At 72.5% G+C, this 56,702-nt stretch carries 56 protein-coding genes (1 of these 56 running past the window's edge); 11 read left to right on the top strand and 45 right to left on the bottom strand.

The annotated features are described in order from the left end of the window. The 12 genes in view from coaBC to pyrR are tightly spaced (at most 43 nt apart) and all read right to left on the bottom strand, a layout consistent with a single transcriptional unit that may run on beyond the window. Window positions 1-806 carry the 5' portion of a bifunctional phosphopantothenoylcysteine decarboxylase/phosphopantothenate--cysteine ligase CoaBC gene (coaBC, locus tag CWN80_RS14460; RefSeq protein ID WP_007928300.1) on the bottom strand. It extends 448 nt beyond the left edge of the window, so the window shows 806 of its 1,254 coding nt (coding positions 1-806); it begins with the start codon at window positions 804-806; its stop codon lies off the left edge, out of view. A gap of 12 nt (window positions 807-818) precedes the next feature. After that, complete coding sequence (gene rpoZ / locus CWN80_RS14455) at window positions 819-1,130, bottom strand: DNA-directed RNA polymerase subunit omega (protein WP_007928298.1); 312 nt, start codon at window positions 1,128-1,130, stop codon at window positions 819-821. 25 nt (window positions 1,131-1,155) lie between these two features. After that, the gene (gene gmk, locus CWN80_RS14450) at window positions 1,156-1,713 is read right to left on the bottom strand and encodes a guanylate kinase (protein WP_128277469.1); all 558 of its coding nucleotides are present in this window, start codon (window positions 1,711-1,713) and stop codon (window positions 1,156-1,158) included. Continuing rightward, window positions 1,710-2,027: an integration host factor, actinobacterial type gene (gene mihF, locus CWN80_RS14445; RefSeq protein ID WP_007928295.1), complete on the bottom strand. Its 318-nt coding sequence runs from the start codon at window positions 2,025-2,027 to the stop codon at window positions 1,710-1,712. The genes gmk and mihF overlap by 4 nt, the downstream gene beginning before the upstream one ends. 43 nt (window positions 2,028-2,070) lie before the next feature. Beyond that, window positions 2,071-2,931 carry an orotidine-5'-phosphate decarboxylase gene (gene pyrF, locus CWN80_RS14440; RefSeq protein WP_128277468.1) on the bottom strand — a complete coding sequence of 287 codons (861 nt, stop codon included), beginning with the start codon at window positions 2,929-2,931 and terminating at the stop codon, window positions 2,071-2,073. Further along, window positions 2,928-3,884 (bottom strand): dihydroorotate dehydrogenase, encoded by a 957-nt coding sequence (locus tag CWN80_RS14435; RefSeq protein ID WP_007928292.1) that lies wholly within the window; start codon window positions 3,882-3,884, stop codon window positions 2,928-2,930. Before CWN80_RS14435 ends, pyrF begins: the two co-directional genes overlap by 4 nt. After that, entirely contained in the window at window positions 3,881-4,783 is a 903-nt protein-coding gene (locus CWN80_RS14430; protein WP_007928291.1) for a dihydroorotate dehydrogenase electron transfer subunit, read from the bottom strand. Before CWN80_RS14430 ends, CWN80_RS14435 begins: the two co-directional genes overlap by 4 nt. Next, on the bottom strand, window positions 4,780-8,082 hold the full coding sequence (carB, locus tag CWN80_RS14425) for a carbamoyl-phosphate synthase large subunit (protein ID WP_007928290.1): 3,303 nt from the start codon (window positions 8,080-8,082) through the stop codon (window positions 4,780-4,782). The genes CWN80_RS14430 and carB overlap by 4 nt, the downstream gene beginning before the upstream one ends. After that, entirely contained in the window at window positions 8,082-9,248 is a 1,167-nt protein-coding gene (gene carA / locus CWN80_RS14420) for a glutamine-hydrolyzing carbamoyl-phosphate synthase small subunit (protein ID WP_007928289.1), read from the bottom strand. The genes carB and carA overlap by 1 nt, the downstream gene beginning before the upstream one ends. After that, a complete protein-coding gene (locus CWN80_RS14415; RefSeq protein WP_007928288.1) occupies window positions 9,245-10,540 on the bottom strand; it encodes a dihydroorotase in 1,296 nt (431 codons plus the stop codon). The genes carA and CWN80_RS14415 overlap by 4 nt, the downstream gene beginning before the upstream one ends. Continuing rightward, a complete protein-coding gene (locus CWN80_RS14410) occupies window positions 10,537-11,511 on the bottom strand; it encodes an aspartate carbamoyltransferase catalytic subunit (RefSeq protein WP_007928286.1) in 975 nt (324 codons plus the stop codon). Before CWN80_RS14410 ends, CWN80_RS14415 begins: the two co-directional genes overlap by 4 nt. Continuing rightward, window positions 11,508-12,083 carry a bifunctional pyr operon transcriptional regulator/uracil phosphoribosyltransferase PyrR gene (gene pyrR, locus CWN80_RS14405; protein ID WP_051988019.1) on the bottom strand — a complete coding sequence of 192 codons (576 nt, stop codon included), beginning with the start codon at window positions 12,081-12,083 and terminating at the stop codon, window positions 11,508-11,510. The genes CWN80_RS14410 and pyrR overlap by 4 nt, the downstream gene beginning before the upstream one ends. 164 nt (window positions 12,084-12,247) lie before the next feature. Here pyrR and CWN80_RS14400 point away from each other — a divergent pair, with 164 nt between their 5' ends. From CWN80_RS14400 to CWN80_RS14390, 3 genes are all read left to right on the top strand, one after another. Beyond that, window positions 12,248-13,258 (top strand): methionine ABC transporter ATP-binding protein, encoded by a 1,011-nt coding sequence (locus tag CWN80_RS14400; RefSeq protein WP_007928283.1) that lies wholly within the window; start codon window positions 12,248-12,250, stop codon window positions 13,256-13,258. After that, on the top strand, window positions 13,255-13,950 hold the full coding sequence (locus CWN80_RS14395) for a methionine ABC transporter permease (protein WP_007928282.1): 696 nt from the start codon (window positions 13,255-13,257) through the stop codon (window positions 13,948-13,950). Before CWN80_RS14400 ends, CWN80_RS14395 begins: the two co-directional genes overlap by 4 nt. 61 nt (window positions 13,951-14,011) lie before the next feature. Continuing rightward, window positions 14,012-14,860, top strand: coding sequence for a MetQ/NlpA family ABC transporter substrate-binding protein (locus tag CWN80_RS14390; protein WP_007928281.1), 849 nt, complete (start codon window positions 14,012-14,014; stop codon window positions 14,858-14,860). Window positions 14,861-14,936: 76 nt separating this feature from the next. Here CWN80_RS14390 and CWN80_RS14385 read toward each other — a convergent pair whose 3' ends face one another. The 5 genes from CWN80_RS14385 to CWN80_RS14365 form a co-directional block, all read right to left on the bottom strand. Then, the gene (locus CWN80_RS14385; RefSeq protein ID WP_192899872.1) at window positions 14,937-15,578 is read right to left on the bottom strand and encodes an NUDIX hydrolase; all 642 of its coding nucleotides are present in this window, start codon (window positions 15,576-15,578) and stop codon (window positions 14,937-14,939) included. Window positions 15,579-15,583: 5 nt separating this feature from the next. Further along, window positions 15,584-16,786, bottom strand: coding sequence for an AI-2E family transporter (locus CWN80_RS14380; RefSeq protein WP_007928279.1), 1,203 nt, complete (start codon window positions 16,784-16,786; stop codon window positions 15,584-15,586). 8 nt (window positions 16,787-16,794) lie between these two features. Continuing rightward, entirely contained in the window at window positions 16,795-17,208 is a 414-nt protein-coding gene (gene nusB / locus CWN80_RS14375) for a transcription antitermination factor NusB (RefSeq protein ID WP_007928278.1), read from the bottom strand. Then, the gene (efp, locus tag CWN80_RS14370) at window positions 17,209-17,769 is read right to left on the bottom strand and encodes an elongation factor P (protein WP_007928277.1); all 561 of its coding nucleotides are present in this window, start codon (window positions 17,767-17,769) and stop codon (window positions 17,209-17,211) included. Between the two features lie 76 nt (window positions 17,770-17,845). Continuing rightward, window positions 17,846-19,096, bottom strand: a complete 1,251-nt coding sequence (locus CWN80_RS14365; RefSeq protein WP_007928276.1) for a secretory lipase — start codon at window positions 19,094-19,096, stop codon at window positions 17,846-17,848. Between the two features lie 47 nt (window positions 19,097-19,143). On the opposite strand from CWN80_RS14365, the gene CWN80_RS14360 reads away from it, so the two are divergent. Continuing rightward, a complete protein-coding gene (locus tag CWN80_RS14360; protein WP_128277467.1) occupies window positions 19,144-20,718 on the top strand; it encodes an FMN-binding glutamate synthase family protein in 1,575 nt (524 codons plus the stop codon). On the opposite strand, the gene CWN80_RS14355 is transcribed toward CWN80_RS14360, so the two are convergent. Further along, on the bottom strand, window positions 20,699-21,490 hold the full coding sequence (locus CWN80_RS14355) for an ABC transporter permease (RefSeq protein WP_007928275.1): 792 nt from the start codon (window positions 21,488-21,490) through the stop codon (window positions 20,699-20,701). The two genes, CWN80_RS14360 and CWN80_RS14355, sit on opposite strands and share 20 nt — an antisense overlap. After that, window positions 21,487-22,383 (bottom strand): ABC transporter ATP-binding protein, encoded by an 897-nt coding sequence (locus tag CWN80_RS14350; protein WP_007928267.1) that lies wholly within the window; start codon window positions 22,381-22,383, stop codon window positions 21,487-21,489. The genes CWN80_RS14355 and CWN80_RS14350 overlap by 4 nt, the downstream gene beginning before the upstream one ends. Window positions 22,384-22,525: 142 nt before the next feature. Between CWN80_RS14350 and CWN80_RS14345 the strand changes: the two genes are divergently transcribed. Together CWN80_RS14345 and CWN80_RS14340 are read left to right on the top strand one after the other, a co-directional pair. After that, window positions 22,526-23,731, top strand: a complete 1,206-nt coding sequence (locus tag CWN80_RS14345) for a sensor histidine kinase (RefSeq protein ID WP_169330612.1) — start codon at window positions 22,526-22,528, stop codon at window positions 23,729-23,731. Next, the gene (locus tag CWN80_RS14340) at window positions 23,728-24,405 is read left to right on the top strand and encodes a response regulator (RefSeq protein ID WP_040881374.1); all 678 of its coding nucleotides are present in this window, start codon (window positions 23,728-23,730) and stop codon (window positions 24,403-24,405) included. The genes CWN80_RS14345 and CWN80_RS14340 overlap by 4 nt, the downstream gene beginning before the upstream one ends. A 108-nt stretch (window positions 24,406-24,513) precedes the next feature. Here CWN80_RS14340 and aroB read toward each other — a convergent pair whose 3' ends face one another. The 9 genes from aroB to CWN80_RS14295 form a co-directional block, all read right to left on the bottom strand. Next, on the bottom strand, window positions 24,514-25,584 hold the full coding sequence (gene aroB / locus CWN80_RS14335) for a 3-dehydroquinate synthase (RefSeq protein WP_007928262.1): 1,071 nt from the start codon (window positions 25,582-25,584) through the stop codon (window positions 24,514-24,516). Next, window positions 25,581-26,096 carry a shikimate kinase gene (locus tag CWN80_RS14330; RefSeq protein ID WP_007928260.1) on the bottom strand — a complete coding sequence of 172 codons (516 nt, stop codon included), beginning with the start codon at window positions 26,094-26,096 and terminating at the stop codon, window positions 25,581-25,583. Before CWN80_RS14330 ends, aroB begins: the two co-directional genes overlap by 4 nt. Further along, window positions 26,093-27,322 (bottom strand): chorismate synthase, encoded by a 1,230-nt coding sequence (gene aroC, locus CWN80_RS14325; protein ID WP_007928258.1) that lies wholly within the window; start codon window positions 27,320-27,322, stop codon window positions 26,093-26,095. The genes CWN80_RS14330 and aroC overlap by 4 nt, the downstream gene beginning before the upstream one ends. A 35-nt stretch (window positions 27,323-27,357) precedes the next feature. Further along, complete coding sequence (locus CWN80_RS14320; protein ID WP_007928256.1) at window positions 27,358-28,194, bottom strand: shikimate dehydrogenase; 837 nt, start codon at window positions 28,192-28,194, stop codon at window positions 27,358-27,360. Continuing rightward, window positions 28,188-29,339 carry an endolytic transglycosylase MltG gene (gene mltG, locus CWN80_RS14315; RefSeq protein WP_007928254.1) on the bottom strand — a complete coding sequence of 384 codons (1,152 nt, stop codon included), beginning with the start codon at window positions 29,337-29,339 and terminating at the stop codon, window positions 28,188-28,190. The genes CWN80_RS14320 and mltG overlap by 7 nt, the downstream gene beginning before the upstream one ends. Beyond that, window positions 29,336-29,848 carry a Holliday junction resolvase RuvX gene (gene ruvX / locus CWN80_RS14310; protein WP_007928253.1) on the bottom strand — a complete coding sequence of 171 codons (513 nt, stop codon included), beginning with the start codon at window positions 29,846-29,848 and terminating at the stop codon, window positions 29,336-29,338. Before ruvX ends, mltG begins: the two co-directional genes overlap by 4 nt. A 7-nt stretch (window positions 29,849-29,855) precedes the next feature. Beyond that, a complete protein-coding gene (gene alaS, locus CWN80_RS14305; RefSeq protein WP_128277465.1) occupies window positions 29,856-32,537 on the bottom strand; it encodes an alanine--tRNA ligase in 2,682 nt (893 codons plus the stop codon). Between the two features lie 238 nt (window positions 32,538-32,775). After that, a complete protein-coding gene (locus CWN80_RS14300) occupies window positions 32,776-34,011 on the bottom strand; it encodes an HNH endonuclease signature motif containing protein (protein ID WP_007928251.1) in 1,236 nt (411 codons plus the stop codon). Between the two features lie 12 nt (window positions 34,012-34,023). After that, window positions 34,024-34,251: a hypothetical protein gene (locus tag CWN80_RS14295; protein WP_007928250.1), complete on the bottom strand. Its 228-nt coding sequence runs from the start codon at window positions 34,249-34,251 to the stop codon at window positions 34,024-34,026. A 46-nt stretch (window positions 34,252-34,297) separates the two neighbouring features. On the opposite strand from CWN80_RS14295, the gene CWN80_RS14290 reads away from it, so the two are divergent. Next, window positions 34,298-34,537 (top strand): nuclear transport factor 2 family protein, encoded by a 240-nt coding sequence (locus CWN80_RS14290; protein WP_007928249.1) that lies wholly within the window; start codon window positions 34,298-34,300, stop codon window positions 34,535-34,537. Between the two features lie 47 nt (window positions 34,538-34,584). Beyond that, window positions 34,585-35,619 (top strand): LLM class flavin-dependent oxidoreductase, encoded by a 1,035-nt coding sequence (locus CWN80_RS14285; protein ID WP_007928248.1) that lies wholly within the window; start codon window positions 34,585-34,587, stop codon window positions 35,617-35,619. Between the two features lie 4 nt (window positions 35,620-35,623). Here the strand turns inward: CWN80_RS14285 and CWN80_RS14280 are convergent, their stop codons facing one another. Next, on the bottom strand, window positions 35,624-37,042 hold the full coding sequence (locus CWN80_RS14280) for a replication-associated recombination protein A (RefSeq protein WP_007928246.1): 1,419 nt from the start codon (window positions 37,040-37,042) through the stop codon (window positions 35,624-35,626). Between the two features lie 18 nt (window positions 37,043-37,060). Here CWN80_RS14280 and CWN80_RS14275 point away from each other — a divergent pair, with 18 nt between their 5' ends. Genes CWN80_RS14275 through CWN80_RS14265 form a run of 3 tightly spaced genes read left to right on the top strand, consistent with a single transcriptional unit; the run spans window position 37,061 to window position 40,015 of the window. Continuing rightward, window positions 37,061-37,837, top strand: coding sequence for a GNAT family N-acetyltransferase (locus tag CWN80_RS14275; protein WP_128277464.1), 777 nt, complete (start codon window positions 37,061-37,063; stop codon window positions 37,835-37,837). Then, window positions 37,837-39,549 carry an FUSC family protein gene (locus tag CWN80_RS14270; protein WP_007928241.1) on the top strand — a complete coding sequence of 571 codons (1,713 nt, stop codon included), beginning with the start codon at window positions 37,837-37,839 and terminating at the stop codon, window positions 39,547-39,549. The genes CWN80_RS14275 and CWN80_RS14270 overlap by 1 nt, the downstream gene beginning before the upstream one ends. A gap of 1 nt (window position 39,550) precedes the next feature. Then, window positions 39,551-40,015 (top strand): NUDIX hydrolase, encoded by a 465-nt coding sequence (locus CWN80_RS14265; protein ID WP_007928240.1) that lies wholly within the window; start codon window positions 39,551-39,553, stop codon window positions 40,013-40,015. On the opposite strand, the gene CWN80_RS14260 is transcribed toward CWN80_RS14265, so the two are convergent. The 16 genes from CWN80_RS14260 to CWN80_RS14185 all read right to left on the bottom strand — a co-directional run bounded on the left by CWN80_RS14260 (window position 40,012) and on the right by CWN80_RS14185 (window position 56,424). Continuing rightward, the gene (locus CWN80_RS14260; protein WP_007928239.1) at window positions 40,012-40,650 is read right to left on the bottom strand and encodes an HAD family hydrolase; all 639 of its coding nucleotides are present in this window, start codon (window positions 40,648-40,650) and stop codon (window positions 40,012-40,014) included. The two genes, CWN80_RS14265 and CWN80_RS14260, sit on opposite strands and share 4 nt — an antisense overlap. A 4-nt stretch (window positions 40,651-40,654) precedes the next feature. Further along, on the bottom strand, window positions 40,655-42,475 hold the full coding sequence (gene aspS, locus CWN80_RS14255) for an aspartate--tRNA ligase (protein WP_007928238.1): 1,821 nt from the start codon (window positions 42,473-42,475) through the stop codon (window positions 40,655-40,657). Between the two features lie 79 nt (window positions 42,476-42,554). After that, window positions 42,555-43,211, bottom strand: coding sequence for an NUDIX domain-containing protein (locus CWN80_RS14250; protein ID WP_007928237.1), 657 nt, complete (start codon window positions 43,209-43,211; stop codon window positions 42,555-42,557). Continuing rightward, window positions 43,211-44,956: a CTP synthase gene (locus CWN80_RS14245; RefSeq protein ID WP_051988017.1), complete on the bottom strand. Its 1,746-nt coding sequence runs from the start codon at window positions 44,954-44,956 to the stop codon at window positions 43,211-43,213. The genes CWN80_RS14250 and CWN80_RS14245 overlap by 1 nt, the downstream gene beginning before the upstream one ends. An 11-nt stretch (window positions 44,957-44,967) precedes the next feature. Further along, window positions 44,968-46,005, bottom strand: a complete 1,038-nt coding sequence (locus CWN80_RS14240; RefSeq protein WP_128277463.1) for a glycosyltransferase family 4 protein — start codon at window positions 46,003-46,005, stop codon at window positions 44,968-44,970. Continuing rightward, entirely contained in the window at window positions 46,002-47,615 is a 1,614-nt protein-coding gene (murJ, locus tag CWN80_RS14235) for a murein biosynthesis integral membrane protein MurJ (protein WP_157986937.1), read from the bottom strand. The genes CWN80_RS14240 and murJ overlap by 4 nt, the downstream gene beginning before the upstream one ends. Beyond that, window positions 47,612-48,409, bottom strand: coding sequence for a hypothetical protein (locus tag CWN80_RS14230; RefSeq protein ID WP_007928227.1), 798 nt, complete (start codon window positions 48,407-48,409; stop codon window positions 47,612-47,614). The genes murJ and CWN80_RS14230 overlap by 4 nt, the downstream gene beginning before the upstream one ends. After that, window positions 48,406-49,383, bottom strand: a complete 978-nt coding sequence (locus CWN80_RS14225) for a copper transporter (RefSeq protein WP_007928226.1) — start codon at window positions 49,381-49,383, stop codon at window positions 48,406-48,408. The genes CWN80_RS14230 and CWN80_RS14225 overlap by 4 nt, the downstream gene beginning before the upstream one ends. Continuing rightward, complete coding sequence (gene steA, locus CWN80_RS14220) at window positions 49,380-50,564, bottom strand: putative cytokinetic ring protein SteA (RefSeq protein ID WP_007928224.1); 1,185 nt, start codon at window positions 50,562-50,564, stop codon at window positions 49,380-49,382. Before steA ends, CWN80_RS14225 begins: the two co-directional genes overlap by 4 nt. A 31-nt stretch (window positions 50,565-50,595) precedes the next feature. Then, window positions 50,596-52,326, bottom strand: coding sequence for a DNA repair protein RecN (gene recN / locus CWN80_RS14215; protein WP_007928222.1), 1,731 nt, complete (start codon window positions 52,324-52,326; stop codon window positions 50,596-50,598). 1 nt (window position 52,327) lies between these two features. After that, window positions 52,328-53,242, bottom strand: coding sequence for an NAD kinase (locus tag CWN80_RS14210; protein ID WP_007928220.1), 915 nt, complete (start codon window positions 53,240-53,242; stop codon window positions 52,328-52,330). Then, a complete protein-coding gene (locus CWN80_RS14205; RefSeq protein WP_007928218.1) occupies window positions 53,239-54,045 on the bottom strand; it encodes a TlyA family RNA methyltransferase in 807 nt (268 codons plus the stop codon). Before CWN80_RS14205 ends, CWN80_RS14210 begins: the two co-directional genes overlap by 4 nt. Window positions 54,046-54,049: 4 nt before the next feature. Next, entirely contained in the window at window positions 54,050-54,235 is a 186-nt protein-coding gene (locus tag CWN80_RS14200; protein ID WP_007928216.1) for a hypothetical protein, read from the bottom strand. Then, on the bottom strand, window positions 54,228-54,674 hold the full coding sequence (locus tag CWN80_RS15580) for a hypothetical protein (RefSeq protein ID WP_007928214.1): 447 nt from the start codon (window positions 54,672-54,674) through the stop codon (window positions 54,228-54,230). The genes CWN80_RS14200 and CWN80_RS15580 overlap by 8 nt, the downstream gene beginning before the upstream one ends. A 29-nt stretch (window positions 54,675-54,703) precedes the next feature. Next, window positions 54,704-55,687, bottom strand: coding sequence for an HAD-IIA family hydrolase (locus CWN80_RS14190; RefSeq protein WP_007928213.1), 984 nt, complete (start codon window positions 55,685-55,687; stop codon window positions 54,704-54,706). Continuing rightward, window positions 55,684-56,424: a tetratricopeptide repeat protein gene (locus CWN80_RS14185; protein ID WP_007928212.1), complete on the bottom strand. Its 741-nt coding sequence runs from the start codon at window positions 56,422-56,424 to the stop codon at window positions 55,684-55,686. The genes CWN80_RS14190 and CWN80_RS14185 overlap by 4 nt, the downstream gene beginning before the upstream one ends. Window positions 56,425-56,702: the final 278 nt, after the last annotated feature.

The raw sequence follows: 56,702 nt of genomic DNA, 5'->3' as shown, positions 1-56,702 counted from the left end.
GCCCGGCGGGTCATCTCGCCCTGGAGGTGGAGCGCGGTCTCGACGGGCACGACCTCGATGCCCGCGGGCACGGGGAGCACGAGGTTGGCCGCGACGAGCGTGACGTGAGCCCCCCGGTCGGCCGCGGCCTGCGCGAGGGCCAGGCCCTGCTTGCCGGAGGACCGGTTGCCGAGGTAGCGCACGGGGTCGAGCGGCTCGCGGGTCCCGCCGGTGCTGATGAGCACCCGACGGCCGGCGAGATCGCCCTGCCCCGCGACGGGGACGTCACCGGTGCGGCGATCGCCCTCGAGGGCTGCCAGTGCGGCGTCGTGGATCGCCTCCGGCTCGGGCAGCCGCCCGGGGCCGGTGTCGGACCCGGTGAGCCGCCCGGAGGCCGGCTCGACGACGGTGACCCCGCGCTCGCGCAGGATCGCGACATTGGCCCGCGTCGCGGCGTGCTCCCACATCTCGGTGTGCATGGCGGGAGCCAGCACGACGGGGCAACGGGCCGTGAGCAGGACATTGGTCAGCAGGTCACCGGCCAGCCCGTGGGCCGCCTTGGCGAGCAGGTCCGCCGTCGTCGGCGCGACGACGACGAGATCGGCCTCCTGACCGATCCGCACGTGCGGGACGTCGGTGATGTTGCTCCAGACATCGGTCTGGACGGGGCGACCCGACAGGGCCTCCCACGTCGGCGCCCCGACGAAGCGCAGCGCCGCATCGGTCGGGACGACCGTGACCTCGTGGCCGTCCTCGGTGAAGAGGCGGAGCAGCAGGGCAGCCTTGTAGGCGGCGATGCCGCCACCGACACCGAGGACGATGCGCACGGAGGGAGTCCGTCAGGCCTCGTCGGCGACGGGCGCGTCGGAGACGGGCGCCGGGGTCTCGCCCTCGGCGCTGGCCTCCTTGGTGAGCAGGCCCTCGTTGATCTCGCGCAGCGCGATCGACAGCGGCTTGTCGTGGACCTGCGCGTCGACCAGCGGGCCGATGTACTCGAGCAGACCCTCCTGGAGCTGCGAGTAGTACGCGTTGATCTGACGGGCACGCTTGGCGCCGTAGATGACCAGGGCGTACTTGCTGTCCGCCTTGGTCAGGAGGTCGTCGATCGGCGGGTTGGTGATGCCGATGGGGTTTGCCGTGGTGCCGGACACGTCGAGGTGGTCCTTGTCGTCGGGGTCAGTCGGATCTCATCAATGATACGAGTTCCTCCGCCGCACGACGAATGTCGTCGTTGACGATGATGTGGTCGAACTCGTTCTGCGCCGCCAGCTCGACCTTTGCGGTCTCCAGCCGGACGGCCCGCTCCTCGGCCGTCTCGGTCCCCCGCCCCTCCAGACGACCCACAAGCTCGTCCCAGGACGGCGGGGCCAGGAAGACGAACCGGGCCTCCGGCATCGACGCCCGCACCTGGCGCGCACCCTGCAGGTCGATCTCGAGCAGCGGCAGCCGCCCGTCGTCCAGTGCCGCCTGGACCGGCCCCCTCGGGGTGCCGTACGAGGCCCGGCCGTGGACGACGGCCCACTCGAGCATCTCGCCGCGGGTGACCATGTCGGCGAAGTCGTCGCCCGACATGAAGTGGTAGTGGACGCCGTCGACCTCGCCGGGTCGTGCCGGCCGGGTCGTCGCCGACACCGAGAGCCAGACCTCGGGGTGGTGCTCGCGGATCCAGGCCGCCACGGTGCCCTTGCCGACGGCGGTGGGGCCGGCGAGGACGGTCAGTCGGGGGGAGCTCATACCCGGGTGAACCTCTCGAGGAGTGCGGTGCGCTGACGTGGTCCGAGGCCGCGGACGCGGCGGGAGGACGCGATGCCCAACTCTTCCATGACCAGGGCAGCGGTCGCGGGCCCCACCCCCGGGAGCGACTCGACGAGAGTCACGACACGCATCCGCGCCACCGCGGGGTCGTCGCCGCCGGCGCGCAGCACCTCGTCGAGGCCGACGCTGCCGTGCTTGAGTCGCTGCTGCAGATCGGCCCGCGAACGGCGCGCGGCCGCGGCGCGGGCGAGGGCCTCGGCACGCTGCCGTGGGGTGAGCGGCGGCACGGGCACGGGGGTCCTCCGCAGGTGGTCCGGACGGGTACCGGTCAGCCTCTCACGCCGTGGTGATCGCGGCCACCTGCTCGGCGACCTCACGGGCACGGGCACGCAGCAACGCGACGTCGGGTCCAGCGCGCAGGACGTCGCGGCTGCTGCTCGCGAGCACCTGCGGCAGGGCGCCGGCGAAGACCGCACGCACGTCGTCGGCCGTGGCCCCCTGGGCACCGAGCCCCGGGGCGAGGACCGGCCCGGCCATCGCGGGCAGGTCGACGCCGAGGTCGCGCACCGCGGACCCCACGGTCGCGCCGACGACCAGACCGACGCTGCCGAGCTCGCCGCGCGAGCGGGCGTCCGCGTTGTCGGCAGCCGCGTCGTCGGCGATCGCGCCGGCGACGGAGCGGCCGTCGGCGAGCCGCGCGTGCTGGACCTGCGCCCCCTCGGGGTTGGAGGTGAGGGCGAGGACGAAGACGCCACGACCGGTCTGCGCGGCGAGGTCGAGCGCGGGTCGCAGCGACCCGTACCCGAGGTAGGGGCTGAGCGTGATCGCGTCGGTCGGGGCCGGGGCGTCCTTGCCGACGAAGGCCTCGCCGTAGGCGTCGACGGTCGTGCCGATGTCACCGCGCTTGACGTCGAGGACCGTGAGGGTGCCGGCCTGCCGCAGGTCGGCGAGGGCGCGCTCGAGGAGGGCCACGCCCTGGGCACCGAAGACCTCGAAGAAGGCGGACTGCGGCTTGACCGCGGCCACCGCCCCCCCGAAGGCCTCGACGCAGGTCATCGTGAAGCGCTCGACCCCGGCGAGGTCGTAGGTCAGACCCCACGACTCGACGAGGGTCCGGTGCGGGTCGATCCCTGCGCAGAGGGGGCCGTGGTGCACCATCGCTGCCTGCAGGCGGGTGCCGAAGGCCTGCTCGGTCATGGGGTGAACCTCTCGTGGGCGATGCCGACGACGTCGGACAGGCGGTCGAAGCCGCGCTCGGCGATGAGCTGCTCGAGCTCGCGCCCGACGCGCTCGGGCGCCGTCGGGTCGTTGAAGGCGGCGGTGCCGACCTGGATCGCCGTGGCTCCCGCCGCGACGAGCTCGAGGGCGTCGCGGCCGTGCCGCACTCCCCCGACCCCGACGATCGGCGCGGTCCTGATCCGGCCGGCACGCATGGCACCGGCCACCTGCCAGACCGCGCGCACCGCCATGGGCCGCACGGCCGGGCCGGAGAGCCCACCCGTCGCGGCGATGAGGTGCGGTCGCAGGCGGTCGATGTCGATGGCCACGCCCAGCGTCGTGTTGATCATCGTCAGCCCGTGGGCGCCGGCCTTGAGGACGGTGTCGGCGATCTCGACGATGTCGGTGACGTCGGGGCTGAGCTTGGCGAGCATCGGCAGGCCCCTCGGGACCTCCTCGCGCACGAGGGTCATCACCTTGTGCGAGCTCGCCGGGTCGCAGGCGAAGACCAGCCCGCGGTTGGCGACGTTGGGGCAGGAGATGTTGACCTCGATGGCCGCCACCGCGCGGGCATACCGACTGCGGACGACGGTGCGCGCGACGCTGGCGAACTCCGAGGCGGTGTTGCCGGCGATCGAGACGACGACCCGGGCACCGATCGAGTCGAGCCAGGCGAGGTCCTCCTCGACGAAGGCCTGCACGCCGGGGCCCTGCAGGCCGATGGAGTTGAGCATCCCCGACGGCGTCTCGGCCATGCGCGGCGTACCGCGCCCCGAGACCGGCTGGGCCTTGACCGACTTGGTGACGAAGGCCCCGAGCTGGGCGACGTCGATGAAGCGGTGCATCTCGCGACCGTTGGCGGCGCACCCGCTCGCGGTCATCATCGGGTTGGGCAGCCGCACCCCGGCGAGGTCGACGGACATGTCGGTCATCGGCGGGCCTCCTGCGGCGCTCCGACGGCGTCGGCCGGTACCCGGCACAGGCCGTCCTCGAAGGCCTCCCAGCGCACCCGGTCACCGCGGAAGACGGGGCCCTCGAGGCAGCTGCGGACCATCTTCGTCGTGCCGTGGGCGTCGGCCACGGGCATGACGCAGGTCATGCAGATGCCGACACCGCAGGCCATGGCCTCCTCGACCGCGACCTGGGCGACGATGCCGTGGTCGGCCGCGATGGCGCTCATCGAGCGCAGCATGCCCATCGGGCCGCAGCCGTAGAGCACGCCGGCGCCGGTGCGGGCGATGAGGTCGGGCAGCACGTCGGAGACCCAGCCCCGGGTCCCGGCGGAGCCGTCATCGGTCGTGATGGTCACCCCGTCGGCAACCCTCCGGGCCTCGACGACCCCGTAGAGCCGATCGGCCGACGCCGCGCCGAGGACGATCTCGACGGAGCAGCCGCGCTCGCGCAGCTGCTCGGCGAGCCAGAAGAGCGGCGCGGAGCCGTAGCCACCACCGACGAGGATGCACGGCACCGGCTGCGAAGGGAGCGGGAAGCCGCGCCCGAGCGGGCCGACGACGCTCACCGTCTCCCCCGGCTGCAGCGCGGTGATGGCCTGCGTGCCGGGCCCGTGAGCCGCCACGACGATCTCCGTCGTCGCCCCGTAGGTGCCGGCGGGGCTCACCCGGTGGATCGAGAAGCTGCGGCGCAGGAGCATCGAGCTCGTGCCGTCACCGACGGAGAGGGCGACGAACTGCCCCGGCCGGGCGATCTCGGGCAGGCCCGGGGTGACGAGGGTCAGGTGCCGGTAGGCTCCCGCAGCGGAGTTGCCGAGGACCTCGGCGTCGATCTGGACGACGCCGGCCCCCTCACGGGCGGCGACGGCCCGCGCTGTCACCGGCCGACCCCGTAGAGGTCGAGGTCGCGGGCGTGCTCCTGGAGCGGCTTGACGCGCAGCTCGCCATGGAGGCGCGCCTCGATCGCCTGCACCGCGGCACCGAGCTGCTGCACGGTCGTGACGATGGGCTTGTCCATGGCCGTCGTCGCCGCGCGGATGGCATAGCCATCGGCACGAGCGTGCTGACCGGACGGGGTGTTGAAGACGACGTCGACCTCCCCGGCGAGGATCATGTCGACGACGCTGCGCTCCCCTTCGGCCTTCTCGGAGTGCTTGGTGACGACCTCGCACTCGACGGCATTGCGCCGCAGCACGTCGGCGGTGCCCTGGGTCGCGAGGATCGTGAAGCCGAGGTCGGCGAGGCGCTTGATCGGGAAGATCATCGCCCGCTTGTCCCGGTTGGCGACCGACACGAAGACGTTGCCGCTCGTCGGCAGACCGCTGGAGAGGGAGCCGAGCTGACTCTTGGCGAAGGCGGCGCCGAAGTCGGCGTCGATGCCCATGACCTCACCGGTGGAGCGCATCTCCGGGCCGAGCAGGGAGTCGACGACGTCGCCCTCCGTCGTGCGGAAGCGCTTGAAGGGCAGGACCGCCTCCTTGACCGACATCGGCGCGTGGGCCGGCATCGAGCCGCCGTCGGCCTCCCGCGGCAGCATGCCCTCGTCCTTGAGCTCGGCGATGGTCGCACCGAGCATGACGCGCGCCGCGGCCTTGGCGAGCGGGACGCCCGTGGCCTTGGCGACGAAGGGGACGGTCCGCGAGGCGCGCGGGTTGGCCTCGAGGACGTAGAGGACGTCCTGGGCGAGGGCGAACTGGACGTTCATCAGGCCCCGCACGCCGATGCCCTGCGCGAGGGCGAGTGTCGCCTCGCGCACGCGCTGCAGCTCCGAGGTGCCGAGCGTGGCCGGGGGCAGGGTGCAGCTGGAGTCGCCGGAGTGGATGCCGGCCTCCTCGATGTGCTCCATGATCCCGCCGAGGTACATCTCGGTGCCGTCGTAGAGCGCGTCGACGTCGATCTCGATGGCGTCGTCGAGGAAGCGGTCGACGAGGATCGGGTGCTCCGGGCTCGCGATCGCCGCCCGGGTCACGTACTCCGAGAGCGTCGCGTCGTCGTAGACGATCTCCATGCCGCGGCCGCCGAGGACGTACGACGGGCGGACGAGGACCGGGTAGCCGATCTCGCGGGCGATCTCGACGGCCTCGTCCGCGCTGAAGGCGGTGCCGTGCTTGGGCGCGTTGAGCCCCGCCTCGTGGAGGACCCGACCGAAGTGGCCGCGGTCCTCGGCGAGGTCGATGGCCTCGGGCGAGGTGCCGACGATCGGCACTCCGGCTGCCTTGAGCTGGTCGGCGAGGCCGAGCGGCGTCTGCCCGCCGAGCTGCACGATGACGCCGGCAACCGGGCCCGCCTGGGTCTCGGCGTGGATGACCTCGAGGGCGTCCTCGAGGGTCAGCGGCTCGAAGTAGAGCCGGCTGCTCGTGTCGTAGTCGGTCGAGACCGTCTCGGGGTTGCAGTTGACCATGACGGTGTCGTAGCCGGCGTCGCGCAGGGCGAAGCTCGCGTGCACGCACGAGTAGTCGAACTCGACGCCCTGGCCGATGCGGTTGGGCCCGGAGCCGAGGATGATGACGGCCTCCCGCTCACGCGGCTCGACCTCGGTCTCCTCGTCGTAGGAGCTGTAGTGGTAGGGCGTGCGGGCGGCGAACTCGGCCGCGCAGGTGTCGACCGTCTTGTAGACCGGGCGCACCCCGAGGGCGTGCCGCACCCCGCGCACGACGGCCTCGTCCATGCGCCGCAGCCGGGCGATCTGGGCGTCCGAGAAGCCGTGCCGCTTGGCCAGGCGCAGCACCTGCGGGCCCAGCTCCTCCGCATCGTGGACCTGCTGGGCCACGTCGTTGATCAGCTCCATCTGGTCGAGGTACCAAGGGTCGATCTTCGTCGCCTCGAAGACCTCCTCGACCGACAGCCCCGCGCGCATCGCCTGCTGCACCTGGACGATGCGACCGTCCGTGGGCGTGCGGGCGGCGTCGAGCAGGGCGCGCCCCTCCTCGAGGGTGGGCTGGTCGCCGTCCCAGTGGAAGGCGGCGCCACTGCGCTCGGCGGAGCGCAGCGCCTTCTGCAGCGCCTCGGTGAAGTTGCGGCCGATGGCCATCGCCTCGCCGACGGACTTCATCGTCGTCGTGAGGGTCGGGTCGGCGGCCGGGAACTTCTCGAAGGCGAAGCGCGGCACCTTGACGACGACGTAGTCGAGCGTGGGCTCGAAGGCCGCCGGAGTCTCCTCGGTGATGTCGTTGGGGACCTCGTCGAGGGTGTAGCCGATGGCCATCTTGGCGGCGATCTTGGCGATCGGGAAGCCAGTGGCCTTGGAGGCCAGGGCCGACGAGCGCGAGACGCGCGGGTTCATCTCGATGACGATCATCCGACCGTCGTCCGGGTTGATGGCGAACTGGATGTTGCAGCCGCCGGTCTCGACGCCGACCTCGCGGATGACGGCGATGCCGACGTCACGCATCCGCTGGTACTCGCGGTCGGTGAGGGTCAGCGCGGGGGCGACGGTGATCGAGTCACCGGTGTGCACGCCGACGGGGTCGAAGTTTTCGATCGAGCAGACGACGACGACATTGTCGGCGTTGTCGCGCATGACCTCGAGCTCGTACTCCTTCCAGCCGAGGATCGACTCCTCGAGGAGCACCTCGGTCGTCGGGCTGTACTGGAGCCCCGCGCCGGCGATGCGCCGCAGGTCGGTCTCGTCGTAGGCGAAGCCCGAGCCGAGCCCACCCATGGTGAAGGAGGGGCGCACGACCACCGGGTAGCTGAGGTCCTCTGCCGCGGCGAGGCACTCGTCCATCGTGTGGCAGATGACCGACCGGGCGGACTCGGCGCCGCAGCGCTCGACGACGCCCTTGAAGCGCTCGCGGTCCTCGCCGAGCTCGATGGCCTCGACGCTCGCGCCGATGAGGGGGCAGCCGTACCTGTCGAGCACGCCGGCCTCGTGGAGCGAGATCGCGGTGTTGAGTGCGGTCTGGCCACCGAGGGTGGCGAGCACGGCGTCGGGGCGCTCGCGCTCGATGATCTTTTCGACCACCTCGGGGGTGATCGGCTCGATGTACGTCGCGTCGGCGAACTCCGGGTCGGTCATGATCGTCGCCGGGTTGGAGTTGACGAGGATGACGCGCACGCCCTCCTCGCGCAGGACGCGGCAGGCCTGGGTGCCGGAGTAGTCGAACTCGCAGGCCTGACCGATGACGATCGGGCCGGAGCCGATGACGAGAACGCTCTTGATGTCGTCGCGCTTGGGCATCAGGCCCGGGCCTCCTTGGTGCCGGCGGTGGCCAGCAGGTCGGTGAAACGGTCGAAGAGGTAGGCGGCGTCGTGCGGTCCGGCCGCGGCCTCGGGGTGGTACTGGACGGAGAAGCCGAGCAGGCGGGCGTCGTCACCGTCGCCGTCGCGCAGCTCCAGACCCTCGACGACGTCGTCGTTGAGGCAGACGTGGCTGACGGAGGCCGTGCCGAAGGGGGTCTGCGTCGCCTCGTCGAGGGGGGCGTCCACGGCGAAGCCGTGGTTGTGCGCCGTGACCTCGACCTTGCCGGTCGAGCGGTCGAGCACCGGCTGGTTGATGCCGCGGTGGCCGTACTTGAGCTTGTACGTGCCGAAGCCGAGGGCCCGGCCGAAGAGCTGGTTGCCGAAGCAGATGCCGAAGTACGGCAGCCCGGCCCGCAGCGCCTCCTGCAGCAGGGCGACCTGGTCGCCGGCCGTGGCGGGGTCGCCGGGGCCGTTGGAGAAGAAGAGCCCGTCGGGCGAGACGGCCTGCACCTGCTCCCACGTGGCGGTGGCCGGCAGGACGTGCACCTCGATGCCGCGCTCGGCCAGGCGGGTCGGGGTCATCGTCTTGATGCCGAGGTCGATGGCGGCGACGGTGAAGCGCTGCTCCCCCTGCGCCGGCACGACGTAGGGCTCGCTCGTGCTCACCGAGGCGGCGAGGGCGGAGCCGGCCATCTCGGGGGCGGAGCGCACCCGCTCGAGTCGGCTGGCCTCGTCACCGAGGGCGTCGCCGGAGAAGATGCCGACGCGCATGGCGCCGCGCTCGCGCAGGTGGCGCGTCAGCGCCCGGGTGTCGATGCCGGCGATGCTGACGATGCCCTGGGCGACGAGTTCCTCCTCGAGCGAGCGCTGCGAGCGCCAGTTGCTCGGGCGCAGCGCGGGGTCGCGCAGGACGAAGCCGGCGACGTGGATGCGTGTGGACTCGTCGTCCTCGTCGTTCCACCCGGTGTTGCCGATGTGCGGGGCCGTCATGGCGACGACCTGCCCGCGGTAGCTCGGGTCGGTGAGGGTCTCCTGGTAGCCGGTCATGCCGGTGGAGAAGACGGCCTCGCCGACCGTCTCGCCGGTCGCGCCGTAGGCGGTACCGGTGAAGGTGCGACCGTCCTCGAGGACGAGGACCGCTGGACTGGTGCTGCTGGTGCTCACAGGTTGACCTCTCCGTCGGCGGCCGTGACGCGGCCGCGCAGGATCGTCGTGCGGACACGCCCGGTGAGGGTGTGCCCGGCGAAGGGGGTGTTGCGGGACAGGGAGTGCGAGGTGGCCGGGTCGACGGTGACCCGCTCGCTGGTGTCGACGAGGACGAGGTTGGCCGGGGCGCCCACCTCGATCGCGCGACCGTGGTCGGCGAGCCCGGCGATGCGGGCCGGCGCGTGGGACATCCGCTCGGCGAGCGTCGCCAGGTCGATCCGGCCGCTCGTCACCATGACGTCGTGGACGACGGCGAAGGCGGTCTCGAGCCCGAGCATGCCGAAGGCCGCGTCGGGGAAGGCGTGCTCCTTGTCGTGCCGGGCGTGCGGTGCGTGGTCGGTCGCGACCGCGTCGATCGTGCCGTCGGCCAAGGCCTCGCGCAGCGCCTCGACGTCCTCGGCGGGGCGCAGCGGCGGGTTGACCTTGTAGACCGGGTCGTACCCGCGGAGCAGGTCCGTCGTCAGGACGAGGTGGTGCGGCGTGACCTCGGCGGTGATGCGCGCGCCGCGTCGCTTGGCCCAGCGCACGGCCTCGACGCCCTCGGCGGTCGAGACGTGGGCGACGTGGACGCGCGAGCCGGTGTGCAGCGCCAGCTCCGCGTCGCGGGCAATGATGCTCGACTCGGCGACGGCCGGCCACCCGGTGAGGCCGAGGCGGCCACTCAGCTCGCCCTCGTGGCAGCAGGCGGCCGGCCCGGCCAGGGCGGGGTCCTGCGCGTGCTGGGACACGACGCCGTCGAAGGCCCGCACGTACTCGAGCGCGCGCCGCATGACGCGGGCGTCGTGGACGCAGCGGCCGTCGTCGGAGAAGACGCGGACCCGGGCACGCGAGCGGTGCATGAGCCCCAGCTCGGCGAGCTCGGCCCCGTCGAGACCCTTGGTCACGGACCCGATCGGCTGGACGTCGCAGTGCCCGGCGGCGACCCCGAGGTCGAGCACGCGCTCGGCGGCCTCGGCGGTGTCGGTGACCGGGCTGGTGTTGGCCATGGCGAGGACGGCGGTGAAGCCGCCGGCCGCGGCGGCCGCGGACCCGGTCCGCACCGTCTCCGCGTCCTCGCGACCGGGCTCGCGCAGGTGCGTGTGCAGGTCGACGAGCCCCGGCAGGAGGGCCAGCCCGTCGGCGTCGATGCGCTGGGTGCTCTCCCCCGCGGTGGCCTCTGCCCCGACGGCGGCGATGACGCCGTCCCGGACGAGGACGTCGGTGGACTCGCCACCGAGCAGGGATGCGCCGGTGATCAGCAGGTCGCTCATGCCTGCCCCCCTTCGTCGGGCAGGCCGGAGGCCAGCAGGTGGTAGAGGACGCTCATCCGCACGGCGACACCGGCGCTCACCTGGTCGAGGACGAGGCTGCTCGCCGCGTCGGCGGCGTCGGCGGCGATCTCCAGGCCGCGGTTCATCGGCCCGGGGTGGCAGATGACGGCCTCGGGGTTGGCCGCGGTGAGCGCGGCGAGGCGGTCGCGGGTCAGGCCGTAGCCGACGGTGTACTCACGAGCCGTGGGGAAGTAGCCACCCGCCATGCGCTCGCGCTGCACGCGCAGCATCATCAGCGCGTCGACACCCGAGTCGATGACCTCGTCGAGGTCGTCGCCCAGGGTGAAGCCGTCGGCGCTCGCCCAGGCGCTCGCGCCGCTCGGCATGAGCGTCGGCGGCGCGACGACGGTGACCTCGGCGCCCAGGCGCGGCAGCGAGAGGACGTTGGAGCGGAAGACCCGGCTGTGGGTCACGTCCCCGACGATCGCGACCCGCTTGCCCTCGAGCGAACCGAGGCGGCGCTCGAGGGTGTAGGCGTCGAGCAGGGCCTGCGTCGGGTGCTCGTGCGTGCCGTCACCGGCGTTGACCACGCTCGTGCGCACGCCCGACTCGTCGAACCAGCCGGCGACCTGGTGGGCCGCACCAGAGGCCTGGTGGCGCATGACGATGGCGTCGACCCCCATGGCCGCGATGGTGCGCACGGTGTCTCGGAGGGACTCGCCCTTCGACGTCGACGACCCCTTGCCGGTGATGTTGATCGTGTCGGCGCTCATCCACTTGCCCGCGATCTCGAAGGAGCTGCGGGTGCGGGTGGAGTCCTCGAAGAAGAGGTTGATGACCGTCCGGCCCCGCAGGGTCGGGATCTTCTTGACCTCGCGGCGCTGCACGTCGTGCATCTCGGCGGCCGTGTCGAGCACGGTGCGCAGGGCGGTGTCGTCGAGGTCGGCGACGGAGAGCAGGTGGCGGGTCATCGCTGCTCACCCCCGGAGATCGTGACGGAGTCCGCGACATCGTCGTGGCCGGACAGGCGCACGGTGACCCGCTCGGTCTGCGACGTCGGCAGATTCTTGCCGACGTGGTCGGCGCGGATCGGGAGTTCGCGGTGCCCACGGTCGACGAGGACCGCCAGGCGCACGGAGCGCGGCCGGCCGTAGTCGGAGAGGGCGTCGAGGGCGGCCCGGACGGTGCGGCCCGAGTACAGGACGTCGTCGACGAGCACGACGATCTTGTCGTCGACGCCGGAGGCGGGGAACTGCGTCTGCTGCGGGGCCCGGGTGGGGCGACCCCGCAGGTCGTCGCGGTACATCGTCACGTCGAGGGACCCGACGGGGACGGCTCCCCCTTCGATCTCACTGATCTGGGCGGCGAGGCGCTGGGCGAGCTCGACGCCGCGACTGGGGATGCCGAGCAGGACGACGTCCCGGGCCCCCTTGTTGCGCTCGACGATCTCGTGGGCGATGCGGCGCAGGCCGCGCGCGACGTCGGCGGCGCTCATCACCTCGCGGGCGGGGGGGCTGGCCTCTGGGGGCGTGTCCGGACACATGAGTGTCTCAAGACCTCCTTCTCTGCCTCACTGGACAGCGGTTAAAGGATGTCGATCGGGGCCGAGCCTACCGTCTGGGCCGCGCCCTCCCGAACCCGTCTCACCTCGACGCTCGCCGGAAGGCGACATCTCGGTTTTGGTTATGTGAAACATAACTTCCTATTATGTTCCTCGTGACCGAGACACCCCTGCTCCAGCTCACGGGCCTGCGCAAGGAGTTCAGCACTCCCCGCGGACCGGTGGTCGCGCTTGACGACATCACCCTGTCGATCGCGCGCGGCTCGATCCACGGCATCGTCGGCCGCTCCGGCGCCGGCAAGTCGACGCTCATCCGGTGCCTCACCGGCCTCGAGCACCCGACCGCCGGCGTCGTCGACCTCGACGGCACCGACATCCCTGCGCTCGTCGGGGACGAGCTGCGCGCCGTGCGGCGTCGCTTCGGCATGGTCTTCCAGCACGCCAATCTGCTCGACTCGCGGTCGGCCGCAGCCAACATCGCCCTGCCGCTCGAGATCGCCGGCTGGTCCGAGGCCGACCGGCAGGCCAGGGTCGCCGAGCTGCTCGAGCTCGTCGGCCTCACCGACCGTGCCGACAACCACCCGGCGCAGCTCTCCGGCGGACAGCAGCAGCGGGTCGGCATCGCTCGCGCCCTGGCGACCCGCCCCGACATCCTCCTGTGCGACGAGCCGACCTCCGCCCTGGATGCCGGCACGACTCGCCAGATCCTCGGCCTCCTGCGTGATCTGCGCGACCGCCTCGGGATCACCGTCGTCATCATCACCCACGAGCCGTCGGTGGTCCGTGAGGTCTGCGACACCGTGAGCCTGCTCGCCGACGGCCGCGTCGTCGAGACCGGCCCCATCGGCACCGTCGTCACCGACGCCCGTGGGCAGCTGCACCGCGACCTCATCCCCCTGCCCCCGCTGCCCCTCGACCACGACGGCGGCTACGTCGAGGTCGCCCTCGGCGACGTCCGCTCCGGCACGACGAGCGTCGACGGGGTCCTCGCCCTGCTGCGTGACGGGGGCGTCTCCGCCGAGGTCGCGGCCGCCACCCTCGAGACGATCGGCGGGCGGCGCGTCGGCCGGATCCAGCTCGAGGTCGACCCGGCCCGTACCGACGAGGCCGTGCGCCTCCTCGAGGCCGCCCACCTCTCGCCGGAGGTGGCCGCATGAGCGCCCTCACCAGCCTCGTCGGCGAGGGACGCTACCTCGACAACGAGATCATCCGGCAGGCCGTGCCCACCGCCATCTGGGAGACCCTGGCGATGACCGGCGTCGCGAGCGCGCTCACCGCGCTCATCGGGATCCCGCTCGGGGTGCTGCTCTTCACGAGTTCCCCCGGCGGCACCGCGCCCAACGCCGTGGTCCACCGCGTCGTCGGTGCTGTCGTCAACCTCGGGCGCTCGCTGCCCTTCCTCATCCTGATGATCGCCATCATTCCCTTCACCCGGCTCGTCGTCGGGACATCGATCGGCTGGCAGGCGGCCGTCGTCCCGCTCACCGTCGGCGCGATCCCCTTCTATGCCCGGCTCGTCGAGACCTCGCTGCGCGAGGTCCCCGGCGGCAAGGTCGAGGCCGTGACGATGATGGGCGCCACCCGCTCCGAGATCACCCGCAAGGTGCTGCTGCCCGAGGCCCGCTCCGGACTCGTCGCCGGCCTGACGACCACCGTCATCGCGCTCATCGGCTACACCGCGATGGCCGGTGCCGTCGGCGGCGGCGGCCTCGGTGCCGTCGCCATGAGCTACGGCTACAACCGCTTCGAGTCCGACGTGATGATCGTCTGCGTGGCGCTGCTCGTCGTCATCGTCACCGTCGTCCAGGTCGTCGGCGACCTCGTCGCCCGCCGCCTCGACCGACGCTGACTCCACCCCCTTCGCCCTCCCCTGCAGACCCCGGCCCACCGGCCACCACCGAGAGGAACTCATGTCCACCGCCCGCACCACGGCCCGCGCCGTCGCCCTCATCACCGTCTCCGCCCTGGGCCTCACGGCCTGCGGTCTGACGAAGGGCGACGCGGAGGGCCCCGCCCCCGACGACTCCGGCGTCACCAAGATCACCGTCGGCGCCTCGCCGACCCCGCACGCCAAGATCCTCGAGTACGTCGACAAGGAGCTGGCGCCAGACGCCAAGCTCGACCTCGAGATCAAGACCTTCGACGACTACGTCCAGCCCAACGTCCAGCTCTCCGAGGGCACCCTCGACGCGAACTACTACCAGCACCTCCCCTACTACGAGGAGCAGGTGGAGGACCGCGGCTACGACTTCGCGCACTACGAGGGCATCCACATCGAGCCCTTCGCGCTGTACTCCGACAAGGTCAAGGACCTCAAGGACCTGCCCCAGGGCGGCACCATTGGGATCAACAACGACCCGTCCAACCAGGGCCGGGCGCTGCAGCTGCTCGCCGACAACGACGTCATCACGCTCAAGGAGGGCAAGGACGCCACCAACGCGACGATCTTCGACGTCGACGACAACCCCAAGAAGCTGAAGTTCAAGGAGACCGACGCGGCCCAGCTGGCGCGCTCCCTCCAGGACCTCGACGCCGCCGTCATCAACGGCAACTACGCGATCGAGGCCGACCTGTCGACCAAGGACGCGCTCGCGGTCGAGGACGGCAAGGACAGCCCCTACGCCAACTTCCTCGCCGTGCAGGCGTCCAACAAGGACAACGCCGGGCTGGAGAAGCTCGACGAGCTGCTCCACTCCCCGGAGGTCAAGAAGTACATCGAGGAGACCTGGCCCAACGGCGAGGTGCTCCCCGCCTTCTGAGACATCGCTCTCGACGCGACGGGCCGGTCCACGCACCACGTGTGGGCCGGCCCGTCGTCCAGTTCGTGCCAGTGGGTCACACCGGGTCGGATGCTCGCGGCCGCGCGGACGGGCGGTCGTCGCGGACACCGGTGATGACCGGGCGCCGTCGGACCACCTCGGCGACCGTCCCGAGGTCGAGCAGCTCGCGCAGGATGACCCGCGTGGGCGTCATCAGCCAGAGGTCGCCGGACTCTCCGGCGTCGAGCAGGGAGTGGACCGCGGTCCACTCGGAGCCGACGGCCTCGGTCGTCAGGTGCGCGGGCTGTCGCGCGTGCTCACGCGGCACGGGGAGGACGAAGAAGGAGACGTCGAACCTCTTGGGCGAGCCCTCCGGGGTGACCCAGCGGTCCCACGGCAGCAGCAGCTCCGGGTCGGCGACCAGCCCGGTCTCCTCGGCCAGCTCACGCAGCCCGGTGGCCAGGAGCGTGCGGGCATCGGCCTGCCGGTCCTGCGCGACGGGCAGGTGCCGCCACCGGTGGACGTGGTCGACGAGGATCGCGTCCGACACGGCGAGGGCCGCTCCCTTCGCCACGTCGCCGGGATCGCACCGCCCGCCGGGGAAGACGACGGCGCCGGCGGCGAAGTCCATCGTCGGCTGGCGGTGCTGGACGAAGACCTCAGGACCGGCCGGCCCATCACGCAGCGGGATGACGCTGACGGCCGGTCGGACGGGCACGGCGGTCACGACGTCGCCGGCGCCTCGTCCTCCGCCTCCGTGGCGACCCGCTCACCGTCGGCCGACTCGCTCTCGACCTCGTCGGCGGAGACGATGCCCGCTCGGAGGTTGATCTGCTCGCTGACGTAGCGCAGGACGACCGCGGCGACCGCGGCCACCGGCACCGCGAGGAAGGCACCGACGATGCCGAAGAGCGTGCTGCCCACCGCGACGGCGAGCAGGATGACGCCCGCGTGCAGCTGCATCGAGCGGCCCTGGAGGAAGGGCTGGAGGAAGTTGCCCTCGAGCTGCTGCACCGCGACGATGAGGATGAGGACGAAGAGGGCCGTCATCGGCCCCTGGGCCACGAGTGCGACGAGCACGGACAGGAAGCCCACGGCGAAGGCACCGACGATCGGGATGAACCCGCCGAAGAAGGTGAGGATCGCCAGCGCGAAGGCGAGCGGCACCCCGAGGAAGGCCAGACCGATGCCGATGATCACGGCGTCCACCGCGGAGACGAGGGCCTGGGTCCGGATGAACCCGCCGAGCGCGTTCCACGAGCGCGTGGCCACCTCGGTGAGGTGGCCGCCGGCCCGCTCCCCGGCGACCCGCCGGACGAAGGGGAGGAACTGCGGCCCGTCCTTGATGAAGAAGAAGACGAGGATGAGCACGAGCACGAGCGTCACCAGGCCCGAGCCGACGGCCGAGGCACCGGCGAGAGCGCCGGTGGCGATCTGCCCGCTCTGCTCCTGCAGCCAGGTCGTCGCCTTGCCGACCGCGTCGTCGATCGTCGCGTTGTCGATGTTGAAGGGCGGCTCGGCCGCCCGCTCCTGCAGCTCGGTCAGACCCTCGCTGGCCTGCTGCGCGAGGTCACCCGACTGGCTGACGAGCGAGGGGGCGATCGCGCCGAGCACCCCGAAGACGAGGGCGAGCGAGCCGACGATCACCAGGGCCGCAGCCAAGGCGTCGGGCACGCCCTTCGAGCGCAGCCAGCGGGTCGGGGGCCACAGGACCGTGGCGACGATGAGCGCGAGGAGGATCGGGAAGACCCCCACCCACAGCTTGGCCAGCAGCCACCACAGGACGACGCTCGCACCAGCGACGAGGAGCAGGCGCCAGGACCAGCGGGCGAGGGTCGTGAGCCCCTCGCCGATGACGACACCGCGGTCGAGCGGTCCGTCCGGGGTGGCGCCGGTCGTCGACTCGGTCTCGTGCTCGGTGCTCATGTGACTCCTCAGACGAGGGTGGGCTTGACCTCGACGAGGCGCGCGAGCAGTCCGTTGACGAACTTCGGCGACTCGTCCGTGCTGAGCTCGGTCGCCAGGACGACGGCCTCGCTGACCGCGACCTCGTCGGGGACGTCCTCGCTGTAGAGGATCTCCCACGCACCGAGGCGCAGGATCGCCCGGTCGACGTCGGGCATGCGGTCCAGGCTCCAGCCCTGGCTGTACGTCGTCAACGCGTCGTTGATGTCGGTCCAGTGGGCCACGACGCCGCGGACCGCGGTGATCGTGTACTCGTTGAGCGGTGCCGGGGTGACCGGTCGCTCGGCCCGCTCGCTCGCGAGGTCACCCGCGTTGAGACCACGGGACTCGGCCTCGAAGAGCAGGTCGACGGCGCGGCGGCGGGCCTTGGTGCGTGCCCCCACTCAGCTCACTCGACCGAGGTAGGAGCCGTCACGGGTGTCGACCTTGACCTTCGTGCCCTGCTCGAGGAAGAGCGGGACGGAGATCTCGGCACCGGTCTCGAGGGTGGCCGGCTTGGTGCCACCGGTCGAACGGTCCCCCTGCAGGCCGGGCTCGGTGTAGGTGATCTCGAGGACCACGGATGCCGGGAGCTCGACGTAGAGGACATTGCCCTCGTTGCGGGCGATGACCGCCTCCTGGTTCTCGAGCATGTACTTCGCGGCGTCGCCGACCACCTCCGGGGTGACCGGGATCTGGTCGTAGGTCTCGGGGTCCATGAAGACGAAGTCGGTGCCGTCGTTGTACAGGTACTGCATCGTGCGCTTGTCGACGTTGGACACCTCGACCTTGGTGCCGGCGTTGAAGGTCTTGTCGACGGTCTTGCCGCTCGTGACGTTCTTGAGCTTGGTCCGCACGAAGGCCGGGCCCTTGCCGGGCTTGACGTGCTGGAACTCCACGACGCTCCAGAGCTGGCCGTCGATGTTGAGGACCATGCCGTTCTTGAGGTCATTCGTCGTTGCCACGGGTGTGCTCGCCTTCGCGTCGTCGTCAGGTGTGTCTGCCACTGCTGCGCCGAGGGCGCGCGGGCCGCCCAGCATCCTAACCGGCGAAGGCCCGATCCACCCACGCGCGCACCCGCGCCTCCCCCTCGGTGAGGACCGAGATGTGGTCGGCCCCGGTGACCCGCTCGTACTCGAGGTCGGCCCCCTGCTCCTCGTACTGCTCGGCGAGCCGGTCGCTCAGGAGCACCGGGACGGTCGTGTCCCGGTCGCCGTGGACGAGGAGGACCGGCACCTGCGGCCGCACCTCGGCCGCGTCGTTGGTCCCGACGGTCCGCCGGATCCGGGAGAGGTCGGCGTCCTCCCGGAGGAAGTCGCTCAGCTGTATGCCGCCGAAGGAGTCGTCGCGGAAGAGCTCGGCGATGCACCGCTGCTCCAGCTGGGGCAGCAGCCGCCGCCCCTGCGGGCTCACGACCTGCTCGATCGGGACGTCGGCGGTGCGTGCTGCGGCCACGAGGAGCGGTCCGAGGAAGCCCGCGTCCTGCCCTTCGGCTGCTGCGACCTCATCGGCCGACGTCCCTGCCGGTGCCCCGCCGTCGGCCATCTCGACGACGACGCCGAGCTGGCTCGGCGGGGCGATGGCGACGATGCCGACGAGGTCGAGACCGGGCGTGTAGGCATCGGTGAAGCGCGCGGTGAAGATCGCCGCCTGCGCGCCCTGCGAGTGCCCCATCGCGACCCAGCGGGAGGACAGGTCGGGCGTGAGCTCGTGCGCCGCGAGCACGATGTCGCTCATCGCCGCCCCGGCGGACTGTCCCATGAGGTAGGGGTGCGGACCGGGCGTACCCAGCCCTTCGTAGTCGGTGCGCACCACGGCGAAGCCGTCGTCGACGAGGTCGGCCGTCGCCTGGTCCATCGAGGCCGCGTAGACGCCGGTCTGCTCGTCGACGAGGGACCGGGAGGGCGCGCACCGGTCTGCGGTGCCGGTCGTCCCGTGACCCCAGCTGATGACCGGCCACCCGCCCGCCGGGGGCTCACCCTCGGGGACGGAGACCACGCCGGACACGGCGACGGGCTCTCCCTTCGCGCTGGTGGAGCGGTACATGACCAGGTGGGTCGTCCCGCCGATCGTCGGCCCGTCGACCACGCGACGTGACCAGATGAGCGTGCCGTGCCGGCCGGCGGCCAGCTGCTCGGCGGTCGTCTCGTAGAAGGCCTCCCCCGACGGCCCGGTCACCAGCTCGTCGCCGTCGCCCCGGGACCGCCAGAGCAGCGCCGTGGCCACCACTGCCACGACGAGCAGCGCGGCGAGCCCCACGATCCCACGTCGTCGCCGTCCCTCGATCGCCATGCCGCGCATCCTCGCAGACCGGTGCCGGAGGAGGCAGGATGGCGGACATGAAGTCCACCGCCCTGCTCGCCGCCGTCGCTGCCGGGACCGCTGGTCTCGCCGCCCGGGACCTCCTGCAGAAGCAGCACTCCCTCAAGCGCAACTTCCCCGTCGTGGCCAATGCCCGCTACCTGCTCGAGCGGATCGGGCCGGAGCTGCGCCAGTACATCGTCACGAGCAACGACGAGGAGCGGCCCTTCAGCCGCGACCAGCGGGCCTGGGTGTACGCGTCGTCGAAGATGGAGAACAACTACGTCGGCTTCGGCACCGACAACGACGTCGAGCGGGTCGAGGGCTACCCGATCCTCAAGCACCGCACCTTTTCCGACGTCGCCGCACCGACGAGCACCCACCACGGCGAGGAGACCCCGCTGCCGAGTGCCAAGGTGCTCGGCGGGCCCCGCGGCCGTCGGCACGCCTTCCGCCCGCAGTCGGTCGTCAACATCTCGGGGATGAGCTTCGGCTCGTTGTCCGCCAACGCGATCCACGCGCTCAACGAGGGCGCCCGCCTGGCCGGCGCGATGCACTGCACGGGCGAGGGCTCGCTCTCCCCCCACCACCGGCAGGGTGGCGACCTGATCTTCCAGATCGGCACCGCGTACTTCGGCTGCCGTGACGAGGACGGCAACTTCGACCTCGAGATCCTCAAGGAGGTCGTGGCGTCGGCACCCGTGCGCGCGATCGAGATCAAGCTGAGCCAGGGCGCCAAGCCGGGGCTCGGTGGCATGCTCCCGGCGGCGAAGATCTCCGACGAGATCGCCGCGACCCGCGGCATCCCCCAGGGCGTGGACTGCGCCAGCCCGTCACGTCACACCGAGTTCCACGACGTCGACTCCATGCTCGACTTCGTCGAGATGGTGGCCGATGCCACCGGGCTGCCGGTCGGCATCAAGTCGGCCGTCGGCGACATGGACTTCTGGGAGGACCTCGCCGCCGCCATGGCCGACGGCGAGCGCGGGGTGGACTTCATCGTCATCGACGGCGGCGAAGGGGGGACCGGCGCGGCTCCCCTCGTCTTCAGCGATGCCGTCGCGATGCCCTTCCGACTGGCCTTCACCCGCGTCTACGCGGTCTTCGCCCGGGCCGGGCTGACCGACCGCGTGACGTGGGTCGGCTCGGGCAAGCTCGGCCTGCCCGAAAACGCGCTCGTCGCCTTCGCCCTGGGGTGCGACATGGTGCACGTCGCCCGGGAGGCGATGCTCGCGGTGGGCTGCATCCAGGCGCAGAAGTGCCACACCGACCACTGCCCCACGGGCGTGGCGACGCAGAACCCCTGGCTCTCGCGCGGCCTGGACCCGACGCTCAAGGCCTCCCGGGTCGACAACTACATCCGCACCCTGCGCCGTGACCTGCTCAAGGTCTCGGAGGCCTGCGGGGTCTGGCACCCCGGCCTGCTGACCGTCGACGACGTCGAGCTCCTGCTCGGCAACCGCAAGGCCACTCCCCTCGGCGAGATCTACGAGTACGAGCCCGGGTGGGGCGCGCTCTCCGACGAGGACGCGGCCGCGATCATCGAGATCATGTCGCAGACCGCGCCCACGGAGGACGACGAGGACCTCCCCGTCACTTCACCTCACGCGTGAGGATCCGGTAGGTCCCGATCGCCATCGGGAGACCGACCCAGACGGCGGTCGCGGTGGCGAGCTGGCCCCAGTTCTCCCCGGTCATGGTCCCATCGGTCAGGGGGGCAGTGACGAGCTGGAGGTCGAGCCAAGCGGCGACGTCCTGCATCCGCTGGATCATCGCCGTGAGGATCGTCCAGACCGTCGGCAGCGCCAGGCTGGCGACGATCGCCATCGGCGTGCTGAGCAGGGCCGCGCCGAAGGCGACGCCCTGCAGGGTGTAGATCACGGCCGCGAGCACGAGGCCCGCCAGGGAGAGGCCGGTGAGGGTGAACTCCCCGCCGGCGACGAGCGTGGCCAGAGATGCAGCGAGCGCGCCGGCGAGGAGCAGCACGAGGCAGAGGGCGACGGCGGCGGTGACCTTGGCGCCCACGACCCGGCCGCGCCGGGGCACGAGGGTGAAGGTCGCCAGGCCCGTCCGCTGGCTCCACTCCTGGGTCGCCGACATGATGCCCATGATCGGCAGGAGCATGACCATGGGCATGAAGATGAAGCCGAGGAAGGTCGAGAAGGCGTGATCCTCGCCGCCCTGGCCCCAGATGACCAGACCGCCGGCGATGAGGAAGCCGATGGTCGCCATGACGACGAGCATCCACATCCCTGCCCGGGTGTCGACCATCTTGCGCAGCTCGATGCCGACGAGCCGGGTGAAGGGCACCCGGTCACCGGTGACGTCGACGGGCGCTGGGGTCGGGGCCTGCGTGGACTCGGTGGGTGCGGTGGCGGTGCTCATGCGGCAATCCCCTCTCGGGACTCGGATGCGGTCAGGGTGAGGAAGAGCTCCTCGAGGCCGCCGGCGGAGCCGGAGGCGAGGTCGGTGAGGACGATCCGGGCCTCGAGCGCGATGCGGCCGACGGCCTCGCTGCTCGCCTGGGCGAGCAGGCCGGCCGGGGTGATGGTGACGTCGATGCCCGCCCGGCTCAGGGCGGCCAGCAGGGCCTCGTCGTCGACCGACCGCACGCGGGTGCCCTGCTGCTGCAGCAGCTGCTCGACCGTGCCCTCGGCGACGATGCGGCCGTTGCCGATGATGACGAGCTCGTCGGCGACGATCTGCACCTCGGAGAGCAGGTGGGAGGAGAGCAGGACCGTACCGCCGCGGTCGGCGAAGCCGCGCAGCAGGCCCCGCATCCAGTGGATGCCTTGCGGGTCGAGGCCGTTGGCCGGCTCGTCGAGGACGAGCACCTCGGGGTCTCCGATGAGCGCAGCCGCCAGTCCGAGCCGCTGCCGCATGCCGAGCGAGTAGTCGCGCACCCGCCGGCTGGCCTCCTTGTCGGTGAGGCCGACGGCCGCGAGGCCCCCGTCGACGGCCGATGGGCCCACCCCGATCGTCCGGGCGGCCAGGGTCAGCACCTCGCGCCCCGTCCGACCGGGGTGCTGGGCGGAGGCGTCGAGCATGACGCCGACGTGTCGACCCGGGTTGGGCAGGTCGACGTATCGACGGCCGAGGACGTGGGCCTCGCCGGAGGTCGGAGGCGTCAGACCGGTCATCATCCGCATCGCCGTCGACTTGCCCGCACCGTTGGGGCCGAGGAAGCCGGTGACGCTGCCCGGGCGGGCCGTGAAGGAGATGTCGTCGACGGCGGTGAAGTCGCCGTAGCGCTTGGTCAGGTGGGTCACGGTGATCATGACTCCCACGATGCTGCGGGGGCGCGAAGGGGGCATCGGCCGCGGGTCTCGACCGTGCCTCCTCCTTTGGTCGGGGGTGGCGGCGACGACGTCAGCCCGAGGACGGATGCCGCCGGGTCACCCGTGCGCCTACCGTGGCCCGGTGACTGGTGGACGACCCCGCGACGAACGCCTCCCCGACCGGCTCACGTGGTGGGACACCACGTGGCGGATGGGGGCGGCGCTGCTGCTCGGCGTCACCTTCTGGATCTTCACGGTGGCCGTGATGTTCCCTGACGCGGACGAGGACCTGCCCGAGGGGCTGCGCACCGCGTGGTTGGTCCTCGTCGACCCGGCCATCGGTCTTGTCGCGACCGCCCTGCTGCCGCTCCGACGTCGGTGGCCGGTGCTCACCACGGCCCTGACGACGATCATGTCGGCGGGCTCCACGGTCGCGGCCGGCGCCCAGACGATCGCGATGGTCTCCCTGGCGACCCGCCAGCGCTGGCGCGAGATCGGCCCGCTCGTCGCCCTGACCGTGCTCGCCGGGGTCGTCAGCACCCGGGTCGTCTACCCGGACCCCGAGGCGCTGCCGCTGTGGGGCGAGGCCCTGGTCAACGCGCTCGTCATCGCCGTGGTCGTCGCCGTCGGCTACTCGATCGGCTCCCGTCGGGCCCTGGTGCGCTCCTGGGTGGACCGCGCCCGCGCCGCCGAGTCGGAGCAGAGCGCACGGGTCGCCCAGGCGCAGACCGCGGAGCGCGCCCGGATCGCCCGCGAGATGCACGACGTGCTCGCGCACCGCATCTCGCTCATCACCATGCACTCGGGCCTGCTCACCTACCGCGAGGACCTGCCCGAGGCGCAGCGGCGCGAGGCCGTCACTGCCATCGACACCAATGCCCGGGCCGCACTCACCGACCTGCGCGAGGTGCTCGGGGTCCTGCGCGACGAGGAGACGGGCGGCTCCCTTCGTCCGCAGCACACCCTGCTCGACCTGCCGGAGCTGCTCGACGACGCCCGGTCCGCCGGTGCGCGGGTCGTCCTCGACGACGGCGGCCTCGACCTGGCCGCCGTGCCCGAGACCCTGGGGCGGACCGTCTACCGCGTCGTGCAGGAGGGTCTGACCAATGCCCGCAAGCACGCGCCGGGGGCCGCGGTGACGGTGAAGCTCTCCGGGCGGCCCGGCGAGCAGCTCGCCGTCACCGTCGACAACCCGCGGGCCGTGGGGCACCGCTCGTCCGCGCCGACCTCCGGCCTCGGCCTGCTCGGCCTCACCGAGCGTGTCGAGCTCGCCGGGGGACGTCTGACGCACGGCTGGCAGGGCGACGGGACCCACCGCCTCGCCGTGTCGCTACCGTGGCCGGCATGAGCGCCCCGATCTCCGTCGTCCTCGTCGACGACGACGCGATGGTCCGCACGGCGTTGTCGATGATCCTCGGGGCGGCCCCGGAGATCACGGTCGTCGGGCAGGCCGAGGACGGTCGACAGGCCCTGTCGGTCATCGCGGAGCACTCCCCCGACGTCGTCCTCATGGACATCCGGATGCCCCGCCTGGACGGTCTGGCCGCGACCGACGCGCTGGTCCGCAGCGGGTCGCCGAGCAAGGTCGTGGTCCTCACGACCTTCGACGCTGACGACGACGTCATGCGTGCCCTGCAGCACGGGGCCGACGGCTTCCTCCTCAAGGACACGCCTCCGGACCGCATCGTCGAGGCGGTGCGTCTCGTGGCCGCCGGCCAGTCGATCCTCTCGCCGAGCGTCACCGCCGGGGTGCTGGCCTCCGTGCGTGACGCCCGTCGGGCCGGCGACGACTCCGCCCGTCAGGCCGCTCGCGACCGACTCGCTGCGCTCACCGATCGGGAGCTCGAGGTCGCGCAGGCCGTGGGGGCGGGGATGTCCAATGCCGATATCTCGCGCGAGCTCTACCTGAGCGTCGCGACCGTCAAGGCGCACGTCGGTCGGATCCTCGACAAGCTCGGGGCGGACAACCGTGTCCAGGTCGCGATCACCGTCCACGACGCCGAGCTCGACACCCGCCCCTGATCTCCCCCTTCGCATCTCCCTAGGGAAATGCGCACTCCCGACCGCATTTCCCTAGGGAAATGCGTACTCCCCTCGGCATCTCCCTAGGGAAATGTCAGCCGAAGGGGGTCAGGCCAGGGCTGCGTACGCCTCCCGCAGCAGGCCCTCGTCGGGCCCCTCGAGCCGGGTCGGCTCGGCGAGCCCGCCGAGCACGACGAAGCGCAGGGTGCTGCCGCGGGTCTTCTTGTCGCGGCGCAGGGCGACGAGCAGCTCGTCGAAGCTCGCGCCGGAGTACGTCGTCGGCAGCCCGAGCAGCCCGAGCACGTAGCGGTGGCGCTCGAGCAGCGCGGCGTCGATGCGTCCGGTGCGGTGGGCCACCTCGGCGGCGAAGACCATGCCGATCGCCACGGCCTCGCCGTGCCGCATCCGGTAGCCCTCGTGGTGCTCGATGGCGTGGCCGAGCGTGTGCCCGTAGTTGAGGATCTCGCGCAGGTGCGACTCCTTGAGGTCCGCGGCGACGACCTGCGCCTTGACGGCGATCTTGCGCTCGATAGCCTCACGCAGTGCGGCCGAGCCCGGCTCCTGCACCCCGGACTCGTCGGCCTCGACGATCTCGAGGATCCGCGGGTCGGCGATGAAGCCACCCTTGACGACCTCGGCCAGCCCCGCGGACAGGTCCGCCGGGGGCAGCGTGGCCAGGTGGTCGAGGTCGCAGAGCACCGCGTGGGGCGTGTGGAAGGCCCCGACGAGGTTCTTGCCCTCGGCGGTGTTGATGCCGGTCTTGCCACCGACGGCGGCGTCGACCATGCCCAGGACCGTCGTCGGCACGTGGACGACCGCCACGCCACGCAGCCAGGCCGCGGCCGCCCACCCACCGAGGTCGGTGACGCTGCCGCCGCCGACGGCGACGACGGCGTCGCTGCGCGTGAAGCCCGCGACGCCCATGGTCGACCACAGTCCGGCTGCGACCTCGACGGTCTTGGCCGCCTCGGCGTCCGGCACGGCGGCGACGTGGACCTCGAGTCCCGACGCCCGCAGGGAGCTGATCACCGGCTCGGCCAGCGCAGCCAGCGGTGCGCCGTGCACCACGAGCACGCGGGCGACACCCTCTGGGAGCTGCTCGGCCACCCGGCTGGAGACCCCGTGGCCGACGAGGACGTCGTAGTCCTCACCGACGCTGATCGTCGTCACGTCACTCATGCGCTCTCCTCGAGCAGGGTCAGTGCCTCGGCGACGACGGCCTCGACGTCGCGTCCGGCGGTGTCGACGCGGTGGTCGGCCAGCGACTCGTAGGTCGGGCGGCGCGCCTCCATCGTCGTGATCCAGCTCTGGCGGGGGTTGACCGACAGCAGCGGTCGGCTCTTGTCGAAGCCGATGCGCTTGGCGGCATCGGCTATGCCGACGTCGAGGAAGAGCACGCGGTGCCCCTCGAGCGCAGCGGTCACGTCGGGGATCATCGGCGCTCCGCCGCCGAGCGCGAGCACGACACCGTCCTCGCGCAGGGCGTCGAGCACCGCGCGGCGCTCTGCGGCGCGGAAGTAGTCCTCCCCCTCCTCGACGAAGAGGTCGGAGATGGTCCGCCCCTCACGCTCCTCGACGAGCGCGTCGGTGTCGACGAGCCGTCGCCCCAGCCGGGCGGCGACCTCGGCAGCCACGGTCGACTTGCCGACCCCGGGCGGTCCGATGACGACGACGAAGGGAACCCCGCTCACCCCTGCCACGTCCGCATGAGCTCCGGGATCGAGTCGAGGTAGGCCCGGTGGTTGCGCGCGGTCTCGGCGACCGAGTCGCCGCCGAACTTCTCGACGCAGGCCTCGGCGAGCACGAGCGCGACCATCGCCTGGGCGACGACGCCCGCAGCCGGCACGGCGCACACGTCGGAGCGCTGGTGGATCGCGGTCGCCGGGTCGCTGCCGGTGACGTCGACGGTCTCCAGGGCACGCGGGACGGTGCTGATCGGCTTCATCGCCGCGCGGACGCGGAGTACGTCGCCGGTGCTCATCCCCCCTTCGGTACCGCCGGCCCGACCGGTGCGGCGGTGGATCACGCCGTCGCCGTCACGCTCCATCTCGTCGTGCGCGGCGGAGCCGCGACGGCGGGCCGTCGTGAAGCCGTCGCCGACCTCGACGCCCTTGATCGCCTGGATGCCCATGAGGACACCGGCCAGGCGCGCATCGAGGCGGCGGTCCCAGTGGACGTGGCTGCCCAGGCCCGGCGGCAGGCCGTAGGCGAGGACCTCGACGACACCGCCGAGCGTGTCGCCATCCTTCTTGGCCGCCTCGATCTCGGCGACCATCGCATCGGTGCCCTCGCGGGTCATCGCCCGTACGGGGTTGGCGTCGAGGGTGGCGGTGTCGTCGGGCGTCGGCAGCGGACCGTCGGCGGGGGCCTCCCCTTCGCCGATCGCGACGGTGTGCGCGACGAGCCGGATCCCGTAGGCCTGCTCGAGGAATCGCTCAGCCACCTCGCCGAGGGCCACGCGGGCGGCGGTCTCACGGGCCGAGGCGCGCTCGAGCACCGGACGGGCCTCGTCGAAGCCGTACTTCTGCATGCCGACGAGGTCGGCGTGGCCGGGGCGGGGGCGGGTCAGCGGCCGGTTGCGGGCGATCTCCTTCTCCGCGTTGACGTCGTCGGAGGCGGCGAAGGCGGCGGCATCGACGGGGTCGGCGCTCATGACCGTCTCCCACTTGGGCCACTCGGTGTTGCCGATCATCACGGCGAGCGGGGAGCCGAGGGTGCTGCCGTGGCGCACTCCGCCGAGGAAGGTCACCTGGTCCTGCTCGAACTTCATCCGGGCACCGCGCCCGTAGCCGAGACGGCGACGGGCAAGCGCACCCGCGACGTCCGAGGTCGTCACCTCGACCCCGGCGGGCAGCCCTTCGAGGGTCGCCACGAGGGCCTGGCCGTGCGACTCACCAGCAGTCAACCAACGCAACATGTCTGGCATCTTCCCATCCTGCCCGAGCCAGGCCGTCACGCGTCCGGGGTGTGACCGCTCTCCCCCAGCGCCGCCCGACCCGCGGCCTGCATCTGCGCCACCGGTGCCGGCTCACCGGTGAAGAGCTCGAACTGGCGCGCCGCCTGGTGGACGAGCATCTCCAGGCCCGAGACCACGTGCGCCCCGTGCGTGGCCGCGGCGCGGCCGAGGGGGGTCGGCCAGTCGGCGTAGACGACGTCGAGCAGGACCGTCCCGGTGAGGTCACGCCCGGCGTGCTCGCCGGCGCCAGCATTGGCCGCACCCGCCGGCACGGTCGAGACGACCGCCCGGTCCCCCGTGCTCGCCCACTCCTGCAGCGGCACGACCCGCAGCTCGATGTCGGCGACGTCGGCGAGTGCGGCGGCCCGCTCCGGGGTCCGCGCCGCGACGGTCACCTGACGGGCCCCCAGCGCCACGAGTCCGAGCACGGCCGACCGCGCGGTCGCCCCCGACCCGATGACGGTCGCGGACTCGAGGTCGGCCACCCCGGCCTCGGCCAGCGCCGCCGTGACGCCGTGCACGTCGGTGTTGTCGCCAGCCCACCCCGAGTCGGTGCGCACCAACGTGTTGATGGCACCGGCCCGGCGGGCCGTGTCGGTCACCGACTCGGCCACGTCGAAGGCGGCAACCTTGAGCGGCATCGTCAGGCTGAGCCCGCGCCACATGACGTCGAGGGCGGTGACGAAGGGGGCCAGCCCCCCTTCGTCGACCTCGTGGGCCGTGTACCGCCAGTCGGCGAGCCCGGTCGCCTCGTACCCGGCCCGGTGGAGGGTCGGGGACAGCGAGTGGTCGATCGGGCTGCCGAGGACACCCGCGTGCAGCGGCGTCAGCACCGGTCCTGGTTGTCCGAGCACCACTGCTGGAACTCCTTGACGTTGTTGTCGTGCTCGCGCTGGGTCTCGGCGAACTTCGTCTCGCCCGTGTCGGGGTTGACGGTGACGAAGAAGAGCCAGTCGCCCTCGTCCGGGTCACCGGCTGCCTTGATGGCCTCCGCGCCCGGGTTGTTGATCGGCCCCGGCGGCAGCCCGGTGTGCTTGTACGTGTTGTACGGGCTGTCACTCGCGCGCATCTCGTCGGTCGTCCCGGCCTTGCCGCGCTCTTGGAAGACGTAGTGGACGGTGCTGTCCATGTTGAGCATGCCGACGGTCGGGCCGTCCACGTCCTCGAGGCGGTTTTCGATGACCCGGGCGACCTTGCCGCGGTCAGCAGCACCGGACTCGCCCTCGACGATGGAGGCGACGGTCAGGGTGCGCTCCCAGTCCTTGCGGGCGACGCCGGCCTCGGTAAGCTGGTCGGTCGTCATCGTGATCATCTGGTTGAGTTGCTGGACGGCGCTCGTGCCCTTCTCGAACTCGTAGGTCGAGGGGAAGAGCCAGCCCTCGAGGTCACCCTCGGCCTCGTCGGGCAGCTTGAGGTCGCTCGACTTCTCGGCCTTCTCGTAGTCCGCGACGGGGACACCGGTGCCCTCGGAGAGCTTCGTGTAGATCTCCGAGCGCCACAGCCCCTCGCTCAGGGTGATCCCCCGGGCGACCCGCGCCTTGGGGTCGAGGAGCCGGTCGAAGGCACTCGACGCGGACATCTCCTTGCGCATGGAGTACGTGCCCGGCTGGATCGCCGAGGCCTTGTCGGGCTGCGACTGGGCGACGGAGGTGAAGCTGCTCGTCGACTTGACGACGCCGGCCTCGACGAGCGTCTCGCCGATCTGGGACCCCGCCATGCCGGAGGTGATCTCGACCTCGACGCTGCCGTGCCCCGTGCCCTCGTAGTCGGTGCTCTCCCCCGCGCCGGGGATCAGCGATCGTAGCGACCCGAAGGCGAAGAACATCGCGGCCACGACGACCGCGGCGGCGAGCACCATCGCCACGCACCCCGCACCTCGCCGTCGGTCGGTACGGGTGTCCCGTGCCCGGCGCTGTCGTCGGGTGTGGCCCCGGTGAGACCGGCCCTGGTCGAAGATGTCCTCGTCCAGCTCACTCATGCTGTCGTGCCCTTCCGCGGTGTGCGTCGGCGCGGCCGACCGACCCGTTCCCCGGGGGGTCCACCGGTTGCGCGCTCCGTGTCCAGCGCAGTCTGCAGGATCAGGACTGCTGCCGCTTGGTCAACCACGCCCCGATGGCGCCGACCGGCCACACCGCTGTCCCGCAGGCCCCGATGAGCATCCACCGTCGTGAGCCGCTCGTCCACGAGGCGGACCGGCGTGTTGTCGATCGGCGCGTCCTGGAGCGCCGAACGCAGGCGGGTGGCCCATTCCCGGGCCTTGGCGGCCGCCGGCCCCTCGCTCCCGTCGAGGGAGCGAGGCAGCCCGACGACCACCTCGATCGCGGCGAGGTCGGTCACGATCTCGACGACCCGGTCGATGTCGGCATCGTGCTCGAGATCACGTGGCACCGTCTCGACGGGCGTCGCGAGCAACCCCTCAGGGTCGCTCGAGGCGACGCCGACCCGGGCGTCGCCGACGTCGACGCCGACCCGGGCCCCGCGGCGCATGCCGGGGTCAGCCACCGATCTCCCGCTCGACGGCTGCGAGTGCGTCCTCGACCTTCGTGGCGTCCTGGCCGCCTCCCTGCGCGAGGTCGTCCTTGCCACCGCCACCGCCGCCGAGGACCTGGGCCGCGACCCGCACGAGAGCGCCGGCCTTGACCCCCTTCGCCCGGGCGGCCTCGTTGGTCGCGATGACGATGACCGGCTTGCCGGGGCCGTCGCCGGTGAGTGCGACGACGGTCGGCCGCTCCTCGCCGAGCTGGGCCCGGGTGTCGGTGACCATCTGCCGCAGGTCGTCGGGCGCGCCACCGGCGACGTGCACGCCGACGTAGGTCACGCCGGCGACGTCGCTCGCGGCGTCGGTGAGGGAGCCCGCGGAGGCCGCGACCTGCTCGCGGCGCACCTTGTCCAGCTCCTTCTCGACCTCACGCAGGCGGGCGACGAGCTCACCGACGCGCTCGGGCAGGTCGGCGGCCGGAGCCTTGACGATGCTCGACAGCTCGGCGACGAGCGCGCGCTCGGTCGCCAGGTGCTGCAGGGCGTTCATGCCGACGAAGGCCTCGAGGCGGCGCACGCCGGAGCCGACGGAGGACTCACCGGTGAGGGTGAGCGCGCCGATCTGGCTCGAGTGGCGCACGTGGGTGCCACCGCAGAGCTCGCGCGACCACTCGCCGCCGATCTCGATGACGCGCACCTGCTCGTCGTAGGTCTCGCCGAAGAGCGCCAGCGCACCGCGCTCGCGCGCCTCGGGCAGCGTCATCCAGTCCGCGGAGACGGGCAGGTCGTCGCGGACCGCGAGGTTGGCGACGTGCTCGATCTCGGCACGGGCGTCGGCGGACAGCGACTGGTTCCACGCGAAGTCCAGGCGCAGGTAGCCGGGCTTGTTGTAGGAGCCGGACTGCAGGGCCGACGGGCCGAGCACCTGGCGCAGCGCCGCGTGGACGACGTGGGTGCCCGAGTGCGCCTGGCAGGCGTCGATGCGCCACTGCGGGTCGACCTGCGCGGAGGACTCCTGGCCCACGCGCACGGAGCCGTCGGCGACCTCGACCGTGTGGACGACCAGGCCCTTGACCGGGCGCTGGACGTCGCGCACGAGCAGCCGCGCCCCGTCGACGACGATGATGCCGGAGTCAGCGATCTGGCCGCCGGACTCGGCGTAGAAGCTCGTGCGGTCGAGCACGACCTGACCGGTCTGGCCCGGCTCGAGCTCCTCGACCCGGGAGCCGTCCCGGACGAGACCGACGACCGATCCGCTGGTCGTCAGCTCCTCGTAGGCGCGCCAGTCGGTCGCGCCGAGCGCACGCAGGTCCTTCCACACCTCGGTGTTGGCGTGTCCGCCCTTCTTCGCCTTGGCGTCGGCCTTGGCACGCTGGCGCTGCTCGTCCATGAGGCGGACGAAGCCGTCGCGGTCGACCTTGAGGCCCTGCTCGGCCGCCATCTCGAACGTGAGGTCGATGGGGAAACCGTAGGTGTCGTGCAGGGCGAAAGCCTGCTCCCCGGCGAGGGTGTCGCCGCCACTCTCCTTGGTCCGGCCCACCGCGGTGTCGAGGATCGTCGTGCCCTGCGCGAGGGTACGGCGGAAGGCCTGCTCCTCGGCGTACGCGATCTGCGCGATCCGGTCGAAGCCGGTGCGCAGCTCGGGGTAGGACGCGCTCATCCGCTCCATCGACACGGGAAGCAGGTGCGGCAGGGCCGGGTCCTCGTATCCGAGCAGGCGCATCGCGCGCACCGCACGGCGCAGCATGCGGCGCAGGACGTAGCCGCGACCCTCGTTGCCCGGGGTGACGCCGTCACCGATGAGCATGAGCGAGGAGCGCACGTGGTCGGCGACGACGCGCAGGTGGACGTCGTCGGGGTGCGAGTCGCCAGCGGTCTGACCGGACTGGGTGCCGTAGGTGCGGCCGGTCATCTCGGCGGCCTTCTCCAGCACCGGGTAGACCTCGTCGATCTCGTACATGTTGTCGACGCCCTGGAGGATGCTCGCGATCCGCTCCAGGCCCATGCCGGTGTCGACGTTCTGCGCCGGCAGCGGGCCGGCGACGTCGAAGTCCGCCTTGGAGCGGACGGCCGAGAGCTCGTACTGCATGAAGACGAGGTTCCAGATCTCCATGTAGCGGTCCTCGTCGACCTCCGGCCCGCCCTCGCGGCCGTACTCCTCGCCGCGGTCGTAGAAGATCTCGCTGCACGGGCCACCGGGGCCGGGCACGCCCATCGACCAGTAGTTGTCGGCCTCGGCGCGACGCACGATCCGCTCCTTGGGGATCGAGGTCAACTCGAGCCACAGCTGCTCGGCCTCGTCGTCGTCGGTGTAGACCGTCGCCCACAGGCGCTCGGGGTCCAGCCCGTAGCCGCCCTCTGGCTGGGGGGTGGTGAGCAGCTCCCACGCGAAGGCGATGGCGTCACGCTTGAAGTAGTCGCCGAAGGAGAAGTTGCCGTTCATCTGGAAGAAGGTGCCGTGCCGCGAGGTCTTGCCGACCTCGTCGATGTCACCGGTGCGCACGCACTTCTGCACGCTCGTGGCGCGGGTCCAGGCGGGCGTCTCCTGGCCGAGGAAGTAGGGCTTGAAGGGGACCATGCCGGCGTTGACGAAGAGGAGGTTGGGGTCCTCGTGGATCAGCGGGGCGGAGGGGACGACCGCGTGTCCCTTGCCCTCGAAGAAGGTGAGCCAACGTCGCCGGATCTCGGCAGTTTCCATGGGTGTTCGCGTCCAATCAGTGGTGCAGTGGGGTTCTCGGGGCAGGAGCGAAGGGGGCGACCGGCGCGTCAGGCGCGGGCCGACCCCGAGGTAGCTCGCCGCGCGGTGGTCCGGCGCGGGCATCCGAGAGGCACGGTCATGGCCCCCACCTTACCCACCGGTCGGTGCCCGGCCTCAGCACAGCGCGGTGTCGACGGGGCCCACTTGGCCCGAGGGCACCCGGCCCGCCTGACGCCGGTCACCCGGTGTCGAGCAGCTCGATGGTTGCGTCGGGTCTGAGCACATCGACACGGCGTCGTCGCCGGGCCGTCCTGTCGCGGCACGGGAGCATCGACAGCAACCTGGCCTCCGCGGTGGAAGGGTCCGGCAGGGAAGGCTTCGGCAGGCGCTCGAGGACCGGCGGCACGGGACTGCCGTAGCGGTGCCCCGTCGGGGTCAGGGTGACGACCTCGGGCGCGTTGCACGCGGCCGAGCTCGCGCCGCCTGCGCGCGCTTCGACGGTTGCGGAACGCCACCCGGGTCGCGCCTTGGTGAGGTTGTGGCGCGCGCACAGCCCCTGGCCGTTGTGCGCGGTCGTCGCACCTCCGAGGGCCACCGCCACGACGTGGTCGTCGTGCCGGATCGGGGCATCGCAGAAGGGGAAGCGGCACACCCCGTCGCGCACGCGCAGCAGCCGCCGCAGCGAGGCCGGGAAGGAACGCCGATGCGGGTCGGTGGCGACGACGCGGTCCACGTCGTCGGTGAAGATGCGCCGCAGCCAGGCGCGACCCGACACCTCGCCGTCACCCGCGCCGCCGTCACCCGCACCGCCATCTCCCGCGCCGTCGACCCCGAGGACGAGGTCACGGGCCAGCCCGGCCGGGAGTGGACCGTGCCCGGGCAGCGCGGCCGGCAGGTCGTCGAGGCCGAGCAGGCTGCCGGGCGACATGACGAGCTGCACCTCGACCGGCACCGCATCGGCGGCCGCCTGCCCGGTCAGGCGCTCGACGAAGAGGTCGGCCATGAGCTGCCCGAGGCCACGGTCGTCCCCGGCAGCCTTGGCCGCCTCGGCATCGCACCTCAGGGCGGCCCACGCCGCCACCCCCTGCTCGACGGGCAGCAGCCCGGAGACCGCGGCCATCGTGTCGGGCTGCGGACGGATCGTCACCCGCCGGTCCACCGTGGCCCGCGCGCGACGACGGGCCGTGGCTCGGGAGTCGATCGCCAGGGCCATCGCCCGGGCTGCCCGCTCGATCTGCCGCGGTGTCATGGTCGCCAGCCGGTCGGCGAGCTCGGCGTCGACTCGCCGTCGGTCGTCGGGATCCAGGACCGCCGTCTCCTTGGCCAGGAGGGTCGCGCCCCACTCGCACACCGTCCCCACGGTGAGGTGCGCCAAGGTGCAGGGCAGCTCGTCGACGAGCGCGCGGGCCAGACCGAGATGTCGGGAGCCGAGGGTCGCGCTCTCACGGCGCGCCAGGCCGATCTCGTCCCCCAACCCGCGGGCCCGCTACGCGGCGGGCATCCCGGCATCCATCTCGCGCGCCAAACGACCCTCACGCAGGGCTGCGGTGACCCTGGCCTGGGCGGCCGCGGCGGCGGACTTCAGCCGCTCCAGCGCTGCGATCTCGTCGATCGCCTCCGCCTCGTCGACCGGACCGCCGAGCTCCCGCAGACGCTCGATCATCCCCGTGACGCCGGTGGCGTCGAGGGTGTCGAGGGGTGCGGTGAGGTCCATGACGGAACACTACGGGCGAGCACCGACAACGTTCCTTCGCTGATCCGTGGCCGACCCGGGGTTCGACCGGATGTTCGTCGAGGACCTCGTCGGGTCAGCCGACCGGGCCGTGGCTCGCTGCCACGTCACGGGCACCGCGAAGGGAGCGCCCGTCCCCTTCGAGGTGGCCGGCTTCATCACCGCTCGGGACGGTCTGGTCGGGAAGCTCACCGAGGTCTGGGCGGACGTCGGGGCCACCGGCCAGAGGGGACGCGCCCGGACTGACGAAGAAGGTCACGGGGGTTGAGAAGATGCATCGACATCACCCGGGCCATGACGTGCTGGGATGGAGTCATGGATCTCCAGCTCGGTCTCGACACCTTCGGCGACATCGCCCTCGGCCCCGACGGGCAGCCACTGCCCGCCGCCACCGTCATCCGCGAGGTCCTCGCGGAGGGTCAGCTCGCCGACTCCCTCGGCATCGACGTCTTCGGGGTCGGCGAGCACCACCGCCCCGACTACGCCGTCTCCGCACCCGACACCCTCCTCGCCGGCCTGGCGACGACGACCGAGAGGATCCGCCTGGGCACGTCGGTCACCGTGCTGAGCTCCGACGACCCGATCCGGGTCTTCGAGCGCTTCTCGACCGTCGACGCCCTCTCCCACGGGCGCGCCGAGATCACCGTCGGGCGCGGCTCCTTCGTCGAGTCCTTCCCGCTCTTCGGCCTCGACCTGCAGGACTACGAGGTCCTCTTCTCCGACAAGCTCGACCTCCTCGCGCACGTGCTGCGCGAGGGGCCGGTCCGCTGGCAGGGCAGCACCCGCCCGCCGGTCGAGGTCGACCGGATCATGCCGCCGACCGCGTCCGGTCACCTGCCGACGTGGGTGGGGGTGGGCGGCACGCCCGCGTCGGTCGTGCGCGCGGCCCGCTACGGCATGCCGATCGTCATCGCGATCATCGGTGGGGCGACGGCTCAGTTCGCCCCGCTCGCCGACCTCTACCGTCGCGCCTGCGAGGAGGCCGGCCACCCGGGCCTTCCGGTCGCAGTCCACTCCCCCGGCCACGTCGGCGAGACGGACGAGCAGGCGGCGCAGGAGTACCTGCCGTACTTCGTCGAGCAGATGCACAAGCTCGGCGCCGAGCGCGGCTGGCCGCCCATGACCGAGGCGCAGGCCCGTCAGCAGCTCACCCCGGAGGGTGCGGTCTACTGCGGCTCCCCCGAGACCGTGGCGCGCAAGATCGCGACGACGCTGCGCACGCTGGGCGCGACCCGCTTCCAGCTCAAGTACAGCAACGGCCGCCTGCCCCACAACCTGCGGATGTCCTCGATCCGACTCTACGGCGAGCAGGTCGTCCCGCGGGTCCGTGAGCTCATGGGCGAGGCCTGACTCCTCAGCCCTTGCCGCGCAGCCGCCCCCGCAACCACGCCCACCTCTCCTGCAGCCGCGCCTCGAAGCCGCGATCGGTCGGCCGGTAGTACGACCGGTCGGCCAGTTCGGCGTGCAGATCGTCGGGCAGGTACTGCTGGGCGGCGACCCCATCGGGCTGGTCGTGCGCGTAGACGTAGCCCTCGACCTTCGCACCGCCGACGGCCCCCTTCGCCCGGTCGGACGCCTGCGTGTAGCCGGACCCGCGCAGGTGCGGCGGGACCGCCTGGACCTTGCCGGCGCGCACGTCGGCCACCGCCTCGTTGATCCCGGTGTAGGCCGCATTGGACTTCGGCGCGAGCGTGTTGTGGACGACCGCCTGGGCGAGGATGATCCGCGCCTCCGGCATGCCGATCTGGGCGACGGCGTGCATCGCCGCGACCGCGGTCTGCAGCGCGGTCGGGTCGCCCATGCCGACGTCCTCCGAGGCCGAGATGACGATCCGTCGGGCGATGAAGCGCGGGTCCTCCCCCGCCTCGAGCTGGCGGGCGAGGTAGTGCAGAGCGGCGTCGACGTCCGACCCGCGCATCGACTTGATGAAGGCCGAGGCGACGTCGTAGTGCTGGTCACCGGTGCGGTCGTAGCGCACCGCCGCCCGCGCCACCGCCTGCTCGACGTGCGCGAGGGTGAGCGGGATCCCCTCCTCCGGCACCTCACGACCGAAGGGGACGTCATCGCTCGCCACCCCCGCCGCCGCCTCGAGCGAGGTGAGGGCACGACGCGCGTCACCGCCGGCGATCGCGACCAGGTGCTCCCGGGCGTCGTCGGCGAGGTCGTAGCCGTCGGCCAGCCCGCGCTCGTCGACCAGGGCTGCATCGAGCACCTCGCCGACCTGCTCGCGGGTGAGCGACTCGAGCGTCACGAGGATCGAGCGGGAGAGCAGCGGCGCGATGACCGAAAAGCTCGGGTTCTCCGTCGTCGCCGCGACGAGCACGACCTCACGATTTTCGACGCCGGGGAGCAGTGCGTCCTGCTGCGCCTTGCTGAAGCGGTGGATCTCGTCGAGGAAGAGGACCGTCTGCCGGCCGTACATCGACCGGTTGGTCGCGGCCCGCTCCATCACCGCCCGGACGTCCTTGACCCCTGCGGTCACCGCCGACAGCTGGACGAAGTCCCGGTCCGCGGCCGTCGCGACGAGGTGCGCCAAGGTCGTCTTGCCGGTGCCGGGCGGGCCCCAGATGATCGCCGACATGGGCCCGGCGACGGCATTGGCGCTGCCCTCCACGAGCCGTCGCAGCGGCGACCCGGGGCGCAGCACCTCGCCCTGGCCGCGCACCTCGTCGAGGGTGCGCGGGCGCATCCGCACGGCCAGCGGCGCGTTGAGGTCGGCGCCGGTGGGTTCCGTGTCGTCCTGGGCGGAGGCGAAGAGATCGTCGGGAACCACAGGTGGCACGCTATCCCGGTGAGCAGACACCCCGCCCTGACGACCCCCACCGAGGTCCCGATGGACCGGCTGCTCCCCTTCACCGCCGACGACCCGGCCGTGCGGGCCGAGGCCACCCCGAGCGTGGAGCAGGCCGCCCTCGGGCTGCGCCGTGACGGCCGCTGGGCCGTCGCCTTCGTGCGCCCCACCCACACGCACGGCATCTCCCTCATGCTCCGCGGGGACGATGCCCTCCTCCGCGAGCTGGTGGGCTCCGCCCCCTTCGTCGCGTGGTCGGGGCAGGCGCGGGCGAAGGGAGCACGGGCCGTCACCCTGCCGCGAACGGCCGAGGACCTCGGCCTCATCGTCGCCACGCCCTCGCGATGGGAGTTCATGTCGACGACCGAGGTCATCCCCGTGGTCGCGCCCCGCGGCCTCGTCGAGCTGCCCCTCGCCGACCGTGACGAGGTGCAGGCCCTGCTCGACGAGCACAACCCCGGCACCGACGGGCAGCCCTTCGCCCGCCCGGGGCAGCGGTGGGTCGGGGTGCGCGACGACGCCGGCGCGCTGCTGGCGGTCGGCTGCTGCGAGCCGGAGTCCTCAGGTGCACCCGTCCTGGCCGGCATCACCGTCGTCCCGGCCGCGCGCGGGCTCGGTCTCGGCCGGGCCGTGACCGCCGACCTGACGCGGGTCGCGGTGGCCGAGCACGGGTGGTGCACGCTCGGCATGTACTCGCACAACGCCCGGGCGCGCGGGGTCTACCGTTCTCTGGGATACGTCGTGCAGGCAGAGTGGAGCAGCGGGAGGTTGGCCTGATGTCCGGTGTGGTCAGCGAGTACCTGCATCCGCTCGTCCGCTGGAACCCAGGACCGCAGCGCCGCTGGATCGCCGGGCGTGCGGCGGTGGCCGTCGCCCTGCCGCTCATCGGTTTCACCGTGGCCGGTCACCCGCAGCAGGCCTTCCTCGCCGGCATGGGCGTCTTCGCCGTGCTCTACGGCGCCTCGGCCCCGGTCCGCCGTCGCTTCGTCATCACGCCCCTCGCGGGGCTGGGACTGCTGGCCTCGATGGCCCTGGGGATCGCTCTCGCCGGTCACGCCTCCCTCGCGATCATCGCGATGGCGCTCGCCGCCACGGTCGCCGCGATGCTCACCTACACGCTCCAGATCGGCCCACCCGGGGGCTTCTTCTTCGCCCTCGTGTGCGGCATCGGCAACCTCGCGGCCACCGGTGGCACCCCGGCCACGACCCTCCTCGGCATCGCGGGCATCGGTGTCCTGTCCGCGATCCTCGTGGGCACCTCCGACTTCTGGCTCCGGGCCCACGGCGTCGAGGACGCCGCGGTGACCCACGCCGAGCACGTCGTCGGCACCTACCTCGACGAAGGCGACCCGGCCAGGGTCCCCGCTGCTCGCCGCGCCGCGGCCCGGGCACTCAACGACGCCTGGACCGCGGTGACCGACGGCGGCTCCGACGACCGCTTCGGGGGCCGGCTGCAGCGCGTGCACAGTCGCTACGCCAGCGCCGTCTCCCGAGCCGTCGACGGCCCCGACGCCGAGGTGACCGCCGAGCTCGCCCTGCACGAGGCGGCCAGGGTCCGCCAGGTCTCCCTCGGTCGCCCCCGCGCCGCGTGGTCGATGCGGCAGGCCCTGCGCTGGCCCAGCGAGGACCTCCTCGTCGCCGCTCGGGTCGCCGCCGCGACCCTCGTCGCCGGCGGCGTCGCCCTGGCCCTGGACAACGCCCACGCCTACTGGGCGGCGGCTTTCGCGGTGCTCATCGTCCACACCGGCGGCACCCGATCGGTGCAGTTCCACCGAGCCTTCCAGCGCACGGTCGGCACCGCGGCGGGGCTCGTCGTCTTCGCCCTCCTGCTGCGGATCGACCCCACGCACTGGTGGATCATCGCGATCATCATCGGCTTCCAGTTCGTCGTCGAGCTGCTCATCACGCGCAACTACGCGCTCGCCGTCATCTTCCTCACCCCGCTGGCCCTGCTCATCTCGGAGTCGGTGACCGGCATGGACCCCGACACGATCGTCTTCGACCGAGCCGTCGACACCCTCATCGGCGTCGGTGCGGCCGTTGTCGTGCTCGTCGTCTCCAGCCGTCTCGGCCGGCCGGAGCTGCTGCTGCGCGCCCACGCCCGCCGCGTGGTGCTCGCCCTCGACGACGTGCTCGCCGACCTCGCGGAGCGTCGCACCCGCACCGACGAGGGCATGGCCGCGCACCTGGACCACTGCAGGCAGCTCTACGTCGAGCTCCTCGAGTCCGACCGGGTGGCTGCCCGGGCCCACGCCGACGCGCCCGTGGCCGTCGCCCCGTACCGGCGGATGGAGCAGTCGCTCGCGGCGATCGGGTACCAGGTGCTCGGCGCGACGTGGAACCCCCGCGTCCGGGGCCAGAGCGAGCTCATGGCGCGCGCCCGCGAGGAGCTCTCCGGCCTCACGGTCCACCCGGTGACGCGCCACCGCTCTGCCGACGAGATCACCGCCGACCTGCGCCGGGTCCAGACGATCCTCGACGAGGCCTGACGTGCCGCGCACGAGCGCTGGGCTGCTCCCCTTCGTCCGTGGGGAGTCGGGCGTGCGCGTGTGGCTGGGCCACATGGGCGGCCCGCTGTGGGCCCGCCGGCCCCGCGGCTGGACGATCGTCAAGGGTGAGGTCGAGCCCGACGAGGACCTGCTCGCTGCGGCGGAGCGCGAGTTCGCCGAGGAGACCGGCGCTCCCGCGCCCACCGGTCCGCGGCTGCCGCTCGGGCAGGTCCGCCAGTCCGGTGGCAAGGTCGTCCACGCATGGGCGATCGAGGTGACGAAGGGGGCCGACGTGACCCTCGTCGAGAGCAACAGCTTCGAGATGGAGTGGCCACCGAGGTCCGGTCGGCGCCAGTCCTTCCCGGAGCTCGACCGTGCCGAGTGGCACGACGTCGACGCCGCCCGCGAGCTCGTCGTCGCCGCACAGACGGCCTTCCTCGACCGCCTCCCCGCCCCCGCGCCCTAAGGGGACAGGGACAGGTCGGCCAGCCCCGGGACGAGCGGCGTCAGGTCGGCGACGAGGCCCGCCGCACCGGACGCCGGGTCATGGAGCACCGCCCGGATCCCCACAGAGCGCGCCGACTCGACATTGGCCGGCACGTCGTCGACGAACCCGACCCGATCCCCCGACAACCCGAGGTCGTCGAGGACCCGCTCGAAGAAGATCCGGTCCGGCTTCATCGCGCCGATCTCGCTCGAGTAGTACGAGCCGTCGACGAGGTCGTCGTAGCCGCGGACCTCACGCATGTGCTGCACACGGTGGTCCTGCTGGTTGGTCGCGAGCATGCAGGGCACGCCGAGGTCGCGCACGGCCGTGAGCACAGCGATCGCCTCGGGGTCGAGGTCGAACTGCTCCCAGATCGCGAGCAGGTCCTCGACCGAGATCGGCACGTGGTCGGACTGCTCCTGCTCCAACCGCAGCAGCTCCTCGAGCACCTCACGCAGCGGCCGCTCGCCCCGCAGGGCCGGCAGCTCGGCCTCGAAGACCCGCCGGGCGAAGCCCGGCCGGACCGCACCGTCGAGCCGGGACCGCCAGTCGAAGCGCCCGTGCTGCAGGACGCCGTCGCAGTCCCACAGGAGCACCTCGACCGGCCGGCTCATCGGATCAGGCTCCTGCCCGGTCGCCGGCCGCGGCCTCGGCGTCCTCGTCACGCTTGGGCGTGGCGTCGATCCCCGCCTCCTTGCGCTGCTCCGGGGTGATCGGCGCGGGCGCGTCGGTCAGCGGGTCGTAGCCGCCGCCTGACTTGGGGAAGGCGATGACGTCGCGGATGGAGTCGGCACCGAGCAGGAGCATGCAGATGCGGTCCCAGCCGAAGGCGATGCCGCCGTGCGGCGGGGCGCCGTACTTGAAGGCCTCGAGGAGGAAGCCGAACTTCTCCTGCGCGGACTCCTCGTCCAGGCCCATGACCTTGAAGACGCGCTCCTGCACGTCCTTGCGGTGGATACGGATCGACCCGCCGCCGATCTCGTTGCCGTTGCAGACCATGTCGTAGGCATAGGCGAGGGCCGGCCCCGGGTCGGTGTCGAAGGAGTCAAGGAACTCCTCCTTCGGGCTGGTGAAGGCGTGGTGGACCGCGGTCCACGCCCCGGCACCGACTGCGACGTCACCGGCGGCGACAGCGTCGCCGGCCGGCTCGAAGAGCGGCGCGTCGACGACCCAGACGAAGGACCAGGCGCTCTCGTCGATGAGGTCGCAGCGCTGCGCGATCTCCTGCCGGGCGGCACCGAGCAGGGCGCGAGCGGCCTTGGGCTTGTCGGCCGCGAAGAAGATGCAGTCGCCGGGGGCCGCTCCGACGTGGGCGGCCAGGCCGACCTTCTCCTCGTCGGAGATGTTCTTGGCGACCGGGCCACCGAGCTCGCCCTCCTCACCGACGGTGACATAGGCCAAGCCCTTGGCGCCGCGCTGCTTGGCCCACTCCTGCCAGGCATCGAACTGGCGACGCGGCTGCGACGCGCCACCGGGCATGACGACCGCGCCGACGTAGTCGTTCTTGAAGACGCGGAAGGGCGTGTTGGCGAAGTACTCGGTGCAGTCGACGAGCTCGACCCCGAAGCGCAGGTCCGGCTTGTCCGAGCCGTAGCGCTCCATGGCCTCGGCATAGGTCATCCGCGGGAAGGGAGTGGGCAGGTCGACACCGATCGTCGCCCAGACCGCCTTGGCAATCGCCTCGCCGAGCTCGATGACGTCGTCCTGCTCGACGAAGGACATCTCGATGTCGAGCTGGGTGAACTCCGGCTGCCGGTCGGCGCGGAAGTCCTCGTCGCGGTAGCACCGGGCGATCTGGTAATAGCGCTCCATGCCGGCGACCATGAGCAGCTGCTTGAACAGCTGCGGGCTCTGCGGCAGGGCGTACCACTCCCCCGGCGCCAGCCGCGCGGGCACGAGGAAGTCACGGGCGCCCTCGGGCGTGGAGCGGGTGAGCGTCGGCGTCTCGATCTCGACGAAGTCGCGCTCGGCGAGGACCGAGCGGGCCGCGGCGTTGACCTTGCTGCGCAGGCGCAGACCGGCACCGGCACTCGTGGCGCCCGGGCGGCGCAGGTCGAGGTAGCGGTGCTTGAGGCGGGCCTCCTCGCCGACGCTCACGCGCTCGTCGATCTGGAAGGGCAGCGGCGCGGCCTCGGAGAGCACCTCGATGGAGCTGGCGACGACGTCGATCTCACCGGTGGCGACGTTGGGGTTGACGTCCTTGGGGTCGCGCGGGGTCACCTCGCCGACGACCTTGATGACGTACTCGTTGCGCAGGTCGTGCGCGGCACCGGTCAGCACCTCGTCGCGGGCGACGACCTGGGCGACGCCCGACGCGTCCCGCAGGTCGAGGAAGGCCACGCCACCGTGATCGCGCCGACGACCCACCCATCCGGTGAGGGTGACGGTCTGGCCGGAGTGCTCGGCACGCAGGGTGCCGGCTTCGTGGGTGCGGAGCACGGGGTGTTCTTCCTTCGTCCATCGGGGCGCCCGACGATCTGCGGGCGGCTCCATCCTACGAAGACGTGTCGGCTCACCGCTAACGGGTTGTGTGGCCTGCCCGGTGTGCCGGGTGCTCGGGCCAGGCAGAGTCCGACGGACGAAGGGAGACCCACTCGCCCTCTCGTGCGGCCCGCGCGGCGAGCGCCGCGATGATGAGCGTCGAGTTGTGCAGGTCGCCGGCGAGGACGGCGGCGGCGATCTCGTCGAGGGGCACCCGTCGGTACTCGATGTGCGCCTCCTCGCCGTCCCGCTCGTGCCGCTCGGCCTCGGGCACGGGGTGGAGCCCGCGGGCGAGGTAGATGCGGATCGCCTCGTTCATCCCGCCGGGCGAGGTGAAGTAGTCGGTGAGCACCCACCAGTCGTCGGCGGTGAGGTCGGCCTCCTCGAGGAGCTCCCGCTGGGCGCCGACGAGGGGGTCCTCACCCTCGACGTCGAGCAGCCCGGCCGGGATCTCCCACTCGTGGGCCCCCACGGGGTGGCGGTACTGCCGGATGAGCAGCGCGCGGTCCTCGTCGTCGAGGGCGAGGACGGCGACGGCGCCCGGGTGGTCGACGACCTCGCGCACGAGGGTCTCCCCCTCGAGCTCGAAGATGTCGCGACGCACGTCCCACACCGCGCCCTCGAAGACCACCTCGCTGGAGGTCACCGAGCGGATGAGCAGCTCGTCGCGCAGCGGCGCCGCCTCGTCGGACATCAGGCCTCGACGTCCGCGGTCGCCGGCTCGGCCGCCTGACCGGTGGTCGGCTCGACCGACTGCTGCGGCGGGTCGACCTCGACGAGGCGCGAGTCGCGCTGCGCCTGGACCGCGGCACCGATGAGCCCGGCGAAGAGCGGGTGGGCCTTGTCCGGGCGCGACTTGAACTCGGGGTGCGCCTGGGTCGAGACGTAGTAGGGGTGCACCTCGCGCGGGAGCTCGACGAACTCGACGAGCCCGAGCTGCGGGTGCGTCCCGCTCACGACGAGGCCGGCCTGCTCGAGCTGGTCGCGGTAGGTGTTGTTGACCTCGTAGCGGTGGCGGTGCCGCTCGGTGACCTGGGTGGAGCCGTAGGCGGTCGCGGCGACCGAGCCCTCACGCAGGTCGGCCGGGTAGGAGCCCAGGCGCATCGTCCCGCCGAGGTCACCGGCACCGTCGACGAAGGACTTCTGCTCCTCCATCGTGGCGATGACCGGCGCGCTCGACGCCGGGTCGAACTCCGTGGAGCTGGCCCCCTCGATGCCGGCGACATTGCGCGCGTACTCGATGACCATGCACTGCAGGCCCAGGCAGATGCCGAGCGTGGGCACCTGCTGCTCGCGCGCCCAGCGCAGCGCACCGAGCTTGCCCTCGATGCCCCGCACGCCGAAGCCGCCCGGCACGAGCACCGCGTCGACCCCGCCGAGCGCCTTGCTCGCCCCGGCCGGCGTCTCGCAGTCGTCGGAGGGCACCCAGCGGATGCGCACCTTAGCGTCGTTGTGGAAGCCACCCGCGCGCAGGGCCTCGGTGACCGAGAGGTAGGCGTCGGGCAGGTCGATGTACTTGCCGACGAGCGCGACCTCGATCTCGTGGCGCGGCTGGTGGACCCGGCGCAGCAGGGTGTCCCAGCTCCCCCAGTCGACGTCGGTGAAGTTGAGGCCGAGACGGCGGATGACGAAGGTGTCGAGGTGCTCGCGGTGCAGCACCTTGGGGATGTCGTAGATGCTCGGGGCGTCGACGCACGCGGCCACGCCGTCCTTGTCGACGTCGCACGACATCGAGATCTTGCGCTTGATGTCGGCGGGGATCTCGCGGTCGGCGCGCAGCACGAGCGCGTCCGGCTGGATGCCGACCTGACGCAGCGCGGCGACGGAGTGCTGGGTCGGCTTGGTCTTCATCTCGCCGCTCGGCGCGATGTAGGGCACGAGCGAGACGTGCAGGAAGAAGCAGTTGTCGCGACCGAGCTCGTGACGCACCTGCCGGGCGGCCTCGAGGAAGGGCAGGGACTCGATGTCGCCGACGGTGCCACCGATCTCGGTGATGATCACGTCGGGCGCGGCGGCGTCGTCGACGCCGGGGCTGCCGGCGGCGGGTGCACGCATCCGCGAGGTGATCTCGTTGGTGATGTGCGGGATGACCTGGACGGTGTCGCCGAGGTACTCGCCCTTGCGCTCTCGCGCGATGACCCGGCTGTAGACCTGCCCGGTCGTGACATTGGCGGAGCCGTCGTGGTTGGTGTCGAGGAAGCGCTCGTAGTGCCCGATGTCGAGGTCGGTCTCGGCGCCGTCCTCGGTGACGAAGACCTCACCGTGCTGGAAGGGGTTCATCGTCCCCGGGTCCACGTTGAGGTAGGGGTCCAGCTTTTGCATCGTGACCTTCAGGCCACGTGCCCGCAGGAGATGTCCGAGGCTCGACGCCGTCAGGCCCTTGCCGAGTGAGGAGACGACTCCTCCGGTCACGAAGATGTGTTTCGTCAGTGCCACCACGGGGTTCCAATCTACGTCACGTCGGACAGTGCTCGGTACCTGAGGGTCCACCGAGTTGCGCTCTCCTCGAGCCCGTCCCACGTCGCAGCCCGTTGCCGGGCCCGCGCGGCCGCCGCCGCTGCCCGGTCCGGGTGCTCGAGCGTGGCGGTGACGGCCCGCGCGAGGGGCCCGACGACGAGGTCGTCGTCGCCTTCGACGAGCAGGCCGACACCGTCGACGAGATCGGGCAGGCCCCCGACGCGTCGGGCGACGACGGGTGTCCCGGCGGCCATCGCCTCCTGGACGACGAGCGCTCGGGCCTCCCACTCGCTCGGCACGACGAGGGCGTCTGCGGCGAGCAGCCAGGGTGAGACGTCGCGGACCTCCCCGAGCCGGTGCAGCTCTCCTCCGGCTGGCAGCGCCTCCTGCCCCGGGCCGAGCAGCGCCCACTGGCCGGGGGCTCCCTCCGCGGCCGCCTGCAGCACGGCGATGCCCTTCTGCGGGGCGACGCGGGCGATGGTGAGGACCAGGGGCACGTCCGGCTCGAGACCGTGGTGGCGCATCAGGTCGGTCCGGTGGTCGGCGCGCCAGCCTTCACGGTCCGTGGCGAGCAGCGCCGGCACCCGTGGCGAGGGCACCTCGGCCAGCTCGGCCCGGCGGGCACCCATGGCCAGGGCGTCGGAGACGAGGTCGCTGCTCGCACCCGTGACGAGGTCGGCTCGGCGCATCACTGCCTGCGCGACCGTCTGCCCGACGAGGCGTCGCGGCGAGGCCCCGGAGCCGCGCACGGGGTTGTGGAGGCTGATCACGGTGGGTGGACCACCCAGCACCGTCGCGGCGACGAGGCCGGCACGGAAGCCGTGGGCGTGGACGACGTCGGCGCCGCGCGCGTGTCGGCGCACCTCTCCCACGGTCAGTGGGGCCGTGCCCGGCAGGTCGAACCGGGCCCGGGTCCCGGGGTCGGTCGCCACGTGCACGTCGTGGCCGACCGCCGCGAGGGAGCGGGCGAGGTCGGCGACGTGGGTGCCGATGCCGCCGGCGGCGGTGGCCAGGCAGAGCAGGACCCTCATCGGCTCCTCCGTCCCGCGAGGCGGGCCATCCCGGGCGCCCGTCGACGAAGGGAGGGATCGCCTGCCGCACCGACGGCGAGGGTGGCACCCGCGAGGCCCACGGCGGCCAGGGCACCGCTGAGTGCGGCCGCCGGGGTGGAGGTCGGCCAGTGGTCGGCCGCGAGCACGTGCCCCGCAGCCGCGACGACGAGGACACCGATGGCGAGCACGAGCGAGGTCGTGAGCCGCTGGAGGGCCTGGCGCCCCCAGTCGTGCCGCACCCGCACGACCAGTCCCGCGCCTGCTGCCCACATGCCGAGGCTCGAGGCCGCGCCGAGGACGACGAGGGTCCGCTCTGGGCCGGCGCCGGGCTCGAGCAGGAGCACCGGCAGGCCGGCGGCGACGAGCCAGCCGACGGCCATGACGGCACCGGCGGTCAGGGCCCGCCCGCGGGCGTAGAGCGCTCGCAGGGCCACCGCGGAGAGTCCGAAGCCCACGAGTCCCGGGGCCATGGCGACCACCGCGGCCGGCATGCTCGTCAGCGCCGTCGAGCCGCCGTCACGATCGATGGCGGAGAAGACCGTGCCGATGGGCTCGGCCGCGAGGACGAGCGCCCCGGCTGCCGCGCCCGAGAGGACGACGACGGCGCGCAGCGCAGCGGCCAGGGTGCCGGTCGCCCCGTCGGAAGGGTCCCCGTCGGCCGCCGCGGCCAGCACGGGGAAGACTGCGGTCGCCACGGGCACGGCGAGCACGGCGTAGGGCAGCAGGTACAGGGCCTGGACGTAGTTCTGCACCACGAGCGTGCCGTCCCCTCCGATGCGGTTGGCCACGGCGAGCGTGACGAGCACGGCGACCTGCTGGGCCACGAGGGCGACGACGCCGGCCCCGGCGAGCTGACGCGCCCGGTGGGCGCTCTCCGGGGTGAGCTGCCACCGCGGGCGCAGTCGGATGCCGGCACGCAGCGCCACGACGAGGAGCGGCAGCGACAGTGCCACCACGCCGAGGGTCGTCCCACCGCCGAGGAGCAGCAGCTCGCCGGTCGTCACCTCCGCGGGTGAGGTGCCGGGCGGTACGAGCAGCGCCCACGCGAGATAGGTCGCGATGACGACGATGCTGGAGAGCAGCGGGGCGAGCGCCGCCGCGAGGAAGCGCCGGTGCGCCTGCAGGATCCCCGAGACGACGATGCCGAGACCGTAGAGGAGCACTTGGGGGGCGAAGAGCAGCAGCAGCCGCGTGCCGAGGTCGACGGCCCCGTCGACCTCGAGGTCCCCAAGCAGCGCCCGGCTGATGAGTGGCGCGCCGAGCCCGATGACGAGGGTGAGCGGGAGGAGCACGGCGAGTGCCCGGGTCAGCAGCGCGGAGGCCACGTCGTCGGCGCTCTCGCGATCAGCGCCCGCTCCCTCGACCGTCGCGATCCGGTGGGCGACGAGCGGCACGACGACGGCCGCGAGGATCCCTCCGGCAGCGATCTCGTAGACGATGTTGGGCACGGTGTTGACCGTCTGGTAGACGGTCCCGACCCCGGTGGCCCCGACCGCCCAGGCGAAGACGAGCCACCTGAGGAAGCCGACGACGCGGGCCGCCGCGGTCACGACGGCGACGGTGCCGGCGTCCCGGGCGACCCGGCTCACCGCGGCCTCCCCCAGGCGTCGAGCTCGCGCAGGCCGGGGGTCGACTCGATGACCCGGGTGAAGCTGACCCGCTCCGACGCGAGGGTCAGCCCCGTGACGGTCGCGGCGGCCACGAGCCGCCCTCGCGGGCCGAGACCGCGCACCGCGGCCAGGCCGAGGAGCCCGCCGAGGGCGTTGGCACCGCAGTCTCCGAGCATCGACTCGCCGGCGAGGTCCTCCGGCAGCACGGCGGCCGCCCCCACGAGGGCCGAGGCCATGGATCGGGAGCGCCCGGGCGCGAGCAGGGCGAGTCCGGCCGCGGTCGTGACCTTGAGGGCACGACCGGGGCGCAGGTCGAGCAGGTTGACGAGGTTGGCACTCCCCGCGACGAGTACCGCGTCGACGGCCGGCATCGTCCACGCGTCCGCTGGCCGCCGCTCCAGCAGGGCCGCGGCGACGCCGGTGGCCCCGATCCCGCCGATCTTGAGCGCACCGGTCGTCACCCGGCCGCGCCGCAGGGCGGTCAGGTGTCCGCGCAGCCCCTTGGTGCCGGTGTCACCGACGAGGTCGTCGAGCGCACCGAGCAGGCCCGGGACGACCAGGACCAGCACCGCGGAGGGAGTGGGCCGGGGTCCGACGAGCACTCCGGCGACAGCGGCCGAGACGGCCGTGGGTCCCTCGAGCAGGGTGACCTCACGGCCCGCGTGGTTGGTGCGCGCCCAGCGTGCCCGGGTGCGTCGCCCCAGCAGCTGCCACCCGCTCGTGAGCGCCCGTGCGGCGACCACCGTGGTCGTCGCGGCCGCGATGTGCCTCACGACGTGGCCGGGAGCGGCCCGTCGACGCTCTGGCCGAGCCCGTAGTGCCCCGAGGCGCCCTCGCGCTGCTCGACGAGGGCGAGCACGATGGCCGCCCGGCCCATGGGGACGGCGGGGACGTCCACGGTCGAGACGCCCTCGGCCATGGAGCCGCGGGTCCTGGCCATGGTGACCGGGGAGGCGTCACCGGTGCCGGTGGATGCCTCTGCGGAGGCGAGCACGGTGCCGTCCGCACGGACCTCGATGAGGTGGGCGAGGGCGACCCAGGCACCTGCGGTCCGCTCGGCGGCCCGGTCGACGGTGTCCCCCTCAGCGGCGTCGGTCGCGGGGACCGGTCCGCCGATGACGACGACGAGGTCCGCTGCCCGCGGCGTGTCGTCTGGTCCGTCCACGAGGTCCGCCTCGGTGAGCCGCGTCCACGCCTTGTCGCGGGCCGCGTCCGTCACGGTCCCACTCCCCCGCTGGTCCGTGGCCGTGAGCACGGTGGCGAGCGCTTGGTCGATCTGCTGGGCGCCGTCGGGCACCGCGGGCTCGACCCCGAGGTCGTCCAGCGCGGCCTCGCCGACCTCGGTGCGTTCGCTCGTCGCCGCGTCGTCGTCACGCGCCCAGTCGGCCGAGACCTCGACGCTCGGGCCGACGCTCGCGCCGGCCTGCTCGAGCGTGGTGCGCACCGCGTCGACGTCGTCGTCGACGGCCTCGGGCAGGGAGACCACGGTGACGCGGCGGTCGGTCAGCTCGCCGGAGACGACCGCCTGCAGGGTCTGCTCGTCGTAGGCGTCGCGGCCCTCGATCTGGCGCCGCTGGTCGGCGTTCTCGGCCCGCAGCTGCTCCTTGTCCTGGCGCAGCTTGGTGACCTCTCCGGACAGGGTGCTGCCGATGTTGTCGTTGAGGGGCCCGGCACCGAGAACGATCCCGATCGACAGCGCGATGAGCACAGCCGCCAGGGAGACGAGGTGGTACCTGAAGTCGATCACGTGAGGAGTCCTTCGACGAAGGCCCAGAGGTCGTCCCAACGAGCCCCGAGCAGTTGCAGTGTGGCCTGTCCGGTCGGCGTCGCCCAGAGGGCGACGAAGAGCGAGAGCAGGCAGACGATGCCGAGGCCGACGAGGGACCACGACGAGATCCGGGTGCGGTAGAGGCGGCTGACCCCCTTCGCGTCGATGAGCTTGCTCCCCACCCGCAGCCGGGTGAGGAAGGTGCTCGACATGCCGGCCCGCCCCTTGTCGAGGAACTCGACGAGCGTCGCGTGGGTCCCGACGGCGACGATGAGCGTGGCTCCCTTGTCGTCGGCGAGCAGCATCGCGATGTCCTCGCTCGTGCCCATGGCGGGGAAGAGCACCGGCGTCACGCCGAGCGACTCCACCCGGGTGACCCCGGGCGATTTGCCGTCACGGTAGGCGTGCACGACGACCTCCGCACCGCTGTTGAGGACGGCGTCGGAGACGGAGTCCATGTCGCCGACGATGAGGTCGGGCCGGTGCCCGGCCTCGACGAGCGCGTCGGCCCCGCCGTCGACGCCGATGAGGACCGGCTTGTACTCGCGGATGTAGTGGCGAAGGGCGGCCAGGTCCTCCTTGTAGTGGTACCCCCGCACGACGATGAGCACGTGACGCTCGTAGAGGTCGGTCGCGATCTTCGGGACACCGACACCGTCGAAGAGCAGGTCCCGCTCCTGGTTGATGTACTCCATCGTGTTGGCCGCGAAGGCCTCGAGCTGGTCGCTCAGCCCGGCCCGGGCGGCCTCCATGGCCGGCGTGAGGCTGGCGTCCTCCCAGAGCCGGCCGGTGATGCTCTCCCCGCGCTCGAGGTGCAGGGTGTCCCCGTCGAGACCGGCGCGGGCCCCGTCCTTGAGCCGGGACATGATCGTCTCGTCCTCGATGTCGAGCAGCGGGATCCCGGCGTCGATGAGGATCCTCGGGCCGACGTTGGGGTAGCGACCGCTGATGGACCGGCCCGCGTTGACGACGGCGAGCGGGCGGCACGCGACGAGCGCCTCGCCGCTCACCCGGTCGATGTCCGTGTGGTCGATGACGGCGATGTCGCCGGGCCGCAGACGCTTCGTGAGGTCCTTCGTGCGTCGGTCGACCTTCACGGGACCGTGGAGTCCGGGGAGTACCGGCTCACGGGACGCGTCGCGGGTCAGTCGAAGGGCCATCCGGTGCATCGTCCCATGAAGCGCCGCGGATTCATCGCCGACACTGCTCGAGCAGCTCTTCAGCGTGCCGCAGACCGACGCTCGAGTCGTCTCCACCCATCATCCGGGAGAGCTCGGAGAGGCGCTCCCGGCCCTCGACGACCCGCACCCCGCTCGACGTCACCTGGTCACCGTGGGCCTTGTGGACGACGAGGTGACGGTCGGCGTGCGCCGCCACCTGGGCCAGGTGGGTCACGACGATGACCTGGCTCGTCCGAGCCAGCGCGGCCAGCCGCGCACCCACGTCCAGCGCGGCCCGTCCGCCGACCCCGGCGTCGACCTCGTCGAAGACGAAGGTGGGGACCTGGCTGCGTCCCGACCCCGCCGTCGCCACCTCGATGGCGAGCATGATCCGGCTGAGCTCTCCCCCGGAGGCCGCCTTGGCGACCGAGCGCGCGGGCGTACCCCGGTTAGCGGCCACCCGCACCTCGACGGTGTCGGCGCCCTCGGGGGACACGCGCAGGGTCTCGCCGCTGGGACCGGGCATCTCGAGCCCGCCCTCGGCGCGGGGCTCGACGACGATCTCGACCCGGGCCTTGGCCATGCCGAGGTGGCCGAGCTCCTGCTCGACCGCTGCGGACAGCCGCTCAGCGGCTTCGGTCCGCGCGTGGGTGAGCGCGACGACCCGCTCGGCCAGCAGCGCGGCCGAGGCAGCGACCTGCTCGGTCAGCTCCTCGATGCGCTCGTCGGCTCCCTGCAGGCGCAGCAGCCGCTGGCGGGACTCGTCGCGGTGGGCGAGCACGGCGCTGATGTCGTCCCCGTAGCGTCGGGTCAGCTCCCGCAGGGCTGCGATGCGGGACTGGACCCCGGCCAGGCGCGTCGGGTCCGCCTCGACGTCGGCCGCGTAGGCCGACAGGTCGGTGGCCAGGTCGGCGGCGAGCACCCCGACCTCCCCGAGACGCCGCTGGACGTCGGCGAGCTCCGGATCGTGCTCGGCGATCCGGCCGATCTCGTCCGCGGCCCGGGCGATCCGGCCGACGACGTCGTCACCGGCGAAGCTGTCCGGGTCGGACAGCAGTCGGTGCGCGGAGTCCGCGCCGGTGCGCAGCTCCTCCGCGTGGCCCAGGCGCTGCGCCTCGGCGGCCAGCTCGACGTCCTCGCCCGCGGCCGGGTCGACCTCGTCGATCTGCTCGAGCTGGTGGGTGAGCAGCTCGACCTCGCGCAGGCGGGTGCGCTCGCCCTCGACGAGCTCGTCGAGCTCCCCCTTCGCGTCCTGCCATGCCGCGAAGGCCTCCCGCACCTGCTCGGCGGGGCCGGCCACGGCATCACCGCCGAAGACGTCGAGCAGGGCCCGGTGCTGCGCCGGGCGCCGCAGGCGCCACTGGTCCGCCTGTCCGTGGACGGCGACGAGGCCCTCGCCGAGGTCGGTCAGCACGCCGACGGGGGCCCGGCGGCCGCCGACGTGGGCGCGGGAACGCCCGACGGCAGAGACCGTGCGGCTGAGCAGCAGCTCGGGCTCGTCGGCGACGCCCCCGGCCTCCTCGGCGGTCCGTCGCGCGGGGTGGTCCGCGTCGAGCTCGAGCTCGGCCTCGACGACGGCCTCGTCGCTCCCCGAGCGCACGAGACCGGCGTCGGCCCGCCCTCCGAGCACGAGACCGAGCCCCGTGACGACCATCGTCTTGCCCGCTCCCGTCTCACCGGTGACGACCGTCAGGCCGGGGTCGAGCGTCAGCGTCGCGTCCTCGATGACGCCGAGGTCGCGGATGTGCAGCTCGCGCAGCATGTCAGCCGCCCTGGCGGGAGCGGCCGCGCCACCCGTGGACGGAGAGGTCGAACTTCGCGACGAGTCGGTCGGTGAAGGGTGAACGGCTGAGCCGGGCGAGCCGGACCGGCTGGGCCGAGCGGCTCACCTCGATCCGCGCGCCGGGGGGCAGGTCGACCGCGCGGCGCCCGTCGCACCACAGGACCCCGTAACCCTCGGTACCGGGCACGAGGTCGACCGCGAGGTCCGAGGTCGGCGCGACGACCAGCGGCCGGGCGAAGAGCGCGTGGGCGCTGATCGGGACGACGAGCATCGCCTCGACCCCGGGCCAGACGACCGGTCCGCCGGCCGAGAAGGCATAGGCCGTCGAGCCGGTCGGGGTGGCCATGACGACCCCGTCGCAGCCCCACGTCGACAGGGGGCGGCCGTCGATCTCGACCGTGAGCACGAGCATCCGCTCGCGCGAGGCCTTTTCGACCGTGACCTCGTTGAGCGCCCAGCTGCGAGCGATCTCCCGCCCGTCGAGGGTCGCGACGACGTCGAGCGCCATCCGCTCCTCGACGTCGTAGGCCCGCTCGACGATGTGGTCGACCGTGGCCTCGACGTCCTCGCGCTCGGCCTCGGCCAGGAAGCCGACGTGCCCGAGGTTGACCCCGAGCACCGGCACGTTGGCGCTGCGGGCCGTCTCGGCCCCGCGCAGGATGGTGCCGTCACCGCCGAGCACGACGACGAGCTCGACGTCGGCGGCCGGGTCGTCGCCGTCGTGGACGACGACGACGGGGTGGCGGCCCAGCGTGGTGTCCGCGAGCTCGCCCGCCGGCAGGCGCACCTCGATCCCGGCCTCGGTCAGGCGGTCGGCCACGCCGATCGCGACCTCCAGCGCTTCGGGTCGTCCGGGGTGCGCGAGCAGCAGCACCCGACGTCGGGTCGCGCTCATCGTGCCTCCTCCTGGGCCAGGTCCTCGGCGATCACCTGCTGAGCCTGCCACGTCAGCCCGACACCGCTCCGGCGGGTCAGGTGCACCAGGTACTCGTGGTTGCCCTCTCCCCCGCGCAGGGGGCTACGAGCCAGTCCCAGCACAGCGAAGCCGGCCTCGGCGGCCCCGGCAAGCACCCCTTCGATCGCCTCTCGTCGCGCTGTGGGGTCGGTGACGACCCCGCGACGGCCGAGCCCGTGCCGGCCCACCTCGAACTGCGGCTTGATGAGCAGCACCGCCTCTCCCTCGTCCGTGAGCAGCCCGTGGATCTCCGGCAGCACGAGTCGAAGGGAGATGAAGCTCAGGTCCCCGACGGCCAGCTCGACGCGCCCGCCGATGTCCTCGCTCGTCAGCCCGCGGATCGAGGTGCCGCTCAGGTCCCGCACCCGCGGGTCGGCCGCCAGCTGCGGGGCGAGCTGGTCGTGGCCGACGTCGAGCGCGATGACGTGCGCCGCCCCGTGCTCGAGCAGCACCTGGGTGAAGCCCCCGGTGCACGCGCCGATGTCGATGCAGCGGCGCCCGGCCACGACCGCGTCGAAGCTCTCCAGCGCGCCGAGGAGCTTGGCGGCGGCTCGACCGACCCAGTGGTCGCCGTCGGAGGTGACGCGCAGGTCCGCACCGACGCAGATGCGCGCCGAGACCTTCGTCGCGGGCACGCCGTCGACCGTGACCTCCCCGGCCTCCACGAGTTGACGTGCCCGGCTGCGGCTGCGCGCCAGACCTCGCTCCACCAGGGCCTGGTCGAGCCTCGACGTCTCGGTCACGCGATCAGGACCCGAGGTCCGACAGCCGTGAGGTCAAGGTCGCGTGGACGGCCTCGCCCGCCGCCAGCACGGCATCGAGGTCTGCGGTGTCGACGGCGTCGAGGTCGGTGAGTGCGGAGTCGACGACCAGGTCCCCCGTCTCCGGGGCCGGCGTCACCTCAGAGGTCGTGTCGGTCTGGTCCTCAGGCACCGGGGTCCACCTCCGGGGTCGCCGCGGTCTTCTTCACCGGCGCCTTCTTGGCCGAGGCCTTCTTGGCCGGAGTCTTCCGGGTGACAGTCTTCTTCGTCGCCGTCTTCGTGGGCGCCTTCTTCGTCGCGGTCTTCACGGGCGCCTTCTTCGCCACGATCTTCTTCGCCGGCACCTTCTTGGCTGCAGCCTTCTTCGACGGTGCCTTCGTGGCGGCGCCGGCGCCCCCTTCGTCTCGTGCTCGCAGCGTCGAGCTGAGCGCGTCGAGATCGGCTTGCTCCTCCTCGGGCCAGACCGACTCGACCGTCTCCCGGTCACTCGTCGGCGTCGTAGCCGTGGTGACGAGCAGGGTGTCGGCGAGGCGCACGACGTCCAGCGCACGGTCCAGGGTGGTCTCGGTGACCTTCAGTCCCAGGTGGATGAGTCCGCGTAGGGGGTCCACGTCACTCCTCGGGGTCGGGTGGCACCACGCTACCCGCTGCCGAGGAGCGTTCCCGCGGTGTCAGCACTGATGCGGCCGGCGTCGACCTCCTGCCAGAGCACGTCGAGTGCTGCTCGCACCGCGTCGAGGCCCTCCCCCTCGACGACGAGACCGCCGTCCCACGTCGCTCGCCCGGTGCCACGGATGCACCACGAACCGTCGCGCCGCGCCTCCGGGTACTCCTCGAGCAGACCCCGCAGGTCGGCGATGACGTGGGTGGGCCGCCTCTCCGGCGGAGCCGATGCGGCATCTCGCACCGAGTGCACTCCGGTCAGCACGAGGGCTGCGTCCATCCCCGTGGCGTGCGCACCCGCGATGTCGGTCTCGAGCCGGTCTCCCACGGCGAGCAGTCCGGCCGGCTCGACGCCCAGGCATCGCGCCGCCATGGAGTACATCGGCGGGTGGGGCTTGCCGATCACCTCGGGGTCGACCTCCACGGCGCGACGCACTGCAGCCACGAGCGCTCCGTTGCCCGGAGCCGGCCCACGCTCGGTGGGCAGGGTGGCGTCCTCGTTCGTCACGACCCACCGTGCGCCCGCGCGCACGGCGTGGGCGGCCTCGCCGAGGTCCGCAGCGGTCACCCCGGCTCCGTATCCCTGGAGCACGGCGACGACGGCGGTGCCGTCAGCGGGAACGGTCGGGAGCAGCCCGACCTCGTCCAGGGACTCCGCCACCCCAGGGCCGCCCACGGCCATGACAGCGCTCCCCGGCGGGAGCTGCTCGCCGAGCACCTGCGCGGCCGCCCGCGACGAGGTCAGCACGAGCTGGTCACGGACCTGCACCCCGAGAGACCGCAGTACCTCGCCCACCGCATGCGGACTGCGCGAGGCATTGTTCGTGGCAAAGACCACGGGCACGGGCAGGGCGTTGATCGCCTCGACCGCGTGCTCGATCACCGTGGGCCCGGCGACGACGACGCCGTCGAGATCACAGACCAGACCGTCGTAGCCGGAGATCAGGCCGAAGGGGGTCACGCCGACCCCGGCGCCTCGCCCTCACCCTCGGCGATGGCGACTTCTTCGAGGCGGACACCGTCGAGCTCCTCGACCCGCTCGATCGCGTCCGTCTCGCCGTCCTGGTCGGCCACTGCTGCCTTGGCAAACCAAGCCCGGGCATCGTCGTCGCGGCCGACCTCGAGGAGCGCGTCAGCGTACGCATACCAGACGCGGGCCGCCCAGGGCTTGTTGCCGACCTTGTCGACCTGACCCTGCAGTGCCAGCACGGCGGCCTGCGGCTGACCCATGTCACGACGGATCCCGGACCCGACGATGAGCAGCTCGACCTGCTCCTCCTGGCCCAGCTGGCGCGCCTCCGGCGACCCGAGGAGCTCGAGCGCCCGCGCCGGACGGCCCAGGCCACGCTCGCAGTCGACCATGAGGGGCAGCAGGTGCGACGAGCCGCTCAGGCGACGCACGGTCCGAAACTCGGTGAGAGCGCGCGCGAAGTCGCCCATCCGATAGGCCACGAAGCCCAAGGCCTCGCGAGCCGCCGGGACACGGCCCGCCCGTCGCACTGCGGTCTCGGCGTGCGCCAGGGCACCGTCCAGGTCCTCCGCCTCGAGGAGTGCAGCGACCATGACGAGGTGCTGGGCCACGCCCTCGGCGTTTTCCTTGCTCAGGGTTCGCAGCTGCTGACGGACGCTGCGGTCGATCTCGGCCCCGGTGACGTCCGGCGCGATCGCCGGCTCGGGCTTGCGCCCCTCCTTGGGCACCAGCCGAGAGCCTCCGCGGGTGTTGTCGTCACCGTTGCGGTTCGTCCCGCCGCGCTCCGGTCGAGGGGACCGGTCGTCACGGCCGCCCGCTGGCCGGCCGCCGCTGGGGCGACCACCCTGTGGGCGTCCGCCGGACGGTCGGCCACCACCGGAGGGGCGTCCACCGGGCCGACCGGGGCGTCCGCCGCCTCCGGGTCCACCACGACCACGATCCGGTCGGTTCGACCTCTCGTCCACGACCAACAACCTCTCTCGACCTGGGCCCCTGACAGGGCAAC

Source organism: Janibacter hoylei PVAS-1, from assembly GCF_004025845.1.
Taxonomy (GTDB): Bacteria; Actinomycetota; Actinomycetes; order Actinomycetales; family Dermatophilaceae; genus Janibacter; species Janibacter hoylei.
Note: the sequence above shows the minus strand (reverse complement) of the source record. Positions and strands in the feature narration are given on the sequence as shown.

Bases quoted from the DNA above. Each gene is read 5' to 3' on its own strand.
- CWN80_RS14380 (WP_007928279.1), bottom strand. From the start codon at position 16,786: ATGAGCACCGAGCACGAGACCGAGTCGACGACCGGCGCCACCCCGGAC.
- pyrR (WP_051988019.1), bottom strand. From the start codon at position 12,083: ATGTGTCCGGACACGCCCCCAGAGGCCAGCCCCCCCGCCCGCGAGGTG.
- steA (WP_007928224.1), bottom strand. From the start codon at position 50,564: ATGGCCCTTCGACTGACCCGCGACGCGTCCCGTGAGCCGGTACTCCCC.
- CWN80_RS14240 (WP_128277463.1), bottom strand. From the start codon at position 46,005: ATGAGGGTCCTGCTCTGCCTGGCCACCGCCGCCGGCGGCATCGGCACC.
- CWN80_RS14295 (WP_007928250.1), bottom strand. From the start codon at position 34,251: ATGGACCTCACCGCACCCCTCGACACCCTCGACGCCACCGGCGTCACG.
- CWN80_RS14260 (WP_007928239.1), bottom strand. From the start codon at position 40,650: ATGAGCCGGCCGGTCGAGGTGCTCCTGTGGGACTGCGACGGCGTCCTG.
- CWN80_RS14210 (WP_007928220.1), bottom strand. From the start codon at position 53,242: ATGAGCGCGACCCGACGTCGGGTGCTGCTGCTCGCGCACCCCGGACGA.
- CWN80_RS14390 (WP_007928281.1), top strand. From the start codon at position 14,012: ATGTCCACCGCCCGCACCACGGCCCGCGCCGTCGCCCTCATCACCGTC.
- aroB (WP_007928262.1), bottom strand. From the start codon at position 25,584: ATGAGTGACGTGACGACGATCAGCGTCGGTGAGGACTACGACGTCCTC.
- recN (WP_007928222.1), bottom strand. From the start codon at position 52,326: ATGCTGCGCGAGCTGCACATCCGCGACCTCGGCGTCATCGAGGACGCG.
- carB (WP_007928290.1), bottom strand. From the start codon at position 8,082: ATGCCCAAGCGCGACGACATCAAGAGCGTTCTCGTCATCGGCTCCGGC.
- gmk (WP_128277469.1), bottom strand. From the start codon at position 1,713: ATGAGCTCCCCCCGACTGACCGTCCTCGCCGGCCCCACCGCCGTCGGC.
- pyrF (WP_128277468.1), bottom strand. From the start codon at position 2,931: ATGACCGAGCAGGCCTTCGGCACCCGCCTGCAGGCAGCGATGGTGCAC.
- CWN80_RS14250 (WP_007928237.1), bottom strand. From the start codon at position 43,211: ATGTCCGACGAGGCGGCGCCGCTGCGCGACGAGCTGCTCATCCGCTCG.
- CWN80_RS14270 (WP_007928241.1), top strand. From the start codon at position 37,837: ATGTCCGGTGTGGTCAGCGAGTACCTGCATCCGCTCGTCCGCTGGAAC.
- CWN80_RS14415 (WP_007928288.1), bottom strand. From the start codon at position 10,540: ATGAGCGACCTGCTGATCACCGGCGCATCCCTGCTCGGTGGCGAGTCC.
- alaS (WP_128277465.1), bottom strand. From the start codon at position 32,537: ATGGAAACTGCCGAGATCCGGCGACGTTGGCTCACCTTCTTCGAGGGC.
- CWN80_RS14285 (WP_007928248.1), top strand. From the start codon at position 34,585: ATGGATCTCCAGCTCGGTCTCGACACCTTCGGCGACATCGCCCTCGGC.
- CWN80_RS14360 (WP_128277467.1), top strand. From the start codon at position 19,144: ATGAAGTCCACCGCCCTGCTCGCCGCCGTCGCTGCCGGGACCGCTGGT.
- ruvX (WP_007928253.1), bottom strand. From the start codon at position 29,848: ATGCGCCGCGGGGCCCGGGTCGGCGTCGACGTCGGCGACGCCCGGGTC.
- CWN80_RS14410 (WP_007928286.1), bottom strand. From the start codon at position 11,511: ATGACCCGCCACCTGCTCTCCGTCGCCGACCTCGACGACACCGCCCTG.
- mltG (WP_007928254.1), bottom strand. From the start codon at position 29,339: ATGAGTGAGCTGGACGAGGACATCTTCGACCAGGGCCGGTCTCACCGG.
- CWN80_RS14340 (WP_040881374.1), top strand. From the start codon at position 23,728: ATGAGCGCCCCGATCTCCGTCGTCCTCGTCGACGACGACGCGATGGTC.
- CWN80_RS14395 (WP_007928282.1), top strand. From the start codon at position 13,255: ATGAGCGCCCTCACCAGCCTCGTCGGCGAGGGACGCTACCTCGACAAC.
- CWN80_RS14355 (WP_007928275.1), bottom strand. From the start codon at position 21,490: ATGAGCACCGCCACCGCACCCACCGAGTCCACGCAGGCCCCGACCCCA.
- CWN80_RS14435 (WP_007928292.1), bottom strand. From the start codon at position 3,884: ATGACCGACATGTCCGTCGACCTCGCCGGGGTGCGGCTGCCCAACCCG.
- aroC (WP_007928258.1), bottom strand. From the start codon at position 27,322: ATGTTGCGTTGGTTGACTGCTGGTGAGTCGCACGGCCAGGCCCTCGTG.
- CWN80_RS14400 (WP_007928283.1), top strand. From the start codon at position 12,248: ATGTTCCTCGTGACCGAGACACCCCTGCTCCAGCTCACGGGCCTGCGC.
- CWN80_RS14350 (WP_007928267.1), bottom strand. From the start codon at position 22,383: ATGATCACCGTGACCCACCTGACCAAGCGCTACGGCGACTTCACCGCC.
- CWN80_RS14365 (WP_007928276.1), bottom strand. From the start codon at position 19,096: ATGGCGATCGAGGGACGGCGACGACGTGGGATCGTGGGGCTCGCCGCG.